At 67.7% G+C, this 54,616-nt stretch carries 48 protein-coding genes and 2 pseudogenes (1 of these 50 only partly in view); 40 read left to right on the plus strand and 10 right to left on the minus strand.

Features of this window, described 5'->3' with window-relative positions; translation table 11 throughout:
• A pseudogene (locus J1M43_RS03310) lies at nucleotides 1-589 on the plus strand (pyruvate, water dikinase regulatory protein); it begins 235 nt to the left of the window's first position.
• Nucleotides 590-626: 37 nt separating this feature from the next.
• On the plus strand, nucleotides 627-3,023 hold the full coding sequence (gene ppsA / locus J1M43_RS03315) for a phosphoenolpyruvate synthase (protein WP_206475750.1): 2,397 nt from the start codon (nucleotides 627-629) through the stop codon (nucleotides 3,021-3,023).
• A 55-nt stretch (nucleotides 3,024-3,078) separates the two neighbouring features.
• Here the strand turns inward: ppsA and J1M43_RS03320 are convergent, their stop codons facing one another.
• Nucleotides 3,079-3,252 carry a hypothetical protein gene (locus J1M43_RS03320; protein ID WP_206475752.1) on the minus strand — a complete coding sequence of 58 codons (174 nt, stop codon included), beginning with the start codon at nucleotides 3,250-3,252 and terminating at the stop codon, nucleotides 3,079-3,081.
• 170 nt (nucleotides 3,253-3,422) lie between these two features.
• On the opposite strand from J1M43_RS03320, the gene J1M43_RS03325 reads away from it, so the two are divergent.
• The 6 genes from J1M43_RS03325 (at nucleotide 3,423) to cofD (ending at nucleotide 11,825) form a co-directional block, all read left to right on the plus strand.
• A complete protein-coding gene (locus J1M43_RS03325; protein WP_241245178.1) occupies nucleotides 3,423-4,445 on the plus strand; it encodes a TIGR03557 family F420-dependent LLM class oxidoreductase in 1,023 nt (340 codons plus the stop codon).
• A gap of 13 nt (nucleotides 4,446-4,458) precedes the next feature.
• On the plus strand, nucleotides 4,459-5,241 hold the full coding sequence (gene cofE, locus J1M43_RS03330; protein ID WP_033105881.1) for a coenzyme F420-0:L-glutamate ligase: 783 nt from the start codon (nucleotides 4,459-4,461) through the stop codon (nucleotides 5,239-5,241).
• A gap of 29 nt (nucleotides 5,242-5,270) precedes the next feature.
• Nucleotides 5,271-6,287, plus strand: a complete 1,017-nt coding sequence (fgd, locus tag J1M43_RS03335; RefSeq protein WP_206475754.1) for a glucose-6-phosphate dehydrogenase (coenzyme-F420) — start codon at nucleotides 5,271-5,273, stop codon at nucleotides 6,285-6,287.
• 205 nt (nucleotides 6,288-6,492) lie between these two features.
• Nucleotides 6,493-9,699 carry a DEAD/DEAH box helicase gene (locus J1M43_RS17055; RefSeq protein WP_206475756.1) on the plus strand — a complete coding sequence of 1,069 codons (3,207 nt, stop codon included), beginning with the start codon at nucleotides 6,493-6,495 and terminating at the stop codon, nucleotides 9,697-9,699.
• A 73-nt stretch (nucleotides 9,700-9,772) separates the two neighbouring features.
• Nucleotides 9,773-10,765, plus strand: coding sequence for an LLM class F420-dependent oxidoreductase (locus J1M43_RS03345; protein WP_206475758.1), 993 nt, complete (start codon nucleotides 9,773-9,775; stop codon nucleotides 10,763-10,765).
• Between the two features lie 40 nt (nucleotides 10,766-10,805).
• The gene (gene cofD, locus J1M43_RS03350) at nucleotides 10,806-11,825 is read left to right on the plus strand and encodes a 2-phospho-L-lactate transferase (RefSeq protein WP_307823224.1); all 1,020 of its coding nucleotides are present in this window, start codon (nucleotides 10,806-10,808) and stop codon (nucleotides 11,823-11,825) included.
• On the opposite strand, the gene cofC is transcribed toward cofD, so the two are convergent.
• The 5 genes from cofC to J1M43_RS03375 are packed head-to-tail and all read right to left on the minus strand — an operon-like array spanning nucleotide 11,810 to nucleotide 16,286.
• Nucleotides 11,810-12,460 (minus strand): 2-phospho-L-lactate guanylyltransferase, encoded by a 651-nt coding sequence (gene cofC / locus J1M43_RS03355; protein WP_241245179.1) that lies wholly within the window; start codon nucleotides 12,458-12,460, stop codon nucleotides 11,810-11,812. The two genes, cofD and cofC, sit on opposite strands and share 16 nt — an antisense overlap.
• The gene (locus J1M43_RS03360; RefSeq protein WP_206475760.1) at nucleotides 12,450-13,310 is read right to left on the minus strand and encodes a TIGR03620 family F420-dependent LLM class oxidoreductase; all 861 of its coding nucleotides are present in this window, start codon (nucleotides 13,308-13,310) and stop codon (nucleotides 12,450-12,452) included. The genes cofC and J1M43_RS03360 overlap by 11 nt, the downstream gene beginning before the upstream one ends.
• A gap of 23 nt (nucleotides 13,311-13,333) precedes the next feature.
• Nucleotides 13,334-14,218, minus strand: a complete 885-nt coding sequence (locus J1M43_RS03365; RefSeq protein ID WP_206475762.1) for an ABC transporter ATP-binding protein — start codon at nucleotides 14,216-14,218, stop codon at nucleotides 13,334-13,336.
• On the minus strand, nucleotides 14,215-15,282 hold the full coding sequence (locus tag J1M43_RS03370; protein ID WP_374058509.1) for a putative F420-0 ABC transporter permease subunit: 1,068 nt from the start codon (nucleotides 15,280-15,282) through the stop codon (nucleotides 14,215-14,217). Before J1M43_RS03370 ends, J1M43_RS03365 begins: the two co-directional genes overlap by 4 nt.
• Nucleotides 15,279-16,286: a putative F420-0 ABC transporter substrate-binding protein gene (locus J1M43_RS03375; protein WP_206475764.1), complete on the minus strand. Its 1,008-nt coding sequence runs from the start codon at nucleotides 16,284-16,286 to the stop codon at nucleotides 15,279-15,281. Before J1M43_RS03375 ends, J1M43_RS03370 begins: the two co-directional genes overlap by 4 nt.
• A 185-nt stretch (nucleotides 16,287-16,471) precedes the next feature.
• Here J1M43_RS03375 and J1M43_RS03380 point away from each other — a divergent pair, with 185 nt between their 5' ends.
• Nucleotides 16,472-17,656 carry a thiolase family protein gene (locus J1M43_RS03380; protein ID WP_241245180.1) on the plus strand — a complete coding sequence of 395 codons (1,185 nt, stop codon included), beginning with the start codon at nucleotides 16,472-16,474 and terminating at the stop codon, nucleotides 17,654-17,656.
• Nucleotides 17,657-17,673: 17 nt separating this feature from the next.
• Here J1M43_RS03380 and J1M43_RS03385 read toward each other — a convergent pair whose 3' ends face one another.
• A complete protein-coding gene (locus J1M43_RS03385; protein ID WP_206475768.1) occupies nucleotides 17,674-18,828 on the minus strand; it encodes an AI-2E family transporter in 1,155 nt (384 codons plus the stop codon).
• 81 nt (nucleotides 18,829-18,909) lie between these two features.
• A complete protein-coding gene (locus J1M43_RS03390) occupies nucleotides 18,910-20,445 on the minus strand; it encodes an alpha-N-arabinofuranosidase (protein WP_206475769.1) in 1,536 nt (511 codons plus the stop codon).
• A 110-nt stretch (nucleotides 20,446-20,555) separates the two neighbouring features.
• Here J1M43_RS03390 and J1M43_RS03395 point away from each other — a divergent pair, with 110 nt between their 5' ends.
• The 28 genes from J1M43_RS03395 (at nucleotide 20,556) to J1M43_RS03530 (ending at nucleotide 51,311) form a co-directional block, all read left to right on the plus strand.
• Nucleotides 20,556-21,815 carry a D-arabinono-1,4-lactone oxidase gene (locus J1M43_RS03395; protein WP_206475770.1) on the plus strand — a complete coding sequence of 420 codons (1,260 nt, stop codon included), beginning with the start codon at nucleotides 20,556-20,558 and terminating at the stop codon, nucleotides 21,813-21,815.
• Nucleotides 21,816-21,881: 66 nt separating this feature from the next.
• Nucleotides 21,882-22,901, plus strand: coding sequence for a LacI family DNA-binding transcriptional regulator (locus J1M43_RS03400; protein WP_206475772.1), 1,020 nt, complete (start codon nucleotides 21,882-21,884; stop codon nucleotides 22,899-22,901).
• A complete protein-coding gene (locus tag J1M43_RS03405) occupies nucleotides 22,901-24,442 on the plus strand; it encodes a sugar ABC transporter ATP-binding protein (RefSeq protein ID WP_206475774.1) in 1,542 nt (513 codons plus the stop codon). The genes J1M43_RS03400 and J1M43_RS03405 overlap by 1 nt, the downstream gene beginning before the upstream one ends.
• Before the next feature lie 191 nt (nucleotides 24,443-24,633).
• Nucleotides 24,634-25,638: a substrate-binding domain-containing protein gene (locus J1M43_RS03410; protein WP_206475776.1), complete on the plus strand. Its 1,005-nt coding sequence runs from the start codon at nucleotides 24,634-24,636 to the stop codon at nucleotides 25,636-25,638.
• Between the two features lie 80 nt (nucleotides 25,639-25,718).
• Entirely contained in the window at nucleotides 25,719-27,380 is a 1,662-nt protein-coding gene (locus J1M43_RS03415; RefSeq protein WP_206475778.1) for a sugar ABC transporter ATP-binding protein, read from the plus strand.
• Nucleotides 27,377-28,453 (plus strand): ABC transporter permease, encoded by a 1,077-nt coding sequence (locus tag J1M43_RS03420; RefSeq protein ID WP_206475780.1) that lies wholly within the window; start codon nucleotides 27,377-27,379, stop codon nucleotides 28,451-28,453. Before J1M43_RS03415 ends, J1M43_RS03420 begins: the two co-directional genes overlap by 4 nt.
• Entirely contained in the window at nucleotides 28,450-29,487 is a 1,038-nt protein-coding gene (locus J1M43_RS03425) for an ABC transporter permease (protein ID WP_206475782.1), read from the plus strand. Before J1M43_RS03420 ends, J1M43_RS03425 begins: the two co-directional genes overlap by 4 nt.
• 189 nt (nucleotides 29,488-29,676) lie before the next feature.
• Nucleotides 29,677-30,696 carry a LacI family DNA-binding transcriptional regulator gene (locus J1M43_RS03430; protein WP_241245181.1) on the plus strand — a complete coding sequence of 340 codons (1,020 nt, stop codon included), beginning with the start codon at nucleotides 29,677-29,679 and terminating at the stop codon, nucleotides 30,694-30,696.
• 63 nt (nucleotides 30,697-30,759) lie between these two features.
• The gene (locus J1M43_RS03435; RefSeq protein ID WP_206475784.1) at nucleotides 30,760-31,821 is read left to right on the plus strand and encodes a LacI family DNA-binding transcriptional regulator; all 1,062 of its coding nucleotides are present in this window, start codon (nucleotides 30,760-30,762) and stop codon (nucleotides 31,819-31,821) included.
• 161 nt (nucleotides 31,822-31,982) lie between these two features.
• A complete protein-coding gene (locus tag J1M43_RS03440) occupies nucleotides 31,983-32,735 on the plus strand; it encodes a hypothetical protein (RefSeq protein WP_206475786.1) in 753 nt (250 codons plus the stop codon).
• 43 nt (nucleotides 32,736-32,778) lie between these two features.
• Nucleotides 32,779-33,795 (plus strand): substrate-binding domain-containing protein, encoded by a 1,017-nt coding sequence (locus J1M43_RS03445; RefSeq protein ID WP_206475788.1) that lies wholly within the window; start codon nucleotides 32,779-32,781, stop codon nucleotides 33,793-33,795.
• 27 nt (nucleotides 33,796-33,822) lie between these two features.
• A complete protein-coding gene (locus tag J1M43_RS03450) occupies nucleotides 33,823-35,340 on the plus strand; it encodes a sugar ABC transporter ATP-binding protein (protein WP_206475790.1) in 1,518 nt (505 codons plus the stop codon).
• Nucleotides 35,333-36,376 (plus strand): ABC transporter permease, encoded by a 1,044-nt coding sequence (locus J1M43_RS03455; protein ID WP_206475792.1) that lies wholly within the window; start codon nucleotides 35,333-35,335, stop codon nucleotides 36,374-36,376. Before J1M43_RS03450 ends, J1M43_RS03455 begins: the two co-directional genes overlap by 8 nt.
• Nucleotides 36,373-37,392: an ABC transporter permease gene (locus tag J1M43_RS03460; protein ID WP_206475794.1), complete on the plus strand. Its 1,020-nt coding sequence runs from the start codon at nucleotides 36,373-36,375 to the stop codon at nucleotides 37,390-37,392. Before J1M43_RS03455 ends, J1M43_RS03460 begins: the two co-directional genes overlap by 4 nt.
• Nucleotides 37,389-38,432, plus strand: a complete 1,044-nt coding sequence (locus J1M43_RS03465; protein ID WP_206475796.1) for a DUF4432 family protein — start codon at nucleotides 37,389-37,391, stop codon at nucleotides 38,430-38,432. The genes J1M43_RS03460 and J1M43_RS03465 overlap by 4 nt, the downstream gene beginning before the upstream one ends.
• A complete protein-coding gene (locus tag J1M43_RS03470) occupies nucleotides 38,429-39,034 on the plus strand; it encodes a DUF1349 domain-containing protein (RefSeq protein ID WP_206475798.1) in 606 nt (201 codons plus the stop codon). The genes J1M43_RS03465 and J1M43_RS03470 overlap by 4 nt, the downstream gene beginning before the upstream one ends.
• Before the next feature lie 102 nt (nucleotides 39,035-39,136).
• Nucleotides 39,137-39,859 (plus strand): L-ribulose-5-phosphate 4-epimerase, encoded by a 723-nt coding sequence (locus J1M43_RS03475; protein ID WP_206475800.1) that lies wholly within the window; start codon nucleotides 39,137-39,139, stop codon nucleotides 39,857-39,859.
• Nucleotides 39,856-41,424 (plus strand): xylulokinase, encoded by a 1,569-nt coding sequence (locus tag J1M43_RS03480; RefSeq protein WP_206475802.1) that lies wholly within the window; start codon nucleotides 39,856-39,858, stop codon nucleotides 41,422-41,424. The genes J1M43_RS03475 and J1M43_RS03480 overlap by 4 nt, the downstream gene beginning before the upstream one ends.
• Before the next feature lie 14 nt (nucleotides 41,425-41,438).
• The gene (gene araA / locus J1M43_RS03485; RefSeq protein WP_206475804.1) at nucleotides 41,439-42,962 is read left to right on the plus strand and encodes an L-arabinose isomerase; all 1,524 of its coding nucleotides are present in this window, start codon (nucleotides 41,439-41,441) and stop codon (nucleotides 42,960-42,962) included.
• Nucleotides 42,962-43,894: an aldose 1-epimerase family protein gene (locus J1M43_RS03490; RefSeq protein ID WP_206475806.1), complete on the plus strand. Its 933-nt coding sequence runs from the start codon at nucleotides 42,962-42,964 to the stop codon at nucleotides 43,892-43,894. Before araA ends, J1M43_RS03490 begins: the two co-directional genes overlap by 1 nt.
• Nucleotides 43,895-43,957: 63 nt before the next feature.
• Nucleotides 43,958-45,352 carry a hypothetical protein gene (locus J1M43_RS03495; RefSeq protein ID WP_206475808.1) on the plus strand — a complete coding sequence of 465 codons (1,395 nt, stop codon included), beginning with the start codon at nucleotides 43,958-43,960 and terminating at the stop codon, nucleotides 45,350-45,352.
• Between the two features lie 323 nt (nucleotides 45,353-45,675).
• Nucleotides 45,676-46,122 (plus strand): hypothetical protein, encoded by a 447-nt coding sequence (locus J1M43_RS03500; RefSeq protein WP_033105899.1) that lies wholly within the window; start codon nucleotides 45,676-45,678, stop codon nucleotides 46,120-46,122.
• Nucleotides 46,123-46,224: 102 nt separating this feature from the next.
• Nucleotides 46,225-47,727 carry a CoA-acylating methylmalonate-semialdehyde dehydrogenase gene (locus J1M43_RS03505; RefSeq protein WP_033105900.1) on the plus strand — a complete coding sequence of 501 codons (1,503 nt, stop codon included), beginning with the start codon at nucleotides 46,225-46,227 and terminating at the stop codon, nucleotides 47,725-47,727.
• Between the two features lie 50 nt (nucleotides 47,728-47,777).
• Nucleotides 47,778-48,923, plus strand: a complete 1,146-nt coding sequence (locus tag J1M43_RS03510) for an acyl-CoA dehydrogenase family protein (RefSeq protein ID WP_374058526.1) — start codon at nucleotides 47,778-47,780, stop codon at nucleotides 48,921-48,923.
• The gene (gene mmsB, locus J1M43_RS03515) at nucleotides 48,920-49,804 is read left to right on the plus strand and encodes a 3-hydroxyisobutyrate dehydrogenase (RefSeq protein WP_206475813.1); all 885 of its coding nucleotides are present in this window, start codon (nucleotides 48,920-48,922) and stop codon (nucleotides 49,802-49,804) included. The genes J1M43_RS03510 and mmsB overlap by 4 nt, the downstream gene beginning before the upstream one ends.
• A gap of 46 nt (nucleotides 49,805-49,850) precedes the next feature.
• Complete coding sequence (locus J1M43_RS03520) at nucleotides 49,851-50,120, plus strand: type II toxin-antitoxin system VapB family antitoxin (RefSeq protein ID WP_033105902.1); 270 nt, start codon at nucleotides 49,851-49,853, stop codon at nucleotides 50,118-50,120.
• A 17-nt stretch (nucleotides 50,121-50,137) separates the two neighbouring features.
• Nucleotides 50,138-50,509, plus strand: coding sequence for a type II toxin-antitoxin system VapC family toxin (locus tag J1M43_RS03525; RefSeq protein WP_241245309.1), 372 nt, complete (start codon nucleotides 50,138-50,140; stop codon nucleotides 50,507-50,509).
• A gap of 25 nt (nucleotides 50,510-50,534) precedes the next feature.
• Entirely contained in the window at nucleotides 50,535-51,311 is a 777-nt protein-coding gene (locus tag J1M43_RS03530) for an enoyl-CoA hydratase-related protein (RefSeq protein WP_206475817.1), read from the plus strand.
• A 186-nt stretch (nucleotides 51,312-51,497) separates the two neighbouring features.
• Here the strand turns inward: J1M43_RS03530 and J1M43_RS17145 are convergent, their stop codons facing one another.
• Nucleotides 51,498-51,581 carry a YdeI/OmpD-associated family protein gene (locus J1M43_RS17145; protein WP_084595729.1) on the minus strand — a complete coding sequence of 28 codons (84 nt, stop codon included), beginning with the start codon at nucleotides 51,579-51,581 and terminating at the stop codon, nucleotides 51,498-51,500.
• Nucleotides 51,582-51,748: 167 nt separating this feature from the next.
• Nucleotides 51,749-52,285: a MarR family winged helix-turn-helix transcriptional regulator gene (locus J1M43_RS03540; protein ID WP_033105905.1), complete on the minus strand. Its 537-nt coding sequence runs from the start codon at nucleotides 52,283-52,285 to the stop codon at nucleotides 51,749-51,751.
• 155 nt (nucleotides 52,286-52,440) lie between these two features.
• On the opposite strand from J1M43_RS03540, the gene J1M43_RS03545 reads away from it, so the two are divergent.
• From J1M43_RS03545 to J1M43_RS16645, 3 genes and pseudogenes are all read left to right on the plus strand, one after another.
• A complete protein-coding gene (locus tag J1M43_RS03545; RefSeq protein ID WP_206475819.1) occupies nucleotides 52,441-53,217 on the plus strand; it encodes an electron transfer flavoprotein subunit beta/FixA family protein in 777 nt (258 codons plus the stop codon).
• Nucleotides 53,217-54,191 carry an electron transfer flavoprotein subunit alpha/FixB family protein gene (locus J1M43_RS03550; protein ID WP_241245182.1) on the plus strand — a complete coding sequence of 325 codons (975 nt, stop codon included), beginning with the start codon at nucleotides 53,217-53,219 and terminating at the stop codon, nucleotides 54,189-54,191. The genes J1M43_RS03545 and J1M43_RS03550 overlap by 1 nt, the downstream gene beginning before the upstream one ends.
• A 2-nt stretch (nucleotides 54,192-54,193) precedes the next feature.
• A pseudogene (locus tag J1M43_RS16645) lies at nucleotides 54,194-54,616 on the plus strand (cytochrome b/b6 domain-containing protein); the annotation flags it as partial.

Below are 54,616 nucleotides of genomic sequence, written 5' to 3' on the forward strand. Positions count from 1 at the left end.
GCTGCGCGGCATTCTCCAAGAATCCCGCGCCACACTCATCGACCTGCTCGCCGGGCATCTGACCGAGCTCGAGCAGGCGCTCGGCGTGACAGCATCCGAGCAGCTCGGCAACTATCACGGCCTCGGCGACACCGACCGGTACTTCGCGCGGATGCGCGCCGTCGAATACGCGATCGAGCATGACGACGGGCAGAGCTCCCGTGCTCTCGACCAGGCCGACGTCGTCATCATCGCCCCATCGCGCTGTGGCAAGACGCCGACGACGATGTATCTCGCACTGCAGCACGGTCTGCGCGTCGCGAACTACCCCCTCACAGACGACGACTACCCGGCTGAAGGACTCCCGCGCGCGGTCGCGAAGTACGGCGCTCGCTGCTTCGGACTCACTACCACGCCTCTGCGACTGAGCCAGGTGCGTCACGAGCGCCGTCCGAGTTCGCAGTACTCCAGCCTCGAGCAGTGCACCATCGAGTTGCGCCGTGCCGAAGACCTCTATCGACGAAACCGTGTTCCCTTCCTGAACTCTTCGACCAAAAGTGTCGAGGAGATGTCCGCGGTCATCATGCAGACCATGAAGCTGCGTGCGTGATCGTGCTTTTAACAAACCCAGTGAAAGAGGCATCACTATGAGCAACATCCTCTGGTTCGACGAGGTCGGCATGGCGGACCTTCCTCAGGTCGGTGGCAAGAACGCCTCTCTCGGCGAGATGGTCTCCCACCTCTCCGATCTCGGCGTGCGCGTGCCAGGTGGTTTCGCGACGACCGCCGACGCGTACCGCGCGTTCCTGACAACCAATGGCCTGGACGCCCGCATCCGCGAAGCCGTCGAAGCCATTGACGTCGATGATGTCACTCAGCTCTCGCGCGTGGGTGCCGCGGTGCGTGAATGGATCGAGCAGCAGCCCCTGCCCGCCGAAATCGAACGCGACATCCGCGCTGCGTACGCACGCCTGGTCGAGAACGACCCGACCCCGGATGCCGTCTCCTGGGCCGTCCGCTCGTCGGCCACCGCAGAAGACCTCCCGGACGCCTCCTTCGCCGGTCAGCAGGAGACCTTCCTCAACATCTCGGGCATCGACAACATCCTGCAGGCGGTGAAGCAGGTGTTCTCCTCGCTCTACAACGACCGTGCGATCTCTTACCGGGTGCACAACGGCTTCGATCACCACGACGTCGCATTGTCGGTGGGCGTGCAGCGGATGGTGCGCTCCGACATCGGAGCATCCGGAGTCATGTTCACCGTCGACACCGAGTCCGGTTTCGAGAACGCCGTCTTCATCACCAGCTCGTACGGGCTGGGGGAGGCTGTCGTTCAGGGTGCGGTGAACCCCGACGAGTTCTACGTCTACAAGCCGGCGCTCGCCGCCTTCCGCCCCGCGATCCTCAAGCGCTCCGTCGGCGAGAAGGCGATCGCAATGCGATACACCGAGAGCGATCAGGTCGGCGGAACGACCGTCTTCGAAGACGTCCTGGCCAACCTGCGTCGGCAACTTAGCATCACGGATGCCGAGATCGAGGAACTGGCCCGTCACGCGGTCACGATCGAGCAGCACTACGGTCGCCCCATGGACATCGAGTGGGCGCGCGACGGCGTCGATGGCAGGATCTACATCCTGCAGGCGCGACCGGAGACCGTGGTCTCCCGCGCCGACGCGAACGTCATGCGCCGCTTCGTGCTCGCGGGGCGCAGCGAGGTGCTCTCGACAGGCCGCGCGATCGGGCAGAAGATCGGAGCCGGCACGGTGAGCGTGCTGCGCAGCATCGACGAGATGGCGAGCTTCCGCGCAGGCGACGTCCTCGTGGCTGACATGACCGACCCCGACTGGGAGCCGATCATGAAGAAGGCGTCGGCGATCGTCACCAATCGCGGTGGCCGCACCTGCCATGCCGCCATCATCGCGCGCGAACTCGGCATCCCGGCCGTCGTCGGCACCGGAGACGCGACCAGTGTGCTCCCGGACGGTCTCGATGTCACCGTCTCGTGCGCGGAGGGTGACGACGGCTTCGTCTACCAGGGGCTCCTCGATTTCACCGAGGAGGAGACCCATCTGGATCGGATGCCGGAGGTCCCGGTCAAGATCATGATGAATGTCGGCACTCCCGATCAGGCCTTCTCCTTCTCTCGCCTGCCGAATCGGGGCGTGGGCCTCGCCCGGCTCGAGTTCGTGATCAACCGGCAGATCGGCATCCACCCGCGTGCGCTCCTCGAGTTCGACACCCTTCCGGACGACCTGAAGGCACAGGTTGCCGACCGCATCGCCGCGTACCCGTCCCCGCGGGAGTTCTTCGTGCAGCGCGTCACCGAGGGTGTCGCGATGCTGGCCGCGGCGTTCGCGCCGGAGCCGGTGATCGTGCGGATGAGTGACTTCAAGTCGAACGAGTACGCCAACCTGCTGGGCGGTGACCGCTACGAGCCGCACGAGGAGAACCCGATGATCGGGTACCGCGGGGCGTCGCGCTACATCTCCGCGGACTTCCGCGAATGCTTCGACATGGAGTGCGAGGCGATCCGCCGGGTGCGCGATGACATGGGACTGAAGAACGTCAAGATCATGATCCCGTTCGTGCGCACGGTCGCCGAGGGTGCGGCCGTTATCGAGCTTCTCGCAGCAAACGGTCTCCGTCGCGGCGAGAACGGGCTCGAGGTCGTCATGATGTGCGAGGTGCCATCGAACGCGCTACTGGCAGACGAGTTCCTCGACCACTTCGACGGATTCTCGATCGGATCCAACGACATGACGCAGCTGACTCTCGGCCTCGACCGGGACTCCGCGCTCGTAGCGCAGACATTCGACGAGCGGGACCCCGCAGTGAAGAAGATGCTCGCGATGGCGATCGAGGCGTGCCTGCGTCGCGGCAAGTACGTCGGCATCTGCGGGCAGGGTCCGTCAGATCATCCGGATCTTGCCGACTGGCTGCTCGATCAGGGCATCGAGTCGATGTCGCTCAACCCCGACACCGTGGTGGAGACCTGGATGCGGCTGGCCGAGCGAGCGGATGCGGTGGTGCCGGTTGCCGGCTGAGTTCGTTCGACAAGCGCAAATTGCTCGATCCCGAGCGATGTCAAGCTGTGTGGAGTCACGCGGCCTTGTTTTGTGGTTTCTCGTTGGGCAGGTTGATCCCGACCGTGCCAGCGGGTGTGGGTGTGCTCGGGCGGGCGCGGAAGCGTTCCGGGTGCGCGTGCGGCTGCACCTGATACTCGTGCACGATCTCACGGATCTCCGTGGCCGTGAACCCTGGACTGACAGTCATCACCCTGACTCCCTACTGATCATGAACGACTCACAACCAGCTTGACAAAGAGGGTCCTTGCCGAGAATGCAGCCATTTGCGCCAGTCGAATGTGAAAGCCCGGCCTCAGCCGAGCTCGACTACAGACTGCCGGGTGCCCCGCCCTTTCTGCTGAGCAATAAGCTTCCGGTATGCCCTCCAGCTTGATGAACGCCACGCCTGGTGAGGTTCATCACGTCGTCGCGCTGGAGCAGTTTGCTCCGGATGCCGCGGTCAAACTGGCGGCAGCCGCAGAGCAGAGCGGCTTCGCCGGCACCGTGGTCAGTGACCGTTTCCAGCCGTGGTTGCCCAGCCAGGGAAATGCCCCGTTCGCCTGGGCTGTGCTGGGAGCGATCGGGCAGCAGACCACCGGGATGGTGACGGCTTCGGCCGTTCCCGGCTATCGGATGCATCCGGCCGCGGTGGCGCAGGCCAGCGCGACGCTCGCGGCGCTGTACCCGGACCGACACCGGCTCATCCTTTCTGCTGGTGATGCGATCGACGAGCACATCGTGGGTCAGTATTGGCCGGAGGCCTCCGAGCGCGCGGCGAGACTGTTCGACGCGGCAGAGGTCATCCGCAAACTCTTCGCGGCGTCGTCCAAGGGCAAGGACACGAGGCATTCCGGGCCGCACTTCCGGCTGGAGTCGTCCCGCCTGTGGACGATGCCCGCGTCGCCGCCTCTGGTGCAGGTCTGGGCTGGGGGTCCGATGACTGCGCGTCGCGCCGGACGCACGCTCGACGGCATGGTCGTGCAGGCTGCCCCGGCAGAGCGACTGACGGCTTTGCTCAATGCGTTTCGGGAGGGCAGGCGGGAGGCCGGGCGTTCCATGGAGTCAACACAGACGGTGGTCCATGCTCAGCTGTCGTGGGCGCCCACCGATGACGAGGCGATGAGCCAGGCGTTGCGGGACTGGCCGATGACGGGTCTGCGTTTTCCGAGAGGTGACATCCGTTCTCCGTTCGACGTCGATCAGCTCGCGCGTTCCGTCACAGCGGATGACATCCGGGCACGCATCCCCGTCTCATCCGATCCTGAGGTCCATCTCGCGTACCTGCAGTCATTCTTCGATCTCGGATTCGACGCGGTCCATGTGCACAACGTGGGGTCAGGAACTCAGAGCGCGTGGATCGAGATCGCCGGCCGTGAGATTCTTCCGAAACTGGTGAAATGACGTGACTGATCGGATGCAGGTGTGGGCACTTGCAGGGATCCCCGAAGTGGCCGCAGGCGCTGACCTGCCCGGGATGATTCTGGATGCCATCGGCGCCGCCGGAGACGAACTGATCGACGGTGACATCCTGGTCGTCACATCGAAAATCATCTCGAAGGCCGAGGGACGGTCGGTGCGCGCCGCCGACCGTGAGGCCGCGATCACTGCCGAGACCGTTCGTGTCGTCGCGACACGTGCTCGCGCGGACGGCGGTGTGACGCGCATCGTGCAGAACCGGCTCGGAATCGTAGGTGCCGCCGCAGGCGTGGATGCCTCCAACACTGAACCAGGAACGATCCTGCTGCTGCCTCTGGACCCGGATGCCTCGGCCCGTGCGATCGCATCGAAGATTCGTGCCGAGACTGGCGTGGACGTCGGCATCATCGTGAGCGACACCCTAGGGCGCCCGTGGCGCGATGGGCAGACCGACGTCGCTATCGGTGCGGCGGGAGTGCACATCTTCGATCAGCTGCATGGCGAGCTCGACAGTGCAGGGCGGCCACTGATCGTGACGCAGCCCTGTGTCGCGGACGAGTTGGCGGCCGCCGGTGACCTGGTCAAGGGCAAGATCAGCGGATGCCCGGTTGCTGTCGTCCGAGGCATGGGGCGACTGGTGGGCGATCTCGATCTTCCCGGCGCCTCGAGCATCGTGAGATCTTCCGAGAAGGACATGTTCCGGCTGGGCGCCGACGAGGCGCACCGGATCGGGTTCGACGAGGGATTCAAAGCCGCCCGTGCGGCCACAGCCGCAGAGTAAGACAGTGCAGAGGACGAAGGAGACAGTCAATGACGCTGACACTGGGTTATAAGGCATCCGCTGAGCAGTTCGCTCCGCGTGAGTTGGTCGATATCGCGGTCGCTGCGGAGCGGCACGGCTTCGAGTCGGTGGCGGTGAGCGATCACTTCCAGCCGTGGCGCTATACGGGTGGGCACGCGCCGTTCTCGATCGCGTGGGCGGCGGCGGTCGGTGCGCGCACCGAGCGTATCCGGATCGGCACGAGTGTGATGACGCCGACGTTCCGCTACAACCCCGCCGTGATCGCGCAGGCCTTCGCGACGCTGGGATGCCTGAGCCCGGGGCGGGTATTCCTCGGCGTCGGCACCGGTGAGGCTCTCAACGAGATCGCCACCGGTTTCCAGGGTGCGGGTGAGCAGGAGTGGCCGGAGTTCCGCGAGCGGTTCGCCCGGCTGCGGGAGTCGATCCGGTTGATGCGGGCGCTGTGGACGGGGGAGCGGACGAGCTTCGACGGCGATTACTACTCCACGCATGATGCATCCATCTATGACGTCCCAGAGGGTGGCATCCCGGTGTATATCGCCGCGGGCGGACCGACGGTGGCAAAGTATGCCGGGCGCGCCGGAGATGGATTCATCTGCACCTCGGGCAAGGGCCGGGAGCTGTACGTCGACAGCCTCGTGCCCGCGGTGAAAGAGGGAGCGGCGGCTGGCGGTCGAAGTTTCGAGCAGATCGATCGGATGATCGAGATCAAGCTGTCCTACGAGGAGACGACCGAGGCCGCGCTGGAGAACACGCGGTTCTGGGCGCCGTTGTCGCTGTCGAAGGAGCAGAAGCACGACATCACCGACCCGATCGAGATGGAGAAGGCCGCGGACGCCCTCCCGATCGAGCAGGTCGCGAAGCGGTGGATCGTAGGCACCGACCCGGATCAGGTCGTCGCGCAGATCAAGGAATATGTCGACTGGGGCTTCAACCACCTCGTCTTCCACGCCCCGGGCCATGACCAGGAACGCTTCATGACGCTGTTCGAACGCGACCTGGCGCCGCGGCTGCGAGGCCTGTGAGCGCGAGCGCCCGCGATCAGGGACCGAGCAGGGCCAGAGGCACGACGGCGACGCCGTCTGAACGGCGATAGGCCCACTGGATGCCGGAAAAGCCAGACCCGCTTGGCGTCCGTTTGCCGGTCGGATGCTGGTCGTGCGACCCTGTTATGCGGAGCGGTGCGCTTGCGCTGGGCGTCCACTCCCTTCGATGCGTGAAAGGCTGCCTGTGAACATCTCCCCGTCGGTGATCGAACGCGTGCGCGAGCTCGTTTCCGCGAGCACGCTGTCCGCCGCCATCCGGATCGCCTCGTCGAACGATGTTGAGATCGAAGAAGCCGAGGTCGACGCGGGAGTTATCGTCGCCAACGGGTGTGTGTATCAAGCCGATCGCGTGGAATGGTTCGAGCTATCGATGGGCAACGACGGCGCGGTGTCCGGGAACTGCACCTGCTCTACGGATGGCTCCGCGTGCGTGCATGCTGTCGCGGCGATGATCACGCTCCTGTCGGAGATCGACCACGCAGAGCCTGCACCCCCACCGGGACCTGCCTGGAAGCGTGAGCTCGATGAGGTTCTGCCATCGATCGAGCCGAATGCGGCATCCGATACTTGCCTCTTCTTCTCGGTGCGTTCGCCCGCGTCGCGCGATCGCTGGCGCCACTCCGGTGCGCCTTCCCGCCCGTATCTCGCCATCCGGCCCGGCGTGCGCGGCGCGCGTGACAACTGGATAAAGGGCAACCAGGGATGGAGACTCGTCGACGCTCTCGCGCCTCGCCATCCTGCTCGCGAGCCTCTCGGACGCTTGCGCGCTCTGCACGCTCTGGCGCAAGAGAACTCGTACTACTATTACTACCCGTCCGCCGACACCGAGTGGCTGTCGCTCGAAGACATCGCGTCGCCGGAGGCCTGGCAGCTCCTGAATGGATTGCGCGCACACGGCGTCGCGCTGATCGCCGAGGGCAAGGCGCAGCATCCGATCGAACTCGCCGACCATCCCATCGATGTGCGTTTAGCGATCACCCGCAAGGGCCGGTCCCTGCGGATGAAGGCGGATGTCGACATCCCCGGAGCAACGACCGGAGGGATCAACTGGCTCGGATCGCCGGTCTCGATGGCTGCACGTGTCACCGACCCCGGCGGAGCAGCGCAGCGGATCACACTCTTCCGCACTGCAGAGCCGTTGACTCCCGTCGCCGAGCAGTTGTTGCGACGCAAGCGAGCGATAACCATCGCGCCCGAGGAGCGCGACGAGTTCGAACAGAGCTACCTGCCGCGGGTGCAGGCCGAAATCGAGGTGACCTCGCCGGACCTTTCGTATGACATTCCCCCGATGCGGCCGGCGGAGCTGACCCTCGCCGTCACATTCGCCGATCCGCAGGTGCACGTCGAATGGCGCTGGAACCGCCCGGTGGCGCACCTGCGCGACACCGCGCACGAGAGTGCGGTGCTCGCCCAGGTCCGCGAGGCGGCAGCCGGACACGCCGCAGTGCTCTTCCCCGCGGATTTCTCCGGGGCAGACGAGGTGCCACCCGATCGTACGCTGGGTATGGCATCGGCCGCAGTCCTGGTGGGAGAAGTGCTTCCGCGCCTGCGCGAACTCGAGCATGTGAGCGTGGTCGAAGTCACCGCGCTTCCCTCGTTCTCCCGGTCAGGAGACCTTCCGGTCGTCGGGATCGACTCGGAGCGCGACGGGGACTGGTACGACCTGAGCGTCGCGGTCTCGCTCGGCGGTGAGGAGGTCGAGTTCTCCGCGCTGTTCACGGCGCTCAGCGTCGGCGACCCGGTGTTCGTATTGCCGAGCGGTACCTACTTCCCGCTGGACGGGCAAGAATTCGCTGCGCTGCGCGCCATCATCGAAGAGGCGAAAGCCCTCACCGATCGACCGGTGGATCGCCTGCGCGTCAGCAAGTATCAGGTTGATCTGTGGGCCGAACTGAGCGAGCTCGGCATCGTCGCCGCGGCGGAAGCCGAGTGGTGGCTCGCGGTGCGATCGTTGTCGACCGACGCGCGTGTCGAGCCGATCACGCCTCCGGTCGGGTTGCAGGCGGAGCTTCGTCCATACCAGCAGGCCGGCTACGCGTGGCTCGACTTCCTCCGCCGGAACGGTCTGGGCGGCATCCTCGCCGATGACATGGGGCTGGGAAAGACCCTGCAGACGATCGCGATGATGCTGCGTGCGCACCAGGAGCGAGCGGATGCCGCGCCCTTCCTCGTCGTCGCACCCACCAGTGTCGTCGGCAACTGGGCGGTCGAATGCGAACGGTTCGCTCCGTCCCTGAACGTGGTGACGATTACTGCGATGAGCACGCGTCGCGGTCAGAGTCTGTCGGATGCCGTGAACGGAGCAGACGTCGTCGTCACCAGCTACGCGCTCTTCCGCGGAGAGGCGGAGGAGTATCGCGAACTCTCCTGGTCGGGACTGATCCTCGACGAGGCGCAGCAGATCAAGAACCCCGCATCGCTCGGGTACCGGGCAGCCCGCACGCTCGGCGCGCCCTTCGTACTTGTGGTCACCGGCACGCCCATGGAGAACAACCTCGGCGAGCTGTGGGCGCTGACCTCGCTCGCCGCGCCGGGCCTGCTGGGTGGCAAAGAGCGCTTCGCCGATTTCTATCGGCGGCCGATCGAGAAGGAGAAGAACACCGAGCGGCTGGAGCTTCTGCAACGACGCATCCGCCCCTTCATGCTGCGCCGTACGAAAGGGGTCGTCGCGCCGGAGCTCCCGCCGAAGCAGGAGAACACGATCGCGGTGGACCTGCATCCGCGGCATCGCAAGCTCTACGACGTCCGCTTCCAGCGGGAGCGCCAGAAGGTACTCGGCCTGATCGACGACGTCCAGGCGAACCGGTTCCAGATCTTCCGTTCACTTACCCTGCTGCGCCAGCTCGCCCTCGACCCGGAGCTGGTCGGGGAAGGAACCGCTCCGTCGGCCAAGCTCGACGTGCTGGTCGACCTGCTCAAGGAGGCGTCCGCCGAGGGGCACCGGGTTCTCGTGCTCAGCCAATTCACGCGTTTCCTCACCCGCGCGCGGGAACGGGCATCGGAGGCGGGCATCACGACCGAGTACCTCGACGGTTCGACAACGGACCGACCGACTGTCATCCGGCGCTTCCGTGAGGGCGATTCGCACGCGTTCTTCGTCTCGCTGAAGGCCGGCGGCTTCGGCCTCAACCTCGTCGAAGCCGATTACGTGGTGCTTCTGGACCCGTGGTGGAATCCCGCCGTCGAAGAGCAGGCCGTGGACCGGACCCACCGGATCGGTCAGACCCGACCGGTATTCGTCTACCGGATCGTTGCGGCCGAGACGATCGAGCAGAAGGTCATCGCGCTGCGTGAGTCGAAAGCGGCGCTCTTCGCGCAGGTGGTCGACGGCGTCGGCAACATGGGGTCCGGTTCGATCTCAGCCGAGGACATCCGCGAACTGCTGAGCTGAGCGCCGCCGCACTGTAAGGCATCCCCGCACTGGCGGCGTCCACGGACGCGAGGCAGATAGCTATGCTGGCCGCATGCGCTTCGGAACCTTTATCCCCCAAGGGTGGCGATTTGACCTCGTCGGCATCGACCCCGCTGATCACTGGACGACGATGCGCGATCTCGCGCGGGCTGCGGATGCCGGGCCGTGGGAGTCGCTGTGGGTGTACGACCACTTCCACACGACTCCGATTCCGAGCGAGGAGGCGACGCACGAGGCGTGGACGCTGATGTCGGCGTTCGCGGCCTCGACCAGTCGCATCCGCCTCGGACAGATGTGCACGTGCATGGCGTACCGCAACCCTGCGTATCTCGCGAAGGTCGCGTCGACGGTCGACATCATCTCGGGTGGACGCACCGAGATGGGCATCGGCGGCGGGTGGTACGAGCACGAATGGCGCGCGTACGGCTACGGATTCCCCTCGGCGGGAGACCGGCTCCGCCGCCTCGACGAGGGCGTCCAGATCATGCGTCAGGCCTGGGAGACAGGCGAGGCCACTCTGGATGGGAAGTTCTACCAGGTCGACCGCGCGATCGTGCGGCCACTCCCTCTCCAGGACGGCGGCATCCCCATGTGGATCGCCGGCGGTGGTGAGAAGGTCACGCTGAAGATCGCCGCGAAGTACGCGCAGTACACGAACTTCGCAGGCGGGAATCCTGAGGAGTTCGACGCGAAGAGCGCCATCCTCCGCGAACACACCCTCAAGGTCGGCACGGACTTCGACGCGATCGTCCGATCGACGAACTACAACACCGTGATCGGGGCGACTGAGGCAGAGGTCGAGGATCGGTTGGCAGCGATCGAGGCGCGACTTGCCCCGCACCTCGGAGATCGCACGGCACAGGCGATGCGCAACTACCGCGGCGACCACGCGCACGGCGTAGGCACCCCGGAGCAGATCATCGAGCGACTCCGCGACATGCAGGCGCGCGGCCTCGGCTACGCGATCCACTACTTCCCCGAGGCGGCGTACGACCGCTCCGGAATCGAGTTGTTCGAGCGCGAGGTCATTCCGGCACTGAGTTGATCGGCGGGTACCGGACACGTCGACAGGAAATGGAGACACAGTGAACGAAACCCACGCTCCGCGAGTGGTGGTGCTTGCCGGCGGTGTCGGCGGTTCGAAGTTCTCACTGGGCATGCGCGAGGCGCTGCGACGCAGGGGAGCGGATGCGAACCTGACCATCATTGCGAACACGGGCGACGATCTGTGGCTGACCGGGGTGCGGCTGCAACCCGACGTCGACTCCCTCGTCTACGCACTCGCGGGCGTCAACGACACCGAACGCGGGTGGGGCCGTGCGGGCGAATCGGAGCGCGTCAGTGCAGAGCTCCACCAATGGGACGCTGGCTGGCCGTGGTTCACGCTCGGTGACCTGGACCTGGGGTTGCACCTCGCCCGCACCGGCTGGTTGCGCGACGGCGCGACACCCAGCGAAGTGATCGGCCGGATGGCAAAGCGATGGCCACTGGGGGCACGGATCCTGCCCATGACCGACGCGGAGGTCGACACGATCGTGACTGTGCGCGAAGGCTCCATCGAGCGGTCGATGCACTTCCAGGAATGGTGGACGAGGCATCGGGCGGCCCTGGCGCCGGTGAGATTCGAGAACCCAGGGGTCGCTGAGGCGTCGCCTGCGCCCGGTGTGGTCGAGAGCATTGCCGAGGCGGATCTGGTGCTGCTCGCCCCGTCGAACCCCGTCGTCTCGATCGGTCCCATCCTCGCCGTTCCCGGCATCCGGGACGCATTGCGCGCTACCGCGGCGCCCATCGTCGGAACGTCGCCGATCATCGCCGGCAGCGTGGTCAGAGGCATGGCCGATGTCTGCCTGGCGGCGATCGGTGTCGATTCGAGCGCGGCGGCGATCGCGGCGCACTACGGAGCGCGCGCGGGCGGAGGATTACTCGATGCGTGGCTGATCGCCGAGGAGGATTCCGCGCTCGCGGCCAGCGTCGATGCGGCCGGTATCACTGCGGTCGTCCGGCCGTTGTGGATGCGGGACCTCGACTCGTCGGCCGCGCTCGCGGAGGACGCGATGCGGGCCGGCGAGGTGCACGGGTCGAAGCGTCGTCAGGCCGCGCGGTAAGAGGTGCGCCACGCCGCGGTATTCACGCCGAGGCCTAGCTCGGCCGCATAGGCGAGACCGGCCGCGGTGTCGACGTCGCGACGCAGCGACGACTGGGCGGAGACATCGACCGCGACGCATCCCATCCCCCGGTGGGCCGCGAACGATCCCGGTCCGAACATCGATTCCCAGGCGAGGCCCGCCGACGCCGTCACCAGCGTGGATCCGACGCCCTCAGCATCCGCCACCACCCCGCGGGGCACATCGCATGCCATGCGAAGCGCCTCGCCGAGATCGTCAGGAGTGAGCGCCGGCAGATCGCCGAGCAGTGCCGCACGCCACTGGAATGATGCGGCTGCCGCGCCGACGGCGATCGCCGCGTTCAGCCCCGCATCCGGATCGGGCTCGAATCGCACGGTGTCAGGCAGCCACAGGGGCAGGTCATCGTCATCGGTCACGACGATGACCTCGCCCACCGCGTCGCAAGCCATCACAGCGAGTACGGTGTCTGTCGCCAGCGCCAGGGCGAGAGCCTCGCGCTCGCCTTCAGCGACGTCGAACCGCGACTTTCCGCGCCTGGTGCTCTTGACCGGCACGATCACCGTCCATACGCGCGCCGCGCTCCCGCACGACATCACCGATGCGTCATCGTGCATGTGCAACGCCGAGTTCACCTGCGAGTCGCTCCAGAGTGCCGATCGGGTCCTCTCGCGCCGGCAGCAACTGCACGCAGACATGATCGGCTCCGGCATCGAGCTGACCCTGCACGACCGCGGCCAGCCCGGCAGCCGTGCCGTGTGGCGTGAGCGCATCGACCGCGTCGTCAGTGGCGCCATCGTCGAGATCGGATGCCGTGAAACCGTGCTGCTCGAGCGTGCGACGGTAGTTCGCCAGGGCGAGGTACCGCGACAGGAAGCTGCGGCCGACCGCTCGCGCAGCGTCCGTATCGAGATCGGGAACGAGTCTCTGCTCCGCGGCGATCAGTGCATCCGGGCCGATGATGTCACGCGCGAACCGAGTGTGCGTCGGCGTCGTCATATACGGGTGGGTTCCCGCGGAGCGCGCGGCCGCGAGCTTCAGCGTCTTCGGTCCGAGTGCTGAGATCATGCGGCGGTCGGCGGGTACTCCTTCTGCGTCGAGAACGTCCAGGTAGCTGACCAGCGCCGAGTACGGTTTCTGATAGGTGTCACCCTGGGCTTCGCGGTGCCCGATACCCACGCCGAGTACGAACCTTCCCGGGTGCGACTGCTCCAGGCGATGGAACGATGCGGCGACCTCCGCCGCCGGGGCGGTCCAGATGTTCACGATGCCTGTGGCCACCTTCAACTCGGACGTGGCATCCAGAAGCTCGCTTGCCAGCGTGAGGTCAGCGGCGGGAGAACCACCGATCCAGACCGTGCCATAGCCGAAGCGCTCTGCCGCGACAGCGATCTCGGGTGTCAGGAGCGGACCACCCCGCCAGAAACCGAGACGTCCGAGGTCAGGCTTGGTGGCAGGCGTGCTCATGGAAACTCCAGTCTGCGAGAAGATCAGGGCGCTCTCTCGAGCCTATCTGCGACATTGGGTCCAGAGGCCGCGACGATCACGTAATCACCACCGCTTCTCCTGACGACTCTGTTGGTCGGGTCGGTGTCGAGTGGCGAGAATGCGATCAATGGCGAGCCGTCCACCGGGTGCGCCAGCACATCCGCGCGCACCCCGTAGACGAGCTGAATGAGCTCCGGAGTGAGGATCTCGGCCGGCGCGCCGGATGCCATGACCCGGCCATGATCGACGACGATGACCTGGTCGGCGTAGCGGGCTGCGAGCGGGAGATCGTGCAGTGCCGCGAGGATCGCGATGCCGTCATCGGCAAGCGTGCGCATCAGCCCGAGTGTGTGCAGTTGCGAGTGGATGTCGAGGTGATTGGTCGGCTCGTCCATGAGCAGCAGTGTCGGCTCCTGCGCGAGCGCGCGGGCCAGCAGCACTCGCTGGCGTTCGCCGCCGGAGAGTTCCTGGAATCGCCGCTCTGAGAACGCCTCCGCCCCGGCACGACCCAGTGCCGCGCGGGCGATTTCGGCATCCGCCTGATCCGGCCCGCCGAGCATCGAGAGATGGGGCGTGCGCCCGAGCAGGACGACGTCGAGCACGCTCAGATCGAGATCAGTGTCTGCCTGCTGCTCGACGAGAGCGGTGTAGCGCGCCCGCGCGCGGCGCCGCATCGAGCGGGCATCCGTCCCGCCGAGTACGATCGCGCCCGCCGTCGGCGACTCCGCGGCGGCGATCAGATGCAGCAGCGTCGACTTGCCCGCACCGTTCGGGCCCACCAGCGCCGTGAGGGATCCGGCCTCGACAGTGCAGTCGATACCGTCGATCAGCATCCGACCGCCACGACTGAATGAGACGCCGTCGGTTCGCAGCGGTGGGCGACTCATGAGATCCTCCGGGTGCGCAGCAGCAGGAGCCCGAACAGCGGGGCGCCGATGAGTGCAGTGACGACGCCGACGGGCAGCTCTCTCGGGTCGAAGATCGTGCGGGCCAGTGTGTCGGCCCAGATGAGGACGACCGCGCCGGTCAGCGCCGATAACGGCAGCAGCACGCGGTGTCGTGCACCGACGATCAGGCGCACGGCGTGCGGGACGACCAGGCCGATGAAACCGATCGAACCGCTCACCGCGACCAGGCACCCGGTCAGCAGGGCCGTGGCGCTGAGCAGGATCCAGCGGGTCCGTTCGACCGAGACGCCGAGGGAGGCTGCCGCGCGGTCGCCGAAGGCGAAGGCATCCAGTGCGCCTGCGCTGAGTATCAGCGGCCCGCCCACCACCACGATCGCCACCAGCGCGAGGATCGCCATCGGCCAAGTGACCCCGGCGAGCGACCCGAGCAACCACCCGAGGATCTCCCGGTAGGTGTCGCCGGTCGCGCTCCAGAAGATCACCAGACTGGTCAGCGCTCCGAGCGCCGCAGAGACGGCGACGCCGGCGAGGATCGTCCGCGACGCGGTCATGCGCCCGATCGCACCGGCCATCACGAGCGTCAGCGCCAACGCGCCCAGCGCACCGCCGAACGCGGCGAGAGGCAGTGCGATCGAGAACCCCAGCACGATCACCAGGACAGCCCCGAAGGATGCGCCGGAGGAGAGGCCGAGCAGGTACGGGTCCGCGAGCGGGTTACGCAGCACCGCCTGCATGATCGCCCCGCAGATCGCGAGACCGGCGCCGACCGCGGCGGCGGCGAGCACGCGCGGCATCCGCAGCTGCCAGATGATCCCGTCGCGCAACGTCGTCAGAGACGACTCCCCGATTCCCAGGTGCGACAGGATGCTGCCCCACACCTCGCTCGCTGAGATCTGTGCCGGGCCGAGGGTGACGCTGACCACGACGGAGAAGGCGAGTGCGATGATCAGCGCGACCGTCCACGCGCCGGTACGCGCGCCGGAGCGATCGCGCCGATCGTTATCGGGCGTGATTGCCGGTTGATTCGAGGTGAGGGCGGTCACGGCAGGTCGATCGCCTCCAACTGGGTGAGCAGAGACTCGACGGCCTCGACATTGCGGACCCCGGCCTCGCCGGCGGGGAAGGGGACGATCAGGTATCGGCCACTCACGACTGCCGGTAGCTGGGCTGTCGCCGGGTTCGTCTCAAGCATGCCGATCTTCTTCTCCGCTGAACTCCACGCAGAATCGACCAGCACGATGACATCGGGGTTCGCGTCGACGATGGCCTCCCAGCTCAGGCTTGACCAGGTCTCGTCCACGTCTTCCGCGATGTTGGTGAGCCCCGCGGCATCCATCATCATCTGCGGTGCGCCGATGCCGGCACCGACGAACGGGGTGTCGCTGCCCGAGCTGAACCAGAGAGCGGTCAGCCCGCGATCATCGGGGGTGACTGCCTCGAGTCGGCCTTGCAGATCGGTGACGAGGTCGGCCGCGGCATCCGATGCATCGAATATCGCGCCGACCTGCTCGATCTCGGCGAAGACGTCATCGAAGGTCAGCGGGGTGGGCTGATAATCGGGCTCCTGGCAGGCCGACGGCGACACGAACGTGTTCACCCCGAGCGAGGCGAGCACTTCGCGATCACCGGCCCCGTCGGCGGTGACGTTGGACTCCCATCCCGCGTAGACGAGGTCGGGCTCGAGCTCGAGCGTCGCTTCCTGGCCGGGAACTTTATCGGAGATCACCGGGATCTCGGCGCCGCGACCCGCCCATGCTGCTGCAAGCGGTCCGTCCGAGAACGCAGTGCCGATCATGTGATCTTCGAGGCCCAACGCGAGCATCATCTCGATCGAGGTCGACTTGATCGCGAGGACATCCTCGGGCGCTTCGTCGAAGGTGACGCTGGTGCCGCAGTTGTCGATCGTCAGCGGGTAGGCGGAACCCGCAGCGGGGCTCGGGGTATCTTCGGCTGCCGTGCTTGGGGCACTGGCGGAGCACCCGCTGACGACGAGAGCAGTGAGCAGAATGGCGGATGCCGCGAGGGGGCGGCCGGTGAGCGTGGGCATTGATCTCCTGAGCGCAAGTCGAATGTGAAGACGAGCGGCCAAGATTCCGGCCGAGAAACCCTGCCAATGCGGGCGAGGTGTGCGGCGAGTCTAGCGGAAGCGGCAGGTGCCTGTTGCTGATCCGACAGGTTTCGGCTCGCTGCGTCACGCGCCGAGGCTGCTGCGCACAGGGCACAATGGGGTGCATGAGCAAACGCAGCGAAGCGGTTCTGGTCGACGTCGTCCGCACCCCGGTGGGGCGCGGCAAACCCGGCGGCGCACTGAGCGAGGTGCATCCGGTCGACCTCGCGGCAGGGGTCTTGAAGGTGATCCTCGAGCGCAACGGCCTGGAGTCACGGCAGATCGATGACGTGCTCCTCGGCTGTGTGAGCCAGGTCGGCGACCAGTCGATGAACATCGCCAGACAGGCGGTGCTGGCCGCGGGATTCGACGAATCCATCCCTGGTGCGACGATCGACAGGCAGTGCGGATCGAGTCAGCAAGCCGTGCACATCGCAGCCCAGGGGATCATGGCCGGCGCCTACGACGCAGTCTTGGTCGGCGGCGTGGAGTCGATGAGCCGCGTTCCGCTCGGGTCGTCCGCCGCGGGCGGATCTCCGATGTCGCCACGACTGCGCGCCCGCTACCCCGAAGGGCTGGTGAACCAGGGCGTGTCCGCAGAGCTCATCGCGCATCGCTGGGGCTTCGACCGTGACCGGCTCGACGCCTTCGCGGCCGAATCGCACCGTCGCGCCGCACAGGCATGGGCGGACGGATTCTTCGACAGCACGGTCGTCGCCGTCGACGAGGCGCCGGACGCACGAGCCGATGAGACGGTGCGCCCCGGGACGACCGCCGAGAAGCTCGCCGGACTTCAGCCCGCGTTCCGTACCGACGCACTCGCTGCGCGATTCCCGGAGTTGGGATGGCAGATTACGCCGGGCAACTCCTCACCGCTCACGGACGGCGCATCCGCCGCCCTGCTGATGAGCGCAGAGCGCGCTGAGGCGCTCGGGCTCCGCCCCCGCGCCCGGTTCCATGCGTTCTCCGTCGTGGGCGACGACCCGATGATGATGCTCACCGGGCCGATCCCCGCCACTCGTCGCATCCTCGAGCGCGCAGGTCTCACGATGGCCGATCTCGACGCGTACGAGGTGAACGAGGCCTTCGCCTCCGTGCCCCTCGCGTGGACGGCGGAACTGGGGGCGGATGCTGCGAAGCTGAATCCGCGCGGCGGCGCTATCGCGCTGGGGCACGCGCTCGGCTCTTCCGGCACGCGCCTGCTCGGCACGCTCGTCGATCACCTCGAGGCGACCGGCGGACGCTACGGACTGCAGACCATGTGCGAGGGCGGCGGCATGGCGAATGCCACCATTATCGAACGGCTCTGACGTCGAGACCCTTCTGGTCAGGTGTTCTCGGACAACTTCGGTCGCGCCCAGCGCGCAGGGAGATGGGGACCGTCCCACACCTGGATCACGCCCCACAGTGCGGCTGTGATCGGCACGGCGAGAATGGCTCCCACGATGCCGCCCAGCACTGTGCCGACGGTCAGGGCGACGAGGATGACGAACGCGTGCAGCTTCATCGATCGTCCCATCAGTACCGGCTGCAGGAAGTTTCCCTCCAGCTGGTTGACCAGCACGACGATGCCGACCACGATGAGGGCGTTCAGCCAGCCGTTGGCCACCAGCGCCACGAGGGCGGCGAGGATTCCGGCGACGGTCGCTCCGACGATGGGGATGAAGGCGAGGAGGAAGACCAGCACGGCGAGCGGGATGGCGAGAGGAACCTGCAGGATGAGCAGGCCGATGAGGATGCCGATCGCGTCCACTGCCGCAACAGTGGCGGTGCCGCGCACATACGAACCGAGCGTGCTGACCGTCTTGTCTCCGATCCGGCGAGCTCGAACATAGCCCTGACCGCGGAACGGGCGGAGCAGGAACTCCCACATCCGCGGGCCATCCTTTAGGAAGAAGAACAGGATCGTCACCATCAGCACGAGGCCGGTCACGAAGCTGGCGACGGCGCTGACGCCGGCGATCGCGCCGGAGCCGAACTGTGCGCTCGTGACGAACTCGGTGAGTGTGTCGACCCACTCGTCGATCTGCTCGGGCTGCAGGAAGTCGAACGGCAGTGTCTGCAACCAGGCGAGCAGACGCTGGAAGCCTTCCTCCGCCTGGGAGTAGAGATCGTCCCACTGATCGAGAACGGCCCACACGATCAGCCAGCCGAGCGCGCCCAGGATCACGACGATCCCGAGCAGGGTGATCACGGTCGCCGGCAGCGACGGCACACCGCGATGCCGCATCCAACCCATCACGGGATTGAAGGCACAGGCGAGGATCAGAGCGATCATCAGCGGGATCGTGACGAGCGTGAGCTGCTGGAACGCGAAGATGATCCCGGCCACGACAGCGACCACGACGATGATCTGAATCGCGCGGATGCCGAGCTTGCCGAACCCGTCTGCCCAGAGGCTCCACGGCGCGCGAGTCGCTTTCAGCTCGACGTCCTGCGACTCGAGTCGCACTCGTTGCGGATCATTTCGGAACAGTCCCATGCACCCGAGGTTAACTCTCAGGTCGCGGTTGCGCCGTTACCCCGCACGGACAACGACAGAACCGCGACCTGGACGAGCGGTTCAGGACCGCGCGACCTCCAGCTCGATCACCGACCACGACAGCGGCGGCAGGCTCGCCCGCACCGCCCCGTCGACGATCTCGGCGCCGGGCAGCGGCACCATCCGTACGGAGTCGGGGGCGCTCTCGAGATTCGCGGTGAATCGGTCGCCGTCTTCGGGGATCGTCAGCGTCTCGGCGTTCTTGACCCGAAGGTTGCCCAGCCCGCGCAGATCGACGGTGAGGTCGTTCGACTCCTCCAGCGAGCGGTTCGCGACGAACACGACCAGTCGGCCGGTCTCCTCGTCCCACGTCGCGGCCGCGTCGACGGCATCCACATCGCCGTATCTCTTGGTGCTGATCTGCGATGACGAAACGGCGAGACGCAGGATCTGCCCGCGGGCGAGGCGGGCCATCCGCTCGAAGGGCCAGAACGTCGACTGCCGCCAGGCGGCCCCGCCCTCCTCGGAGCGGATCGGGGCGATGACATTGACGAGCTGCGCCTGATTGGCGATCCGCACCCGGTCGCCGTGGCGCAGCAGGCTGTTGAGGAACGTGCCGACGACGACGGCATCCGTCACCGAATACGTGTCCTCGATGAGGCGCGGGTGCGTGCGCCACGACTTCGACACCTGGTGCGGCTGGTCCTCGGTATCGAGCCCCGACTGGTACCAGACGTTCCACTCGTCGAACGAGATGTCGACCTGCTTGGTGTGCTTGCCCGCGGCCTTCACGGCATCGATCGTCGCGACGACGCCCTCGATGAAGGCATCCATCTCCACGGCCTCGGCGAGGAACGACTCGGCGTCGCCGTCGTGCTCCTGGTAGTACGCGTGCATCGAGATGTAATCGACCTCGTCGTACGCGTGCGTGAGCACCGTGTGCTCCCAGGTGCCGAACGTTGGCATCCCCCGACCAGACGAACCGACCGCGACCAGCTCGATCGAGTCGTCGACGAGTCGCATGGCCTTCGCCGTCTCCTGCGCCAGCCGCCCGTACTCGTGGGCGGTCTTGTGGCCGATCTGCCAGGGCCCGTCGAGTTCGTTGCCCAGGCACCAGAGCTTGATGTCGAACGGGTCGGCGGAGCCGTTGCTGCGCCGCAGATCCGACCAGTACGTGCCCCCGGGGTGGTTGGCGTACTCGACCAGCGCCCGGGCCTCCTCCACGCCTCGGGTGCCCAGGTTGATCGCCTCCATCACCTCGACGTCCGCCTCGCGCGCCCAGTCCATGAACTCGTGCAGGCCGAACGCGTTGGTCTCGACGGTGTGCCAGGCGCCGTCGATGCGCACCGGACGATCCGCTGCCGGTCCGACACCGTCCTCCCAGCGGTAGCCCGACACGAAGTTGCCACCCGGGTAGCGCACGACGGTGGGTCCCATCTCGCGCACCAGGGCGAGCACGTCTCGGCGGAAGCCGCGAGCGTCGGCCTGGGGGTGCCCCGGCTCGAAGATGCCGGTGTACACGCAGCGTCCCATGTGCTCGACGAACGACCCGAACAGGCGTCGGGGCACGTCGCCGACGGTGAAGTCGCGGTCGATGGTGATGCGGGCCTGAGACATGACGCTCCCGGATATCGGCTGTGAACGGCGGTGATCAGCCCTCCTATTACATCGTGAATCGATCACGACATCGTGAATTCGGTTCGGTGAGACGGTGGCATCATGGCCGCATGGGCATCGAGCGCAACTGGGCCGGCAATCTCGCGTACCGTGCGGCAGCGGTGGCGCATCCGGCTTCGGTCGATGAGCTGCGCGACGCGATCGGCGCCGGTGGGCCGGTGCGCATGCTCGGCACGCGGCACTGCTTCAACGACATCGCCGACACGGCAGGCACTCACATCGCACTGGACCGGATGCCGACGGTCATCGAGGTCGGCGCGCAGCGGGACGCCGTGCGCGTGAGCGGCGCGCTGCGCTACGGCGACATCGCGCCGGTGATCGAGGAGCAGGGCCTCGCACTGGCGAACCTGGCCTCGCTGCCGCACATCTCGGTCGCCGGCGCGGTGGCCACCGGAACGCACGGCTCCGGCGACGCGATCGGCTCGCTCGCGAGCGCCGTCCGCGCACTCACCCTGCTGACGGCGTCCGGTGAGATCCGCATGCTGCGGCGCGGGGATGCCGGCTTCGACGGCGCCGTCGTCGGCCTCGGCGCGCTCGGCGCCGTGCTCGACATCACGCTCGACGTCGAGCCCACCTATTCCGTCGCGCAGCACGTCTACGAGCATCCGGGCTGGGATGCGCTCCTCGCCGACCTCGACGCGGTCACCGGCGCCGGCACGAGCGTGAGCATCTTCTCCACCTGGCAGCGCACGGATGCCGCCGACCAGCTCTGGATCAAGCAGCGCCAGCCCGACGACCTCCGGGCGGAGCGCGCGGCGCTGGCGGATGCGCTGGGTGCGGCACCGGCCGATGGCAAACGGCATCCGATCCTCGGCGTCGACCCCGAGGCCTGCACCGAGCAGGGCGGGGTGCCCGGGGAGTGGTTCCAGCGTCTGCCGCACTTCCGCCTGGAGTTCACGCCATCGGCGGGCGCCGAGATCCAGAGCGAATACCTGGTGGCCAGAGCGGATGCCGTCGCCGCGATCGAGGCGATCCGCTCGCTCGCGGGCCGCATCGCCCCGCTGCTGCTGGTCAACGAGATCCGCACGGTGCGGGCGGATGACCTCTGGCTGAGCATGGCGCACGGCGTCGATGCCGTGGGTCTGCACTTCACCTGGCGGCCGGACGAGCAGGCCGTGCGGGCGCTGCTGCCCGATCTGGAGGCGGCGCTTCCGGCATCCGCCCGCCCGCACTGGGGCAAGGTCTTCACGCTCGACGGCGCCGAGGTGCGCAGCCGGTATCCGCGCTGGGACGACTTCGCCGCGCTGGCCGCGCAGCACGACCCCGAGCGCCGGTTCGTGAACGAGTACCTCGAGCGCCTCGGGCTCTGAGGCCACCCGCGCGCGCCGCGTGGTTTCCCGGTAACATTGCGCGACGCGCGACCGATGGAGGTGCAGATGGCGAACGTCGGATCCGACAAGCCCAACATCCGTCAGGTCGCGACGATCGCGGGGGTCTCGCACATGACCGTGTCGCGGGTGCTGAACGATCACCCGAACATCAAGCCCGAGACCCGGCGCCGCGTGCTGGAGGCCATCGAAGAGCTCGACTACCGCCCCAACCTGGTGGCGCGGGCCCTCGCCACCCAGCGCACCCAGCGCATCGGCGTGATCGTGGAGAGCGCGGTCGCGTTCGGACCCACCAGCATCCTGCGCGCCGTCGAACTCGCCGCGCGCGAGGCCGGCTACTCGGTGTCGCCCGTCGCCCTGCACGAAGGCGACTCGCTCACCCCGCAGGATGCCGTCGACGGCCTCATCACGCAGGGCGTCGATGCGATCTGCATGGTCGCGCCGCGCTCGTCGTCGATCGCCGCGCTGCGCCGGGTCTCGATGAGCGTGCCGATGCTCGTCGTCAAGGCCGACGCCGACCCGACATTCCTCACCGTGTCGATCGACCAGCACCAGGGGACCACGCTCCTCGTCGACCACCTCGTCGCCCTCGGGCATCGCGACATCCTGCATCTGTCCGGACCGCTGGACTGGCTCGACGCGCGAGCGCGCGAACGCGCCTTCCACACCAGGGCGAAATCCTGGGGCATCCGCGAGCGCCCGATCGTCGTCGGCGACTGGTCCGCCGACTTCGCCTACGACTTCGCGCTGGGTCTGAAACGGCTGCCGGAGTACACCGCGATCTTCGCGGCCAACGACGACACAGCGATCGGACTGATCCACGGCCTGCACGACCGGGGGTTCGATGTGCCGGGCGACATCAGCGTCACCGGATTCGACGATGTGCCGCTGGCCAGGCACTTCCTCCCGCCCCTGACCACCGTCCGGCAGGACTTCCAAGCCCTGGGCAGCGCGGTCGTGGAGATGCTGCGGGCGGCCATCGAGCGCCGTGAGATCCCCCAGTTCACCCGCATCCCCACCGAGATCGTCGTGCGCGCATCGACCGCGTCGCCGCGGGAGCCGCTCTGATGACCGTCCGGCCGGCCGCACCGCTGGTGGAACTCGACGGCATCGTCGTCGAGTTCCCCGGCATCCGTGCGCTCGACGACGTCGGGTTCCGGCTGTTCCCCGGCGAGGTGCACGCGCTGATGGGCGAGAACGGCGCGGGAAAGTCGACCCTGATCGGCGTGATCACCGGCACGTGCCGTCCCTCGGCGGGCAGGATGCTCGTCGACGGCGAGGAGCGCAGCTTCTCGGGTGTGGCGGAGAGCCGGGCGGCCGGCATCGCGACGGTATTCCAGGAGGCGCAGCTGAGTCCGAACCTCAGCGTGGCGGAGAACGTGATGCTCGGACGCGAGCGCCGCGGACGCCTCGGAATCGATTGGCGCCGCACCCGAGCGGACGCGGCGCAGGCCCTCGGTCGTCTCGGCCTGGACGACCTCGATCCGCGCACGCCGCTGTCGCGGCTCTCGCCCGCGCAGAAGCAGCTCGTCGCGCTGGCGCGCTCCGTCGTGGACGACCCGCGTGTGCTGGTGCTGGACGAGCCGACCTCCAGCCTGGACCAGGCCGAGGTCGCCACTCTGATGCGGGTGATCCGCAGCCTGCGCGATCGCGGTGTGGCGATCCTGTTCATCTCGCACTTCCTCGAGCAGGCGTTCACGATCAGCGACCGGATGACCGTGCTGCGCGGCGGGCGCAAAGTCGCCGAGAGCGCCACCCGTGACCTGGAGCGCGCCGATCTGATCTCGCAGATGCTCGGCAAGGACATCGACAGCCTTCGCGCGCTGGGCTCGGAGCGCAAGGCGCACCACTACACCTCGGAGGGCGAGCCGGTGTTCCGCGCCGAGCGGCTCGGCCGTCGTGGCGAGCTGGCGCCCACCGAGGTCGAGGTGCATCGAGGCGAGATCGTCGGGTTCGCCGGGTTGCGCGGCTCCGGGCGCACCGAGCTCGCGTCGCTGATGGGCGGTGCCACACGATCGGACGGGGGCGACCTGTGGGTCGATGGCGAACGCGTGTCGCTGCGCTCTCCTTCCGCGGCGCTGCGTCGCCGCATCGCCGTGACGAGCGAGAACCGCCGTCGGGACGGGATCATCCCCGGGCTCACCGCCCGAGAGAACATCATGCTGTCGCTGCAGGCGCTGCGGGGCTGGACCCGGCCGGTGTCGCAGGCGGAGCAGGAGGCGATCCTCGACACCTACGTCGACGCACTGCACCTCGACCCGACCGACCTCTCCCGTCCGGTGGAGCAGCTCTCCGGCGGCACGCAGCAGAAGGTGCTGATCGCCCGCGCCCTCGCCGTGCGGCCCCATGTGCTGATCCTCGACGAGCCGACCAGGGGCATCGACATCGCCGCCAAGCTCGACATCCAGCAGCGCGTCAGCCAACTTGCGGGCGATGGCGTCGCGGTGGTGTTCATCTCGTCGGAGCTGCAGGAGGTGGTGCGCCTCAGCGATCGCATCGTGGTGCTGAAGGACCGCGAGAAGATCGGCGAGCTCAGCAACGGCCCGGGGGTCACGGTCGACACCGTGGTGGAGATGATCGCGGCGGAGCTGCACTCGGATGCCGAGTAAGTCAGGAATGTTCCCGGTAACAGCGTTTGGGTAACGGAACCTGCGGGCATTGAGGACAAGTCTTGTGTTCCGTAGATTGTTCCCGGTAACATTACGGGAGGACGCACCACCCCGTGAGTCCTGCGACCGACGTGCAAGGACTGCATCAGGTCTGTTCCGGGCAGCGCCCCGGTCTCTCGAGGAGGAGAACAATGTCTGCAATGAAGCACATCCGCACGGCGTTCGGCCTGGTGGCCGTCGGCGCACTCGCACTCGGTCTCGCCGCGTGCTCAAGCGGCGACTCCGGTGACAAGGGCGGCGACGCCGGCGCATCCGGTGACCTGATCAGCGTCGGTTTCGTGGCCGTGGGTCCCGAGGGCGGCTGGCGTCAGGCGAACGAGCAGAACATCAAGGACACATTCACCGAGGATGCCGGGTACAAGCTCAGCTACGCGCCCGCCGCGAACCTCGACCAGAAGTCCCAGATCGACAGCTTCACCGCCTTCGTCGACCAGGAGGTCGACGTGATCCTGCTGTCGGCCACCGAGGCCACCGGCTGGGAGGACTCGCTCAAGCTCGCCCAGGAGGCCGAGATCCCGGTGATCCTGCTCGACCGCGGTATCGAGCCCGATGATGACAGCCTGTACGTGACCCGCATCGCGCCCGACAACGTCGAGGTCGCGAAGGAGGTCGGCGAGTGGGCGGCGACCACCTTCCCCGAGGGCGGCAACTACGTCGTGCTCGAGGGTCCCGCCGGCGTCGGGGTCGTCAACGAGCGCAACAAGGGCTTCGAAGAGGGCCTCGGCGACTCCGCGCTGACCAAGGTCGACGCGCAGACCGCCAACTGGTCGACGGAAGAGGGCAAGAGCGTTCTGGAGACCATGCTCAAGGCGAACAACAATGACATCCAGTTCGTGTTCGCTCAGAACGACGAGATGGGTCTCGGCGCCGCGCAGGCCGCTGAAGAAGCCGGGCTCACGGTCGGAACCGACATCAAGATCGCCACGATCGACGGCACCAAGAACGCCATCCAGGCGCTCGCCGACGGCAAGCTCAGCTATGTGCACGAGTACAACCCGCTGTTCGGCGAGACCGCTCTCGACGTCGTGAAGAAGGCCCTCGCGGGCGACAAGGTCGACTCGTACATCATCGTTCCGAGCCTGGCCTTCGACTCGGCCGACGCAGCCAAGACCGCGCTGCCGGACCGCAAGTACTGAACGACTGCCGGGTGGCGCCCAGCGCGCCACCCGGCATCCGTCTGCCGCAGACGAGCGTGCCCGAAACGAGAGAGACGTCGATGACCGAAGAACTGCCCATCGTGCAGATGCACGGGATCTCGATCGAGTTCCCCGGCGTGAAAGCGCTCGACGGCGTCGACTTCCGTCTGTTCCCGGGCGAGGTTCACGCTCTGATGGGTGAGAACGGGGCCGGCAAGTCCACTCTCATCAAAGCGCTCACCGGCGTCTACGGGATCGACTCGGGTTCGATCGCGGTCCTCGGACAGGAGCGCAGCTTCAGCGGCACCGGCGACGCGCAGGAGGCCGGCATCTCGACGGTCTACCAGGAGGTCAACCTCGCCCCGAACCTCTCCATCGGGGAGAACGTGATGCTCGGGCACGAGATCCGCGGTCTCTTCGGCGTCAACTGGCGTGCCACCCACCGCGCCGCCACCGAGGCGCTCGCCCGACTCGGGCTGGAGCACCTCGACACCCACAAGTCCCTCTCCACCCTCTCGATCGCCCTGCAGCAGCTCGTCGCCATCAGTCGCGCGATGGCGATCGAGGCCAAGGTGCTCATCCTCGACGAGCCGACCTCCAGCCTGGACGCGGCAGAGGTCGAGGGGCTGTTCGCCGTCATGCGCTCCCTGCGCGATCAGGGCGTGGCGATCCTCTTCGTCTCGCACTTCCTCGACCAGGTCTACGCGATCAGCGACCGTCTCACGGTGCTGCGCAACGGACGGTACGAGGGCGAGTACCTCACCCGCGACCTCGACCGTCACGCCCTCATCTCGAAGATGATCGGCAAGGACCTCGATGCGCTGAAGTCGCTCGGGGGCAACCGCCGCACCGCGCCGCGGTCCGCCGATGAAGCACCGCTGCTCTCAGCATCCGGCATCGCCCGTCGGGGCTCCGTCGAGGCGACCGACCTCGACATCCGCGCCGGTGAGGTGGTCGGCTTCGCCGGCCTGCTCGGCTCGGGACGCACCGAGCTCGCCCGGCTGCTCTACGGCGCCGACCGACCCGAGACGGGGACGATCCTGCTGAACGGCCGCCGGACCGAGATCAAATCGCCCGCCGACGGGCTCGCCAAACGCATCGCCTTCTCGACCGAGAACCGCCGCGACGAGGGGATCATCGGCGATCTCACCGTGCGCGAGAACATCGTGCTGGCCGTGCAGGCCGAGCGCGGTTGGGCGAGACCCATTCCGCGCAAGGAGCAGGATGCCATCGTCGAGAAGTACATCACCGAACTCAACGTGCGCCCGGCCGATCCGAACCGGATGATCAAAAACCTCTCCGGCGGAAACCAGCAGAAGGTGCTGCTGGGGCGCTGGCTGGCCACCAAGCCGGAGCTGCTCATCCTCGACGAGCCCACCCGCGGCATCGACGTCGGCGCGAAGGCCGAGATCCAGGAGGCCGTCGCCGAGCTCGCCGAGGAGGGCGTCGCCGTCGTGTTCGTCTCCTCCGAGCTCGAGGAGGTCGTGCGCCTCTCGGAGCGGATCGTCGTGCTCAAGGACCACCGCAAGATCGGCGAGATCCAGAACGGCCCCGGCGTCACCGCCCAGGAGATCGTCGACGTCATCGCCGCGCACGGAACGGATGCCGCCGCAGACGACCTCGGCGACACGGAGGGCGCACTGCCCGATACCATCGCCGAGACGGGCCCCGACGCCCGAACAAGCGCAGACGCGGCCCCGACCGCAGACGCCGTCACGACCGCAGAGCAGGAGGCGCGATGACCGCCGCGACCACCACATCCTTCTGGCGCGACCTGGCTCGCAAGCCGTTCTTCTGGGGCGTCGTCGCCATCCTCGCGCTGCTCGCCCTGAACGTGCTGAAGGACCCGACCTACCTGGCGATCACGATCAACCCGAACAACGGCAACCTGGTCGGCAACCTGATCGACATCCTGCGCCAGGCCGCTCCCATCATGATGATCGCGATCGGGATGTCGCTGGTGATCGCCACGGCCGGCATCGACCTCTCGGTCGGGTCGCTCATGGCCGTCGCCGGGGCCGTCTCGATGGAGTTCCTCAAGAACGTCGGCGACTCGTCCTCGGTCGGCGTCGCGCTCGCCGCGGTCGGGCTGTCGCTGCTGGTCACCGGCATCCTCGGTGCGGTCAACGGCATCCTGGTCGCCTATGTCGGGCTGCAGCCGTTCATCGCCACGCTCGTGCTCATGCTCGCCGGCCGCGGTATCGCCAAGGTCATCACCGGCGGGCAGAACACGGCCGCCTCCAACGACCCGTACCGCTGGATCGCGAACGGCTACGTCATCGGCATCCCGGTGGTGTTCATCCTGGCCCTGCTGATCGTCCTGGCCGTCGGCTGGGTGGTGCGCCGCAGTGCGCTCGGGCTGATGATCGAGGCGATCGGCATCAACCCGAAGGCCAGCCGGATGGCCGGCATCAAGCCCAAGGGACTGCTGTTGACCGCGTACATCCTCAGCGGAGTGCTGGCCGGCGTCGCCGGCATCATGTCGGTCGGCAGTGTGATGACCGTCGACATCTCCCGCACCGGCTATCAGCTCGAACTCGATGCGATCCTCGCGGTCGTGATCGGCGGGGCCTCGCTGATGGGTGGCAAGTTCTCGCTCTCCGGTGCCTTCGTCGGTGCGCTGCTGATCGCCACGCTCGACAAGACCGTGCTGTACCTGGGCATCTCCTCGTCGGCGACTCCCGCGTTCAAGGCCATCGTGATCATCGTGATCTGCCTGCTGCAGTCCGAGCGGGTGCGCAACTGGTTCCAGGGACGCAAGAAGGCGGTCGCCGCCCCGAAAGCCGAGACCGCGAAAGAGGAGGTGACGGCATGAGCCTCGCGACTGCAGCACCCGCCGTCACCGCGGCGCCCGGGCCGATCGACCGCATCCGTCGTCTGATCACGGCCAACCCGTCGGTGCTGCCGACGATCGCCTCGGTGGTCATCTTCGTCGGCATGATCGTCTACGGCGAGACGGCTTACGGCCGCATCGTGCAGGCCAGCACGATGTCGAACCTGCTGATCAACAACACGCACCTCATCGTGCTCGCCGTGGCGCTCACGTTCGTGATCATCACGGGCGGGATCGACCTCTCCGTCGGATCGATCATCGCCTTCTCCTCGGTCGCCGGTGTCATGCTGGCGAACGCCGGATGGCATCCGCTGATCGTCGTCGTCGCGATGATCGGTTTCGGTGCCCTGTTCGGTCTCGTCTCCGGCATCCTGATCCGGTACTTCAACGTGCAACCCTTCATCGCGACACTCGCGATGATGTTCCTCGGGCGCGGTCTCGCCTCGCTGCTGAGCACCAAGCCCGAGCGGCTGCCTGAAGAGTCGCCGATCCGCTGGATCAGCGACAAGATCAAGCTCGTCGATGGGCCGAAGGTCAACGACCTCACCATCACTCCGGCCGTGATCATCGCCGTGCTCGTGGTGCTCGCCGCGTTCTTCGTGCTGCACCGCACCCGCACCGGGCGCACGGTGTACGCGATCGGCGGATCCGAGAACTCGGCCCTGCTGATGGGACTTCCCGTGCAGCGCACGAAGGTGCTGGTCTACGTGATCAGCGGTGCGCTCTCCGGTGTGGCCGCCGTGCTGTACACCTCGCGGCTCGGCACGGCGCAGAACATCACCGGCATCGGCTGGGAGCTCGACGCGATCGCCGCGGCCGTGATCGGCGGCACGGTGCTCACCGGCGCCTACGGTTACGTGCTCGGCTCCGTGATCGGAGCCCTGGTGCTCGGGTTGATGAACGTGCTGATCACCCGTGACGGCGGCATCCCGCCCGAGATGACCACGATCATCACTGGCGGCATCCTGCTGGTCTTCGTGCTGCTGCAGCGGGCCGTGACCCGCAAGAAGGAATAGCCCCGCGGCGTCGGCGCCGCGCTGGACACCGGCCGCGCTGGACGCCGGCCGCGCTGGACACCGGCCGCGCTGGACGCCGGCGGCGGTGCCACGAGGATGGAAAGGTCGGTGCGGGGCCGCCGGAACCCGCACTTTCCATCCGTGACGGTGAGCCTCGCGTCCGCCGGGCGGGCCGTACACTCGGGAACGATGACGGGGACGGGAGCGGAGCGGATGCGCGCAGTCGGCGTACGCGAGGTCGCGGCGCACGCAGGGGTATCGCGGCAGACCGTGTCGCGAGTGCTCAACGAGCACCCCGATGTCGCCCCCGAGACGCGCGAGCGCGTGCTGGCCGCCGTGCACGAACTCGGTTATCGGATGAACAACGTCGCCCGCGCGTTCGGAACGAAGCGTTCGCGCACGATCGGCGTGCTGGCATCGGACGCGCTGCTCTACGGACCCTCTCGCAGCATCGCGGCGCTCGAGGCGTCGGCGCGCGAGGCCGGTTACTGGGTGAGCGCCGCGTTCGCCGAGTCGGGGGACTCGGATGCCGTGGCCGCGGCGGTGGAGCATCTCGCCGCTCAGGGCGTGGACGGCATCGTGGTGGTCGCCCCGCATGCGCGCACCCTGCGGGCGCTGGACGCGTTGAGCATCGGGATCCCGATCCTGACCCTGCATTCCGCAGGACACGGGCCGCGCGGATTGTCGATCGATCAGGCTGCGGGCGCCCGACTGGCCGCCGCGGCGCTGGCGGATGCCGGCCACGTGCGCATCGCCCACCTCGCGGGGCCGGCGGACTGGCTCGAGGCGGAGTCTCGGGCGAGGGGCTTCACGGCCGAACTCGCCGCTCGCGGTCTGCGGGCCGTCGCGACGATCGCGGGCGACTGGACGGCCAGGTCCGGCTACGAGGCGGTCGAGGTCGTGCGGGCGTCGGGAGCCACGGCGGTGTTCTCGGCGAACGACCAGATGGCGCTCGGGCTGCTCGGCGGGCTGCACGAGGCCGGCGTCGCCGTGCCGGGAGAGGTCAGCGTCGTCGGCTTCGACGACATCCCCGACGCGGCGTACTCCTGGCCCAAGCTGAGCACGGTCCGTCAGGACTTCGAGGAGCTCGCGCGCCGCGCGGTGGCCTCCATCGTGGGCGGAAACCCGGCAGTGGAGCCCGGCGCTCCCGCGCCGGTGTTCGTGGCGCGGGACTCCGTGGCGCCGCCGCGGGTGCCCCCCACATCATGAACCGGTTCATCTCTGGCTAGAGTTGAGCGAGCGCATCCAGCGCGAGACGAGGGCGGAAGCAGGATGAGCGACGTGGAGAGACAGGCCGACGCCGCCGTGGACGGCGGCGACGAGCATCCTCGCGTCGTGGGGGTGCGCGATGTCGCGCGCCGAGCCGGCGTATCGCTCGGCACGGTCTCCAACGTGCTGAACAGCCCCGACAAGGTGGGCGAGCGCACCCGCTCGCGCGTGGAGAGCGCCATCAGTGAATTGGGCTTCGTCGGATCCCGCGCGGCCGGGCAGCTGCGCAGCCGACGAAGCGGGCTCGTGGGCGTCGTGGTGCCCGACGTCGGCAACCCGTATTGGGCGGCTGTGCTGCGCGGGGTCGAATCGGTGCTGGAGGACCGCGACCTCGCACTGATCGTGGGCTCGACCCGCCAGAGCCCGCAGCGTCAGGAGCGGCTGCTGCACGGATTGGCCCGTCAGGGCGTGGACGGACTTCTGGTCGCCCCGATCGACGCCGGGCGCTCCTGGGAGGGCTTCGCCGACCGGCACCTCGGGGTGGTCGCGCTCGACAGCGACTCCGGCGTGGGGGCGGGAATCAGCCTGGACAACGTCGACGGCGCCCATCAGGCCGTCACCCACCTGCTGACGATGGGGCATCGATCGATCTGCTTCATCAACGGGCTGGGCAGCGTCCCCTGGTGCGCAGAACGCCGGGTCGGGGTGCTGCGCGGCATCCGCGAAGCAGGTCTGGATCCCGACGAGGTGCTCATCGACGTCGAGGTGTCCGACCTCACCTCGGCCGAGGGTCTGCGCGCGGCGGACGAGCTGTGGGACAGCGCCCGGCCGACGGCCGTGCTCTGTGCGAACGACCTGCTCGCGCTCGGCGTGCTGCTGTCTGCGCAGCGACGCGGTCTGGACGTGCCCGGTGACGTCTCCCTGGTCGGCTACGACGACGTCGAGTTCGTCGAAGCCCTCCGGCCTGCGCTGACCACCGTGCGCCAGCCGTCGTTCGAGGTCGGTGTGGTGGCTGCGGAGATGCTGCTGCGGGGGAGCGGAAGCAGGCGGATGACGGGCGAGCGCGCCCTTCTCTCGCCGCAGCTGGTCGTGCGCCAGTCGTCGGGTCCTGCGCCCCGGCCCTGAGCCTCTCCGGCCGGCGCCCGATGACCGATTCGGTCACGGGAGGACATCGATCGCTCGTCCGCCGCTCCTCAGGCTTGACTTCCGCGAGGAGTCGATACAAGATTAAACCGGTTCAAATTTGAACCGGTTCATCACATCATCGCCGATACAGCGGAGGACCAATGACGAGGACGTCGATCACACGACGCGAGTACGACGAGTGGGTTCGCGAGGCCGCGGCTCTGGGCCGTGCGCTGCGTTATCCGATCACCGAGGACATGGTCAACGACTCCGCCGGCATCGTCTTCGGCGACGACCAGTACGCTGCCTTCGAGAACGGCCTGTGGTCGCGCGAGCCGTACGAGGCGATGATCATCTTCGAGTCGCTCAATGAGCCAGCCGTCGACGGACTCCCCGCCGGGGCGGCCGCCTACTCCGATTTCTCGGGGCTGTGCGACAAGCTCATGATCGTGCACCCGGGCAAGTTCTGCCCACCGCACTACCACCGTCGCAAGACCGAGAGCTACGAGGTCGTCCTCGGCGAGATGGAGGTCTTCTACGGCCCCGTGCCCGTCGCCGACCCGCACGACCCCGAGGTGCTCGCCTTCTCGGGCATGCCCGCGGGCGGTGCCTGGCCCGAGGGCGTGGCGCTGCCGGCCGGTCGTGAGGAGTCCTACGCGGGCCTGACGAGCTATGTGCGCCTGCGGGCGGGCGACCCCAAGCTCGTCATGCACCGCAAGCACCTGCACGCTTTCCGCTGCCCGGCCGACTCCACCGTGCCGCTGGTCGTGCGCGAGGTGTCGACGTACAGCCACGAGCCCACCGAGGCCGCCGAGGGCACCACCGCTCCGCTGCCGGACTGGGCCGGGATCCACGACAACGCCTTCGTGTCCGAGACGGCCAACTCCGGTCGTCTGAGCACGTCATTCAGCTGATTTCCCCGCATCACACAACAAACAGAAAGTCGAAGGAGACACCATGCGTCGCAAGTCACTACTCGCCCTTGCCGTGATCCCGCTGCTCGCCCTGGCGGGCTGCGCGTCCGGCGCCGATGAACCCACGGACGGCAAGTCCAGCGGTGACACGGTGCAGTTCGAGGCGAAGGATCCGCTCACGATCGGATACTCGGTCTACGACCTGCAGAACCCCTACTGGCAGGCCTACTCCGACGGAGTCAAGGCCGGCGCCGAGGAGAACGGCATCGAGGTCCTGATCGCCGACCAGAAGAGCTCGCAGCAGGAGCAGGTCTCGGGCAGCCTCGACCTGATCAACCAGGGCATCTCGGCACTGATCATCACGCCGGTCCAGCCCTCCGCACTGCCTGCGACGATCGATGCGGCGCACGACGCGCGCATCCCCGTCGTGATCGCCGACATCGGCACGGCGGGCGACTACGACGCCTACATCCTCTCGAACAACTACAACGGCGGTGAGCTCGCGGCTCAGTACGTCATCGATCAGGCGGGTGACTCCACCGACGCCAAGAAGGTCGGCGTGATCGAACTGCACGCGGGTTCGGTCGTGGGCGAGGAGCGGGTGAACGGCTTCAAGGAGGCGATCGCCAAGGACGACCGCTTCGAGGTCGTCGCCAGCCTGGACGGCTCGGACACCGTCGACGGTGGATACGCCGCAGCACAGGACATGCTCTCGGCCAACCCCGATCTCGACATCATCTACGCGGCCAACGACGCCTCGGCGGTCGGCGCGCAGCGCGCCCTCGAGACGGCCGGCAAGTCCGTCGCGGACGGCTTCACGCTGATCGGCTTCGACGGCAACGACGACGCACTCGGCCTGATCGAGAACGGCCTGATGTCGGCTACCGTCGCACAGGACCCCTACGGTCAGGGCAAGGCGGCGGTCAAGACCGCGCTCGCACTGCTGAAGGGCGAGGACGCCGGATACTCCGACGCCGACACGAAGACGGTCTACTTCCCGGTCGAGATCGTGACCCAGGACACCGTGGCCGACTTCAAGGCCGGCCGCGCGGCCCGCTGACGAAGACAGAAGCAGAGGACCCTTGCCATGAGCGCCGTGCTCGCAGTCGAGAACATCGTCCAGCAGTACCCGGGCGTGCGCGCCCTGAAAGGCGTGTCGCTCGAGATCGAGTCCGGACGGATTCTCGCTCTCGTCGGCGAGAACGGCGCTGGCAAGAGCACTCTGATCCGGATCCTCGCGGGCATCGAGCAGCCCGTCGAGGGGGTTCTGCGGCTTCGCGGAGAGGCCTGCCGGTTCGGCAGCTCCGCGGAGTCGCAGGCCGCCGGGATATCGGTCGTCAGCCAGGAGTTCCGTCTGGTTCCCCAACTGTCGATCGCCGACAACATCATGCTCGGACACGAGCTGACGACCTCCGGAGTCATCCGTGGTCGCGAGACCCGCCAGCGGGTCGCCGAGCTGCTCGCGCTGCTCGGTCTGGATCTCGATCCGAACCGCCTCGTCAGCTCGCTGACCACCGGCGACCAGCAGATGGTCGAGATCGCACGGGCTCTCTCGCGCGACTTCGACGTGCTCATCATGGACGAGCCGACCGCGGCCCTCAACCGCGCCGAGGTCGCACAGCTGCACGAGATCGTGCGCCGACTCGCCGCGCAGGGCAAGGCCATCGTCTACGTCTCCCACCATCTCGACGAGGTCTTCGACCTGTGCGACGAGGTCGCGGTGCTCCGCGACGGATCACTGGTGCACCGCTCGGAGACCGCAGCGCTCGACGAGCAGGGCCTGGTCGAGCACATGCTCGGAAGAAAGCCCCAGACCCTCGAACGCCGCACCGAAGAGGCAGCGGCGCGTGACGAGCGTCTCTCTGTGGAGAGCGTGCGCCTCGGCGGATTCGACGAGCCTTTCTCTCTCACAGTCGGCGCGGGTGAGATCGTCGGTCTCGCCGGACTGATCGGCTCGGGCCGCAGTGAGCTCACCCGGGCCCTCTTCGGCGACCTGGCCATTCTCGACGGCGTGGTGAGGGTCGACGGCGACATCGTCTCGCTGCGCTCGGTCTCGGCCGCGATCCGCGCCGGAATCTACATGCTCAGCGAGGACCGCAAGAACGAAGGCATCCTGCCCCACCTCGACGTGACCGAGAACGCCATGGTGTCGCGCGACCCCGCCGCCACCTCCTGGTGGCGTCGGCTCGTCCCCTCCCGCCGGGAGGAGGGCGGCCTCTTCGAGGGCCTGCGTCGGGATCTGCGCATCCGCGTGCCCCACGGCCGTCAGCTGATCGGCAACCTCTCGGGCGGCAACCAGCAGAAGGTGCTTCTCGGTCGCGCACTGGAATCCGGATGCCGGGTGCTGCTTCTGAACGAGCCCACCCGAGGGGTGGATGTCGGCGCGAAGCTCGAGATCTACCAGCTGATCCGGCGCTTGGCCTCGCAGGGTGTCGGCGTCATCGTCTCCAGCTCCGATGCGCCGGAGCTCGTGGCGATCTCCGAGCGCTGCGTCGTGTTCCTCGCCGGCCGCCAGACCGCCGAGCTGCAGGGTGCGGAGATCACAGAGGACAACATCGTCGGTGCATCCGTCGGGCAGATCACCCTGGAGGGAACCCATGACTGAAACACAGGGTGCGACGGTGGATGCCGTCGCCGTCGCAGATCAGGAGCGCGACGCCTCGGCCGTGCGTGCCGATCGCGCCGCGCGGCGCCAGGGTCTGCTGCAGAAGCTCGGGGTCGTCATCCCCTTCGTCGTCGTGCTCGTGGCCGGCATCCTCCTCGTGCCGAACTTCCTGAGCGGTTCGAACATCACCAACATGCTCGTCAACGGCGCGATCCTCGCGATCACCGCGTACGGGATGACGATGGTGATCGCGCTGCGCGGAATCGATCTCTCGGTCGGCTCGACCCAGGCCGTCGTCGCCTGCGTCGCGGCCGTCTCGGTGAACACCTGGGGGCTCGCGACCGGGATCCTCGCCGGACTGCTCGCCGCGATCGTCCTGGGGCTCCTCAACGGCATCGTCGTCACGACGTTCCGGGTGCCCTCCTTCATCGCGACGCTCTCGACCATGAGCGTCTTCCGGGGGCTCGCCCTGCTGTTCACCGGCGGCGCCCCGATCATGATCGCCGACATGTCGTTCCGCTCGGTCTCCACGTCATCCGTCGCGGGTGTTCCGGTGCCGTTCATCCTCGCAGTGATCATCGGCGCCGGCTTCTGGTTCGTGCTCGATCGGATGCGGTTCGGCAAGCACCTGGTCGCCGTCGGCGGCAGCCCGGAATCGGCGGCCGACAGCGGCATCAACGTGAAGCGGATCAACCTCATCGCCTACGTGGTGGCCGCGCTCGCCGCGGGCGTCGCGGGCATCCTGCTGGCGAGCCAGCTCGGAAACGTCAACGGGTCGCTCAGCACCGGCCTCGAACTGCAGGCGATCGCCGTGGTCGTGCTCGGCGGTACGAGCATGGCCGGTGGGCGCGGCAACATCGTCGGCACCTTCCTCGCCGCGCTTCTGCTGGCGATGATCAACTCCGGGCTGAACCTGCTCAACGTCGCATCGTTCTACCAGTACGTCGCACTCGGTGTGCTGCTCGTGTTCGCGCTCAGTCTCGACAGCGCCCAGCGGGCCGCAGTCCGGCGTGTGTTCGAAGGAAAGGCATCATGACCGCCACCCTGCCCGCACTCGAGCCCGTGGAAGAGCAGTCCGAGCGGTCGAGGCTCTCGGCCTGGATGCAGACCGCCGTCTCCTTCGTCTCCCGGCAGTACCTCGTGGTGGTGGTCGTCGTCGCCTTCCTCGCCGTCGGCGTCGTGAAGCCGTCGTTCTGGGGCGCGGGCAACATCGAGAACATCCTGTTCGAGACCGCCTTCGTCGGCATCGCCGCCTGCGGGATGGTGCTGCTGATCACGGGAGGACTGCTCGACCTGAGCGTCGCGGGCATCCTGGCGGTGAGCGCGATCGCGGTCGGGACCGCGCTGCCGCACACCACCATCGGGGTGGTCATCGTGCTGGCCATCGGCGTGGGTGCGGCCCTCGGCCTCGTCAACGGACTTCTGATCACCTATGTCAGGATCGCGCCGTTCATCGCGACACTGGGCACCCTCTACCTGTTCCTGGGTGCGTCGTTCATCTGGACCGGCGGCTCGGTCGTGAGCGTCACCTCGAGGAACTTCCGTGCGTTCACCACCGGATCGATCGGCGTGGTGCCCTACGCGTTCATCGCGCTCATCGTGCTGGCCGTCATCACCTACTTCCTGCTCTACCGCACCAGCTTCGGCCGCACACTGCGGGCGGTCGGATCGAACGAGCGGGCCGCGCAGCTCGCCGGCATGCAGGTCAACCGCACGAAGGTCCTGGTCTTCGTCGTCGCAGGGATCTGCTTCGCCCTGGCCGGGGTGTTCATGGCGGGACGCCTCTCCTCCGCAGAGGCGAACATGGCGACCGGCCTCGAGATGAACGTGATCGCCGCGGTCGTCGTCGGCGGCACGGCGCTGCGAGGCGGACGAGGCACGGTCTTCGGCGCGGTCGTGGGAGCCCTGCTCTTCGCGGTGCTGTCGAAGGCGCTGAACATGCTCGGCGTCGCGTCGTACTGGCAGTACGTGGTCACCGGCTCGGTGCTCGTCGTCGCCGTCGCCGTCGGCGCATGGCGCCGGTCGGCCGCCGAGGTGCGGGGTGCGGGTTGACCCTGACGGGCGGCGCAGCGGCCTGGGGTGAGACGACGCGAAAGGTCGGCGATGCCGACCAGCTCGTGCGAGTCGACCGGGCGCAGCTGACCGAGGGAATGGCCGCGGGCGCGCCCGTGCTGATCGTGCGCAATCCGCGCGGGGTGTCGTTCGAGGTGCTCCTCGACCGTGCGATGGACATCGGTTGGGCCGATGCATCGGGTCTCCCGCTCGCCTGGGCGTCGGCCCGGGGGCGGGTCGCAGCGGTGCGGCACGAGCCCGATGGCGCCGGCTGGATCAGGACGTTCGGCGGCGGTCTGCTGACGACGTGCGGGCTCGCCTCCTCGGGCATGCCGTCGACGGTGGACGGCACCGCGCACGGCCTGCACGGCCGCATCGGCCACATCGCGGCCGACAACGTGACCTGGCGCATCCGGGGCGAAGGGGAGGACGCGCACCTCGAGATCACGGGCGACGTCGTCGAAGCCGCTCCGGGGTCGCCGACTCTGAGGCTCCTCCGTTGCATCCGCGCCTGGATCCGGCATCCGATTCTGGAGATCGAGGACACGGTCTCGAACGACGGATTCGACGACGCCGGCCACATGTTCCGTCATCATCTCAACCTCGGGTACCCGATCCTCGACGACGACACGACGATCGCGACCGACGCGACCGTGTTCGGATCGCGGGACGAGCCGGGCGTGCCCTCGATCGACGACATCGCCCCGGGGGTGTCCGCAGCGCCGACCGACGAGCAGGTGATCTACGCGCACTCGGGCCCGCAGGCGCGGCTCACGCTCAACTCGCCCGAGCGCGACGTCGCCCTGACTCTGGAATGGAGCGGCGACACGTTCCCGCTGCTGATCCTCTGGCGCGATGCCAGCCCGGGGACCAACGTGCTGGGGGTCGAGCCGTCGACCTCGCGCGACGGCGGGCGGGCCCAGGCTCTGCGCGACGGAGAGCTCGTGACCCTGCGGCCCGGCGAGCGACGCCGCTATCGCACGCGGATCACGGTCGAAAGCGCCGACAGGGCGTCGGAGCACGGGAAGGCTGGAGCATGAGCATCGACCTGACCGGGCTGCCGTCGCTGGAGTGGACCCACGGCCCCGGAGGCGCGGAGCACGGCGACGACCGGCTGGTGCTGACCGCCGCCGCGGGAACCGACTGGAGCAATGATGCGACCCGAGACGGCGCACCGGCTGAACCGCTGTCGACCAGCCTGTCCTTCGCCCCCGGGCACGGGGATTTCCTGCTCTCGGCGCGCGTCGAGGTGAATCCTCCCCGCACGACGTTCGATGCCGCGGTGCTCACGGTGTGGGCAGACGATCGTCATTGGGCCAAGCTCTGCTTCGAGCAGTCCCCTCAGGGCGAGGCCATGGTCGTCAGCGTCGTGACCGACGAGTTCTCGGATGACGCGAACGGCGCGCCGGTCGAGGGCTCGGCTGTCTGGCTGCGCATCGCGCGCGTCGGATCGGCGTTCGCCTTCCACTCTTCGCTCGACGGCGCCTTCTGGCGGTTCGCGCGGCTCTTCCGGTTGGACCTGCACGGGGATCCGCGGGTGGGATTCATGGCGCAGGCGCCGAACGGCGACCGAGCCGAGGCCGTTTTCAGCCACGTGTCCTTCGAGCGTCGGACGCTGAAGGACCTTCGCAACGGCGAATGAGAGAACACGGCTCCTCCGCAATGCCCGCGTGCGGGTTGACGGGAGTGACGAGCCCGTGATTGAGTGACTGTGACCGGTCACAGTTTCGATGAAGAGGAACCCATGACAACCTTCACCCCCGAGATCGAGGCATCCGTCGCCGCCGTGCGGGCCGATGTCGCCCGGCTGCACGGCGAACTCGTCCGCTACGGCCTGGTGGTGTGGACCGGCGGCAACGTGTCCGGGCGCGTGCGCGTCGGAGACGACCCGAGCGCCGACCTGTTCGTCATCAAGCCCTCGGGAGTGAGCTACGACGACCTGGCGCCCGAGAACATGATCCTCTGCGACCTCGACGGCAACGTCATCGCGGGCACGGCCGGCAGTGACCGTGCGCCGTCCAGCGACACCGCGGCGCACGCCTATGTGTACCGGAACATGCCCGAGGTCGGAGGCGTCGTGCACACCCACTCGACCTACGCGGTGGCATGGGCCGCGCGCGGCGAGGAGATCCCCTGCGTGATCACGGCCATGGCCGACGAGTTCGGCGGGCCGATCCCGGTCGGCCCGTTCGCGATCATCGGTGACGACTCGATCGGCCGCGGCATCGTCGAGACCCTCAGCGGCCACCGCAGCCGTGCGGTGCTGATGCAGAACCATGGTCCGTTCACAATCGGGGCGGATGCGAAGGATGCCGTCAAGGCCGCCGTCATGGTCGAGGATGTGGCGCGCACCGTGCACCTCGCCCGCGAGGCCGGGGATCTCATCCCGATCCCGCAGCAGGCGATCGACAGCCTGTACGACCGGTACCAGAACGTGTACGGCCAGAGTGCGGACGCCCGGCGATGAGCGCCACGGCCGACACCATCCGCACCGGGGCCACGGCCCTCGGCATCGAGTTCGGCTCGACCCGCATCAAGGCCTGCCTGATCGACGCGACGACCCACGAGGTGCTCGCCACCGGATCCCACGACTGGGAGAACCGCTTCGAAGATCGGCTGTGGACCTACCCGGTGGACGCGGTCTGGGCCGGGCTTCAAGACGCCTACGCGGGCCTCGTCGCCGACGTGCACGACCGCTACGGCATCCGTCCCACCGCCTTCGGGGCGATCGGCATCTCGGCGATGATGCACGGCTACCTCGCCTTCGACGATGCCGGTGACCTGCTCGCGCCGTTCCGCACCTGGCGCAACACCAACACGGGCCCCGCGGCGGCCGAGCTGACCGAGCTGCTGGGCGTGAACATCCCGCTGCGCTGGTCGGTCGCGCACCTGCGGCAGGCGCAGCTGGATGGCGAGTCGCACATCGACCGAGTGGCGGCGATCACCACGCTGGCGGGCTACGTGCACTGGCAGCTCACCGGTCGGCGCGTGCTCGGCATCGGCGACGCATCCGGAATGTTCCCGATCGATTCGGTCGCCCGCGACTACGACCAGCAGCTCATCGGGCGCTACGACGCGCACACCGGCGGCGATCTGCGCCCGCTGCTGCCCGAGGTGCTGGTCGCGGGAGCGGATGCCGGCGTGCTGACGGCATCCGGTGCCGCGCTGCTCGACCCCACCGGGGCGCTGCAGCCCGGCATCCCGCTCTGCCCGCCTGAGGGCGACGCCGGCACGGGCATGGTCGCGACCAACGCGGTCGCCCCGCGCACCGGAAACGTGAGTGCGGGCACGAGCATCTTCGCGATGGTCGTACTGGAGCATTCGCTCGCCGACGTGCACCACGAGCTCGACCTGGTCACCACCCCCGCCGGCGACGCCGTCGCGATGGTGCACTGCAACAACGGCGCCAGCGAGCTGGCGGCCTGGGTGGGCATGTTCGTGCGGTTCGCCGAGGCCTCCGGCATCCGCGGCTCGGCGGATGCCGTGTTCGAGACCCTCTTCCGTGAGGCGCTCGACGGCGAGGCGGATGCCGGTGGCCTGCTGGCCTACAACCACCTCGCGGGTGAGCCGATCGCCGGGCTCGAGGAGGGGCGTCCACTGTTCGTGCGCACCCCCGACAGCCGGTTCACGCTCGCGAACGTCATGCGCGCGCAGCTGTACGGAGTCTTCGGCACGCTCAGTCTGGGCATGCGCGTGCTCGAGGACGAAGGCGTGCGACTCGATCGGATGTTCGCGCACGGCGGCATGTTCCGCACGGCCGGTGTCGCGCAGCGCTTCCTGGCCGGGGCGCTGAACGCGCCGGTCGCCGTCGGGGACACGGCGTCCGAGGGCGGGGCGTGGGGCATCGCGGTGCTCGCGGCCCACCTCGGCTCGGACCAGGATCTCACCGCCTACCTCGACGATCACGTGTTCGCGGATGCCGACATCCGCGTCGTCGACCCCGACCAGGCCGACGTCGCCGGCTACGCGACCTACCTCGACCGCTACCGCTCCGGGCTGGCCGTCGAAGCCGCCGCCGTCGCCGCACTCTGACCAAGGAACGACTCATGACCCGCACCGCCCTCACCACCTCGCTCGACGGATACGAGGTCTGGTTCCTCACCGGCAGCCAGCACCTCTACGGTCCCGAGACGCTCGCGCAGGTCGCCGAGCAGTCGCGGGCGATCTCGGATGCCCTGGATGCGGCATCCGAGGTTTCGGTCAGGATCGTCTGGAAGCCGGTGCTCACCGACTCCGCAGCCATTAAGCGAACGATGCTCGAGGCGAACGCCGATGACCGCGTGATCGGCCTGGTCGCCTGGATGCACACCTTCAGCCCCGCGAAGATGTGGATCACCGGCCTCGATGCGCTGCAGAAGCCGCTCGCGCACCTGCACACGCAGGCGAACGTCGCACTGCCCTGGGCCGACATCGACTTCGACTTCATGAACCTGAACCAGGCCGCGCACGGCGACCGCGAGTTCGGCTACATCCAGACCCGGCTGGGCGTGCCGCGCAAGACGATCGTCGGCCACGCCAGCGACCCGCGCGTGCGCACCGAGCTGGGCACCTGGCAGCGTGCGGCAGCAGGCCTTGCGGCATCCCGTTCGCTCAAGCTCGCCCGATTCGGTGACAACATGCGCTTCGTCGCCGTCACCGAGGGCGACAAGACCGAAGCCGAGCTGCGCCTGGGCGTGCAGGTGAACACGTGGGGCGTGAACGAGCTCGCCGATGCCGTCGCCGCGGCATCCGAATCCGACATCGACGCCCTCGTCGCCGAGTACGAGGAGCTCTACGAGGTGGCCCCGGAACTGCGCAAGGGCGGCGAGCGGCACCCGTCGCTGCGCGACGGCGCGGCCATCGAGATCGGCCTGCGCTCCTTCCTGGAGGAGGGCGGGTTCGGCGCGTTCACCACCTCGTTCGAAGACCTCGGCGAGCTGAAGCAGCTGCCGGGTCTGGCCGTGCAGCGCCTGATGGCCGAGGGCTACGGCTTCGGCGCCGAGGGCGACTGGAAGACCGCCGTGCTGGTGCGCATCGCCAACGTGATGGGCGCGGGCCTTCCCGGCGGCGCGAGCCTGATGGAGGACTACACCTACGACATGACCCCGGGCGACGAGCTGATCCTCGGCGCGCACATGCTCGAGGTCTCGCCGTCGCTCACCGCCGCGAAGCCGACGCTGGAGATCCACCCGCTCGGCATCGGCGGCAAGGACGACCCGGTGCGCCTGGTCTTCACCGCCGACCCCGGCCCGGCCGTCGTCGTCGCCCTGAGCGACATGCGCGACCGGTTCCGCCTGACCGCGAACATCGTCGAGAACGTCGAGCCGCGCGAGGCGCTGCCCAAGCTCCCCGTCGGTCGCGCCGTGTGGAAGCCCGCTCCGGACTTCACCACCAGCGCCGCGGCCTGGCTCACCGCCGGTGCCGCGCACCACACCGTGATGTCGACCGCGCTCGGCATCGAGGCGTTCCGCGACTTCGCCGAGATGGCCGAGATCGAGCTGCTCGTCATCGATGAGGCCACCACGCTGCCCGAGTTCCAGAAGCAGGTGCGCTGGAACCAGGCCTACTACCGCCTGGCGCAGGGGCTCTGATGGCCACGAACGCTGAGCCCGTCGAAGCGTCAGGACGCCAGCTGACTCTCGCCGCGCACGGCTACGAGGCGGCCATCGCCAGCGTCGGCGCGACGCTGCGGATGCTGCAGCATGACGGCCGCGACCTCATCGTGCCGTTCGACGCCGACGAGGTGCGTCCCGCATATCGGGGAGCGACGCTCGCCCCGTGGCCGAACCGCGTCGTCGACGGCACGTACTCCTTCGATGGTCATGAGCATCAGCTCGCGCTCACGGAACCCGCCCGCGGGCATGCACTGCACGGCCTGCTGGCGTGGACCGAGTTCGCCGACCGCGTCGTGGAAGATGACCGCGTCGTGCTGGTCGCCGTGATCGAACCGCAGCTCGGCTACCCGTTCCGCGTCGAAGTCGCCGTCGAGTTCCGTCTCGACTCCGACGGTCTGAATCAGACCGTCACCGCGCGCAACATCGGAACGGATGCTGCGCCCTGGGGCACCGGACCGCATCCGTATCTGGTCGGTGGGGAAGGGCGCGTCGATGATTGGACTCTCGCGCTCCCGGCATCCGAAGTGCTCACCGTCACGGCCGACCGACTGAGCCCGATCGCGGTGGACGCGGTCGACGCGCATCCGGAATGGGACTTCCGTACGCCACGCATGATCGGCGACGTGTTCATCGACCACGCGTTCACCGAGCTCGCCCGTACCGACGGCGTCGCCGAGGTGCGCGTCGTCGCAGCGGACGGGCACGGTGTCGCACTCACCTGGGACGAGAGCTGCCCGTGGGTCCAAGTGCACACGGCCGATCTGCCGACCGATGCCGCGCGCAGCCGGATCGGCCTCGCGGTCGAGCCGATGACCTGCCCGCCCGACGCGTTCAACTCCGCGGTCGACCTGATCGTGCTCGAACCGGGGGCCGAAGCCTCAGCATCCTGGCGGTTCAGCGCGATCTGATGGCACCACTCATGGGCATCTCTGCCCACGGGTGACCCGACGCTCCGGCAATACGATGAGAGCGTGACGAACGAGACGCCCGGGACCCCTGAGCCCGCTCCGCCGACCGTGCCGGAGCCGGCGAATGAGGCAACCGCGGGCCAGCACGGCTTCGACGGCACATTCTCATCCGACGATGCTGCATCGCCGGATGCCGCACCCGAATTCGCGCCGGTGGCCGAGCCTGCACCGGAACTCGGCGTGGATCCTGCGGCGGAACCGGTGGTCGCACCGATCGAAGATGCGTTCGTTGCTCCCGCGAGTGACGCGCCCGCGCATCCGCAGACCGCCCTGGGTGGTCACGAGCTTCCGGGTGCTCCTACCCTGCAGTCGGCGCCCACGTATCAGGCTGCCACCGGGTATGACCCGAACGCGACCCAAGGATACCCCGTCGGTGGATATCCTCCTGGTGCGTACTCGGCGGCGCCCGCCGCCCCGAAGAAGCCGATGTCGAAGGGCCTGTTGTTCGGCATCATCGGCGGCGCCGCGGTACTGGTACTCCTGATCGCCGCCGCGATCATCGTGCCGAATCTTCTCCGTGGTGCTGCCCCGACGGCATCCGATGCGGTGGAGAAGTACCTGACCGCCCTGTCCGAGGGTGACGCAGAGGCAGCGATCACGTTCGTCGAGACCTACGCCGACGACAGCCTGCTCACAGACGAGGTGCTCGGCGCCTCGCTCGAGCTCGCTCCGATCACCGACATCGTCGTCGAGGAGTCTGAGGACGCGAGCGAGTACGAGGCGACGGTCTCGGCATCCTTCGCCGTCGGAGGCGAGACGGTCGAACGTGACTTCACGGCGTACAACTCCTCCGAAGACGGATGGCTGATCAGCGACGGCCTGGTCATGGCGACACTGTCGAACTTCGACGGTCTCGGCCTGACCGTGAACGGTGTCGAACCCGCCGATTCCTCGACGTCGCTCTTCCCCGGTGCGTACCAGCTGGCGCTCGGTTACGAGCAGTTCGCGCTCGACTCCGACACGGACACGTTCACGCTCTCCACGGATGCCGACAGTGAGCTGTTCTGGGACATCTACCCGGTGCTCACCGATGACGGCGCCGCGACGTTCCGCTCACTCGTGCGCACGGCGATCGAGGAGTGCGTGGCGATGAAGACTCTCACGACGCCGTGCGGCATGGACATCACCGACATCGACCTCAGCGGCTACACGCCGGTCGACGGCTCGGTGACCAGGACGATCACCGGCGATGGTCAGGCGACGCTCGACAGCATGCTGCCGGAGGTCGACTACTCCACGCCCACGCTCGTCTCGACGTATGACACTCCGGATGTGGATATGACGCTTCAGGGCACCAAGGACGGCACGACCTCGGAGTTCGAGGTCTTGTTCGGCGGGTACATGGACACCCCGTCGGTCGACTTCGCCCAGGAGACCCCGACCGTCACCTGGGACTGAGCCAGCCACGCAACGCCCGCCGGCAAGCGGGCGATGGCCGCACTTTGCGCGATTCGAACGGGGAAGAGTAGACCCCCGCCGACCCGATTCGGCGGGGGTCTCGGGAGCTTCGCTCACCGGTGCGCGGAAAGTTCTGACTACCCGATCCGGTCTGAGTTCTTCCGCGCACCTGCAGTTGTACGTGCCGAATGTGACCGTGTGGTGAACGGCCGCGGAACACGAGACATCGACTGTTTCTGCACAGGCGAGCGGATGCCAGAACCTTTCCACAGGTCCGCGGAATCACGCTGAGACCGCTGCTCTGGAGGCGACATCATCGGTTCATGACCGATACGAGCAGTCCTCTCCGAGACCGAGTCCTTGACCGCGACGACGACCTTCGCGACGTCTTGCAGCTGTTGCTGCGGGGCGCGAACCGACGGCAGATGTGGATCCACTTCATGGACGAGCGCGGATGTCTCGGCTCACCCATCATCCCGATCGACGATTATCCCGACGATCCCGATCAGCTCGTCGACATCGCGGATCTGGGCAGGGTGTCCGAGGCGCACGTCTTCATGAGCCGCGCTGATGCGATCCGTGAGGCGACAGCGAATGCGAGCATCGTTCTCGTCTGGGAGCGGGTCGGAGACGCGACCGCTTCGCCGGCGGATCGTCACTGGGCGAGGTCGATGGATGCTGCGGCAGAGGAGCTCGGTATACCGCTGCGCGCGCAGTTCATCGCGCACGATCGCGGCGTTCGGCAACTTCACCTGGATGACTATCTCTGAGCAGATGAGTCCGCATGCAAATACATGGACACCCTAGTAAACCTGCGGGTGTCAGAGTAATCTGTTCATCGTGCCAAAGACGGCGCGAAGGGACATCGCATAATGACTCGTACCATCCCCCACTTCGTAGGCGGATCGCTTCTCACTCCGAAAGACGGCCGCTTCGGCGACGTGTATGACCCGAGCGAAGGCAGTGTGCAGGCACGTGTGCCACTCGCCTCGGAGGCTGAGGTGCGTCGCGTCATCGACGATGCGCAGGCCGCCCAGCCCGCGTGGGCGGCGACCAACCCGCAGAAGCGGGCGCGTGTGCTGCTGCGCTTCCTCGATCTCGTGCAGAAGAACATGACAGAGCTGGCGACGCTGCTCTCCAGCGAGCACGGCAAGACTTTCGATGACGCCAGGGGCGACATCCAGCGCGGACTTGAAGTGATCGAGTTCGCCGCCGGTGCGCCGCACCTGCTGAAGGGTGAGTACTCCACCGAGGCCGGCACCGGCATCGACGTCTATTCGATGCGCCAGCCGCTCGGCGTCGTCGCCGCCATCACCCCGTTCAACTTCCCCGCGATGATCCCGCTGTGGAAGGCGGGTCCCGCCATCGCCGCAGGCAACGCCTTCGTGCTCAAGCCCAGCGAACGCGATCCCTCCGTGCCGGTGCGTCTGGCCGAGCTGTTCCTCGAAGCGGGTCTGCCCGCCGGCATCTTCAACGTCGTCCACGGCGACAAGGAGGCCGTCGACACCCTGCTGACAGATCCGCGCATCCAGGCGGTCGGGTTCGTGGGATCGACGCCGATCGCCGAGTACATCTACTCGACGGCGACCGCCCACGGTAAGAGGGCGCAGTGCTTCGGCGGAGCGAAGAACCACATGATCGTGATGCCGGATGCCGACCTCGATCAGGTCGCGGATGCGCTTATCGGTTCCGGCTACGGCTCGGCGGGGGAGCGCTGCATGGCGATCTCGGTCGCCGTTCCGGTCGGCGACGAGACGGCCGAGGCGCTCGCCGCGAAGCTCACGGAGCGGGTCGGTCAGCTGCGGGTGGGGCCCGCACTCGCCGAGGACGTCGACTACGGTCCGCTCGTGGCGCGCTCTGCGGTCGAGCGCGTGGAGGACTATATCCAGCAGGGCATCGACGCCGGCGCGACGTTGCTCGCCGACGGACGAGGGCTCACCGTCCCAGGACACGAGGAGGGCTTCTACCTCGGCCCGACCCTGTTCGACCACGTCACCACAGACATGTCGATCTACCGCGAGGAGATCTTCGGGCCGGTGCTCGTGATCGCGCGCGCCGCCGACTACGAGCAGGCGCTGGCGATGGCATCCGATCACGAGTTCGGCAACGGCGTCGCGATCTTCACCCGCGACGGAGACGCCGCCCGTGACTTCACAGCCCGGGTGAACGTCGGCATGGTGGGCGTCAACGTTCCGATCCCCGTGCCGATCGCGTACTTCACCTTCGGCGGCTGGAAGCGCAGCGGCTTCGGCGACCTCAACCAGCACGGCGCCGACGCCTTCCGCTTCTACACGAAGACCAAGACCGTGACGAGCCGCTGGCCTGCGCACGGTGTGCGCGACGGCGCGAGCTTCGTCATCCCGACCATGCACTGAAGACGACCGACCAACGATCTGCCCACAAGGCGAGAGGATCCCCGATGACGATGATCACCACAACCACCGAGGAGCGCGAAGCCATCCTGCACGCGGTGCGCGAGTTCGCCGAGACCGAACTCGCTCCGTACGCCGCCGAACGGGACGAGAACCACATCTTCCCCCGTGAGGCGCTGCAGCGCGCCGGCGAGCTCGGCCTCGGCGGCATCTACGTGGACGAGGAGTTCGGCGGCACCGGACTGTCGCGCGTGGATACGGTCGCGATCTTCGAAGAGCTCGCGAAGGGCGACCCCGCGGTCGCCGCGTACATCTCCATCCACAACATGGTGGTGTGGATGCTCGACACCTACGGCTCAGATGCGCAACGCGGGCAATGGCTGCCGGAGCTCACCGGCATGACGGGTTTCGGCGCCTATTGCCTGACCGAGCCCGGTGCCGGCTCCGACGCCGCAGCGATCGCCACGAGCGCGATCCGCGATGGCGAGGAATTCGTGCTCACCGGGGTGAAGCAGTTCATCTCCGGCGCGGGCGAGGCTGCCGTGTACGTCGTGATGGCGCGCACCGGCGAGGCGGGTGCCCGCGGCATCTCTGCGTTCATCGTCCCGGGTGACGCGGCGGGTCTGTCCTTCGGCGCGCCGGAGAAGAAGATGGGCTGGCACGCCCAGCCGACGCGGCAGGTGATCTTCGATGAGGTGCGGGTGCCGGCATCCGCTCTTCTCGGCGTGGAAGGACAGGGGTTCGCGATCGCGATGTCCGCGCTCAACGGCGGTCGGCTCAACATCGCGGCCTGTTCGCTCGGCGGTGCGCGCTGGGCACTGGATCAGGCGCGGCGCTACGTGCACGAGCGGTTCACGTTCGGCGAGGCGCTCGCCGAGAAGCAGAGCATCGTATTCGCGATCGCCGACATGGAGACCGAGCTGCATGCGGCGCGGCTGCTCGTCGAGGACGGCGCACGCGCCGTCGACGAGCACGCGGAGGACGCGACCGTGCGATGCGCGATGGCCAAGCGCTTCGCGACGGATGCCGGATTCCGCGTCGCCAATGATGCTCTTCAGCTGCATGGCGGCTACGGGTACCTTCAGGACTACGGGATCGAGAAGGTCGTGCGAGACCTGCGCGTGCACCAGATCCTGGAAGGGACGAACGAGATCATGCGCATGATCGTCGGACGCGACGCCCTCAAGGCGGCGTCATGAGAATCGCATTCCTCGGCCTCGGGCACATGGGGCTGCCGATGGCACGCAACCTGGTCGTCGCCGGTCACGACGTGATCGCGTTCGACGTGATGGATGCTGCGCGCGAGGCCGCGGCAGCAGTCGGCCTCGCGCTGGCCGCGTCGGGTCCGGATGCCGCGACCGATGCGGATGTCGTCATCACGATGTTCCCGGCGGGCAAGCACGTGATCGAGGCGTATGAGCGCGGGCTGCTGGCCGCGGCGCGACCGGGAACGCTGTTCATCGAGTCGTCCACGATCGCGGTGGACGAGGCGCAGGCCGCGCACGCGCTGGCGATCGCCGCCGGCCACCGCAACGTCGATGCGCCGGTCTCCGGCGGAGTGGTCGGAGCGGAGAATGCGACGCTCGCGTTCATGGTCGGGGCATCCGATGACGACTTCGCCGCTGCTCTCCCGCTGCTCGAGGCGATGGGAAAGCGCATCGTGCACTGCGGCGGGCCGGGGCTCGGGCAGGCCGCGAAAGTGTGCAACAACATGATCCTCGCGGTCTCGCAGATCGTGGTGGGGGAGGCGTTCGTGCTCGGCGAGCGCCTCGGACTCTCGCATGACGCGCTGTACGACGTGGCGGCGAATGCTTCGGGACAGTGCTGGGCGCTCACCACGAACTGCCCTGTTCCGGGGCCGGTTCCGACGAGCCCGGCGAACCGCGACTACCAGCCCGGGTTCGCCGGCGCCCTGATGGCGAAGGATCTCGGACTCGCCCTCCAGGCGATCGAACAGACCTCGACGGACGCGAGGATGGGGCGCCTTGCACAGGAGATCTATGCCGCATTCGCCGCGGGCTCCGGCGGCGGTCGGGACTTCTCCGGCATCATCACCGACATCCGCGACGAGCAGGTCTGATCAAATACGGTAGACATACACCTTCTTGAGAAGGTATCATTACACCATGAGTCTGAACATCAAGAACGAACGCGTGCACGAGTTGGCGCGCGAGGCGGCCCGTGTCACGGGCACGACTCAGACGAGCGCAATAGAGGCGGCACTCCGTCTTCTTCTGCAGCAGCACGGCGAGGATCCTGACAACAATGCCAGGGCTGGTCGCATGCAACGACTCCTTGCGATGGGTGCACGTTACCGTCGGGAGGAAAGCACTGCGGCAGCCGGCGTCACCCGCGTCGAGGATCTCTACGATGAAACCACCGGGCTGCCGCGATGATCGTCGACAGCTCAGCGATGCTGGCGGTCATTCAGGGTGAGGCAGATGCGACGGCGTGCGCGGAGCTCTTGATACAGGAGGACTGTAGGGTGTCGGTCGCGAACTGGCTGGAAGCCTCGATCGTCGTGGACAACAGATCCGTTAGCACGCAGCGCGACTTCGAAGACCTGCGCACTGTCGCTGGCATCGCACTGGAGCCGGTCACGGCGGAACAGGCGCAGATCGCCCGTGAGGCATATCGTCGTTATGGTCGAGGCTCAGGACACCCGGCGAAACTGAACTTTGGCGACTGCTTCGCATATGCGCTCGCCGTCATCACGGGGGAGAGGCTGTTGTTCGTGGGAGACGACTTCTCCGCGACCGATATTCTTCCGGCCATCCGACATTAGTGACATCTTCCGTGGAAGGGAACACATGACCGAGTACGAGACGATCCTGGCCGAGCAACGCGGACGCGTGGGGTGGATCACTCTGAACCGTCCTCAGGCGCTGAACGCGCTGAACTCGCAGCTCGCGCAGGAGGTCACGGCGGCTGCCGTCGCGTTTGACGCCGACGACGGCATCGGTGCGATCGTCGTCACGGGTTCGGAGAAGGCGTTCGCCGCCGGCGCCGACATCAAGGAGATGGAGTCGATGTCAGCGGCCGATATGCGCGAGACCGACCACTTCGGTGCGTGGAATGACTTCGCCGCGGTCCGCACCCCCGTGATCGCTGCAGTGAGCGGGTTCGCGCTCGGCGGCGGATGCGAGTTGGCGATGATGTGCGACATCATCCTCGCCGCCGACACCGCCAAGTTCGGCCAGCCGGAGATCAACCTCGGCGTGATTCCAGGGATGGGCGGCACGCAGCGATTGATCCGCGCGGTCGGCTACTACAAGGCCGCAGAGCTCATCCTCTCGGGCCGCATGATGGGCGCTGAGGAAGCGGAGCGTGCGGGGCTCGTGTCACGAGTGGTTCCGGCATCCGATCTGCTCGCCGAGGCCACGACGCTCGCCGAGACGATCGCATCGAAGGGGCTGCCTTCGCTCTACGCCGCGAAAGCCGCTCTGGATGCCGCGATGGAGACGTCGCTCGCCGACGGCCTCGTGCACGAGAAGCAGGCGTTCGCCGCACTGTTCGACACCGCTGACCAGAAGGAGGGCATGTCGGCCTTCCGTGAGAAGCGGGCGCCGAACTTCACCCACCGCTGACCGCGCGGATCCTGCTGCCTGCGGGTCGGATCGGTGACCGCAGGGATCGTGCTTCTGTGGGTCGTTGAGCTTCTGCGGGTCGGATCGGTGACCGCAGGGATCGTGCTTCTGTGGGTCGTTGAGCGAGGGAGCGGAGCGACGGAGACGAAACGCGTTGAGCGAGCGGAGCGAGTCGAAACGTCGCGACTACTCGCCCAGCGCGTCGACAATCTTCTCCAGCCGTCGCGCACGCGTTTCCTCGGTCTTCGCCTCGGCGATCTGACGGGCCATCTCCGGCCCTCGAGACCGAGTTTGCGGCGCGAGACCGACATGGCTGCGGTCGGTCTCGTGCTGCAGTGTCGGTCTCGCGGCGGTCAGAGTGCCGGTGCGGCGGGTCGATGTCGAAGACGATCGAGACGCGCTCGAGAACGAACCGTGCCATCAGCGGTGTCGCGCCATCAGAGCGGATCCGGCTGAGGGCGGGGCTCCGTGAAGTCGCCCGCATTCTTGCGCAGGCGTGCGACGATCGCGACGAGATCCGCCGCATCGGCCGAGCTCATCCCAGGGTGGCTGAACACCTCGTCGTTGAGTGCAGTGGTGGCTCGTTCGACGAGTGCACGACCTTCATCGGTGAGTGCCAGCATCGCCGCGCGCCCGTCGTGCGGATGCGGTTCGCGCAGGATCAGACCGTCGCGCACGAGGCGTTCTGCCGTGCTCGTCACCGTCGTGGCATGCACCTGCAGGCGGGCCACGACGCTGGACAGAGGCAGCCGACCCGCGCGACTGAAGGCGAGCAGGCGCAGCACCTCGAACCGTGCGAACGAAAGGCCGAAGGGCTTCAGCGCGGCATCCACTCTGGCCAACAGCAGCTGCTGCGCCCGCATCACCGAAGTCACAACGGTCATGCCGTCCGCAGCCTCCGACCACCCGTGCACCAGCCACTGCCGCTTCGCCTCGGCGAGCGGGTCGGTGGGCAGGGGGCGGGGGAGCGTCATGCTGTCTACGCTACCGTTTGCGCGATGGACCGAAGAATGTCGCTCTCTGTATACATTAGGGCGCTCATCCTGGGTTGCGATCGAAGTTTGGGCGCTCGATTGGCTACATAGGTACTCGTCTCGCTAGACTCGGCCCCAGTCGTGAGGAGCATTCGATGAAGATCTTCGTCTTGGTCAAAGAGGTGCCGGACACCTATGGCGATCGCAAGCTGAATCTGGAGACCGGGTTGGCGGATCGTGGGGCCGGTGATGTGGTGCTGGATGAGATCACCGAGCGTGCTCTGGAAGTCGCGTTGTCTTTTGCTGACAAGAACGATGGCACCGAGGTGGTCGCCCTCGCGATGGCTCCGGAGTCATCCACGGCATCCATTCGTCGCGCACTCGCGATCGGCGCAGCATCCGCGGTGCATGTCGCGGACGAGCAGCTCGCCGGTGCTGACCTCGGGTTGACTGCGGAGGCGCTCGCCGCGGCGATCCGTCGCGCGGAGCCCGACCTGGTGATCACGGGAAATCTCTCGACCGACGGCTCCGGCGGCGTGATCCCGGCGATGCTCGCTGAGCATCTCGGGTTCGCGCAGGCGACGGCGCTCAACGCGGTGGAGATCACGGCCGATGGTGTTTCCGGCACTCGCGCTGCGGATGAGGGCAACCAGTCCGTGTCGGTGTCGTTCCCTGCGGTGATCTCGATCACCGAGGCGTTGCCGGATGCGCGCTTCCCGAACTTCAAGGGCATCATGGCGGCGAAGAAGAAGCCGCTCGAGGTGCTCTCCCTCGACGACCTCGGTGTCTCGTCCGATCCGGCGGCGGCGCCGCGGACGATCATGACGACGGTCTCCGAGAAGCCCCCGCGCGCGGCGGGTGTGAAGATCACCGATGAGGGTGACGCCGGCGCGAAGCTGGTCGAGTACCTCGTGCAGAACAGGCTGGTGTGATGATGAGCTACCCCGACAACTCGATCCTTGTCCTCGTGGACGTGACGCCTGCGGGCGATGCGGCAAGCTCGACGGCTGCGCTCATCGGTGCGGCATCGACGATCGGGTCACCGGTCGGGCTGGTGCCGAGTGGATCCCAGAGCGCTGTGGATGCCGCGGCTGCCGCCGGTGCGTCGGTGGTGCTGACCGCGGCTGCGGATGCCGGGTCTCTCACGGTTCCGCTGGTCGACGCTCTGCAGGCCGCGTTCAAGAACGTGCAGCCGGATGCCGTGCTGGTGTCGAACTCGATCACCGGCCGCGATGTCGCCGGTCGCCTTGCGGTGCGCGAGAAGCTCGCGCTGTCGGTGGACGCGATCGGCGTCTCCCGCGACGATGAGGGCATCGTCGCGCACCACTCCGTCTATGGCGGCGCGTATCTCGTCGATTCCGCAGCGACCTATGGTGCTCCGGTCATCACCGTGCGCCAGGGCGCCGTGGACGTCCGTGCCGAAGCCGTCGCATCCCCGACCGTCGAGGCGCTGGAGGTAGCGGCATCCGGTGCAGCCGCCGCGACCGCGGGGGCGATCGAGGTCGTGGAGGCGGAGTCGTCCCGGCCCGAGTTGCGTGGCGCGACGAAGGTCGTCTCGGGCGGTCGTGGTCTGGGTTCGAAGGAGCAGTTCGTGCTCGTCGAGCAGCTCGCCGACGCCCTGGGTGCCGCGATCGGTGCCTCGCGTGCCGCGGTCGACGCCGGGTACATCCCTTACGCGCATCAGGTCGGTCAGACCGGTGTCTCGGTGTCGCCGCAGCTGTATGTCGCGGTCGGGATCTCTGGCGCGATCCAGCACCGTGCGGGCATGCAGACGGCGAAGAACATCGTCGCGATCAACAAAGACGGCGAGGCACCGATCTTCGACGTCGCCGACTTCGGCATCGTCGGCGACCTGTTCAAGATCGTGCCTCAGGTGGTCGAGGCCCTCGAAGCACGGAAGAAGTAACCATGGCGACGCGGATGCTCAGGCGCGGCCTGCCGCGCGTGGCCGGCGGCGAGCCCTGGCCCCCGGCCGGCGACGTCGAGGTCGCGGATGCTGTGGCGCAGGATGCTGCGCCTGCTGAGGAGTCCGCTGCTGAAGAAGGCTTCGGCTCGCTGGCGCTCGCTCAGCCCGTTTCGTCTCCTCAGGCTTCGCCCTCGTCGCTCAACGACCCGCAGGGGCAGGCCCCGCAAGCGGCGGCCCCGCCGGAGCAGGCCCCGCAAGCGGCGGCCCCGCAGGAGCAGGCCCCGCCGGGGGAAGCCCAGCGGGTGGAAGCTGAGCAGGGTTCGGGCCCGAGTGGAGCATCGCTGCGCCGCGGGCTACCCCGCACTTTGGGTGGGGAACCATGGCCCCCGGCCTCCGCCACCGCGCCCGTCCCTGCCGCAGCATCC

It is taken from the genome of Microbacterium sp. KRD172, from assembly GCF_017168295.1.
GTDB lineage: Bacteria > Actinomycetota > Actinomycetes > Actinomycetales > Microbacteriaceae > Microbacterium > Microbacterium profundi.

Bases quoted from the DNA above. Each gene is read 5' to 3' on its own strand.
- ppsA (WP_206475750.1), top strand. From the start codon at position 627: ATGAGCAACATCCTCTGGTTCGACGAGGTCGGCATGGCGGACCTTCCT.
- J1M43_RS03320 (WP_206475752.1), bottom strand. From the start codon at position 3,252: ATGACTGTCAGTCCAGGGTTCACGGCCACGGAGATCCGTGAGATCGTG.
- J1M43_RS03325 (WP_241245178.1), top strand. From the start codon at position 3,423: ATGCCCTCCAGCTTGATGAACGCCACGCCTGGTGAGGTTCATCACGTC.
- cofE (WP_033105881.1), top strand. From the start codon at position 4,459: ATGCAGGTGTGGGCACTTGCAGGGATCCCCGAAGTGGCCGCAGGCGCT.
- fgd (WP_206475754.1), top strand. From the start codon at position 5,271: ATGACGCTGACACTGGGTTATAAGGCATCCGCTGAGCAGTTCGCTCCG.
- J1M43_RS03345 (WP_206475758.1), top strand. From the start codon at position 9,773: ATGCGCTTCGGAACCTTTATCCCCCAAGGGTGGCGATTTGACCTCGTC.
- cofC (WP_241245179.1), bottom strand. From the start codon at position 12,460: ATGCACGATGACGCATCGGTGATGTCGTGCGGGAGCGCGGCGCGCGTA.
- J1M43_RS03360 (WP_206475760.1), bottom strand. From the start codon at position 13,310: ATGAGCACGCCTGCCACCAAGCCTGACCTCGGACGTCTCGGTTTCTGG.
- J1M43_RS03365 (WP_206475762.1), bottom strand. From the start codon at position 14,218: ATGAGTCGCCCACCGCTGCGAACCGACGGCGTCTCATTCAGTCGTGGC.
- J1M43_RS03375 (WP_206475764.1), bottom strand. From the start codon at position 16,286: ATGCCCACGCTCACCGGCCGCCCCCTCGCGGCATCCGCCATTCTGCTC.
- J1M43_RS03380 (WP_241245180.1), top strand. From the start codon at position 16,472: ATGAGCAAACGCAGCGAAGCGGTTCTGGTCGACGTCGTCCGCACCCCG.
- J1M43_RS03385 (WP_206475768.1), bottom strand. From the start codon at position 18,828: ATGGGACTGTTCCGAAATGATCCGCAACGAGTGCGACTCGAGTCGCAG.
- J1M43_RS03390 (WP_206475769.1), bottom strand. From the start codon at position 20,445: ATGTCTCAGGCCCGCATCACCATCGACCGCGACTTCACCGTCGGCGAC.
- J1M43_RS03395 (WP_206475770.1), top strand. From the start codon at position 20,556: ATGGGCATCGAGCGCAACTGGGCCGGCAATCTCGCGTACCGTGCGGCA.
- J1M43_RS03400 (WP_206475772.1), top strand. From the start codon at position 21,882: ATGGCGAACGTCGGATCCGACAAGCCCAACATCCGTCAGGTCGCGACG.
- J1M43_RS03405 (WP_206475774.1), top strand. From the start codon at position 22,901: ATGACCGTCCGGCCGGCCGCACCGCTGGTGGAACTCGACGGCATCGTC.
- J1M43_RS03410 (WP_206475776.1), top strand. From the start codon at position 24,634: ATGTCTGCAATGAAGCACATCCGCACGGCGTTCGGCCTGGTGGCCGTC.
- J1M43_RS03415 (WP_206475778.1), top strand. From the start codon at position 25,719: ATGACCGAAGAACTGCCCATCGTGCAGATGCACGGGATCTCGATCGAG.
- J1M43_RS03420 (WP_206475780.1), top strand. From the start codon at position 27,377: ATGACCGCCGCGACCACCACATCCTTCTGGCGCGACCTGGCTCGCAAG.
- J1M43_RS03425 (WP_206475782.1), top strand. From the start codon at position 28,450: ATGAGCCTCGCGACTGCAGCACCCGCCGTCACCGCGGCGCCCGGGCCG.
- J1M43_RS03430 (WP_241245181.1), top strand. From the start codon at position 29,677: ATGACGGGGACGGGAGCGGAGCGGATGCGCGCAGTCGGCGTACGCGAG.
- J1M43_RS03435 (WP_206475784.1), top strand. From the start codon at position 30,760: ATGAGCGACGTGGAGAGACAGGCCGACGCCGCCGTGGACGGCGGCGAC.
- J1M43_RS03440 (WP_206475786.1), top strand. From the start codon at position 31,983: ATGACGAGGACGTCGATCACACGACGCGAGTACGACGAGTGGGTTCGC.
- J1M43_RS03445 (WP_206475788.1), top strand. From the start codon at position 32,779: ATGCGTCGCAAGTCACTACTCGCCCTTGCCGTGATCCCGCTGCTCGCC.
- J1M43_RS03450 (WP_206475790.1), top strand. From the start codon at position 33,823: ATGAGCGCCGTGCTCGCAGTCGAGAACATCGTCCAGCAGTACCCGGGC.
- J1M43_RS03455 (WP_206475792.1), top strand. From the start codon at position 35,333: ATGACTGAAACACAGGGTGCGACGGTGGATGCCGTCGCCGTCGCAGAT.
- J1M43_RS03460 (WP_206475794.1), top strand. From the start codon at position 36,373: ATGACCGCCACCCTGCCCGCACTCGAGCCCGTGGAAGAGCAGTCCGAG.
- J1M43_RS03470 (WP_206475798.1), top strand. From the start codon at position 38,429: ATGAGCATCGACCTGACCGGGCTGCCGTCGCTGGAGTGGACCCACGGC.
- J1M43_RS03475 (WP_206475800.1), top strand. From the start codon at position 39,137: ATGACAACCTTCACCCCCGAGATCGAGGCATCCGTCGCCGCCGTGCGG.
- J1M43_RS03480 (WP_206475802.1), top strand. From the start codon at position 39,856: ATGAGCGCCACGGCCGACACCATCCGCACCGGGGCCACGGCCCTCGGC.
- araA (WP_206475804.1), top strand. From the start codon at position 41,439: ATGACCCGCACCGCCCTCACCACCTCGCTCGACGGATACGAGGTCTGG.
- J1M43_RS03490 (WP_206475806.1), top strand. From the start codon at position 42,962: ATGGCCACGAACGCTGAGCCCGTCGAAGCGTCAGGACGCCAGCTGACT.
- J1M43_RS03500 (WP_033105899.1), top strand. From the start codon at position 45,676: ATGACCGATACGAGCAGTCCTCTCCGAGACCGAGTCCTTGACCGCGAC.
- J1M43_RS03505 (WP_033105900.1), top strand. From the start codon at position 46,225: ATGACTCGTACCATCCCCCACTTCGTAGGCGGATCGCTTCTCACTCCG.
- J1M43_RS03510 (WP_374058526.1), top strand. From the start codon at position 47,778: ATGATCACCACAACCACCGAGGAGCGCGAAGCCATCCTGCACGCGGTG.
- mmsB (WP_206475813.1), top strand. From the start codon at position 48,920: ATGAGAATCGCATTCCTCGGCCTCGGGCACATGGGGCTGCCGATGGCA.
- J1M43_RS03520 (WP_033105902.1), top strand. From the start codon at position 49,851: ATGAGTCTGAACATCAAGAACGAACGCGTGCACGAGTTGGCGCGCGAG.
- J1M43_RS03525 (WP_241245309.1), top strand. From the start codon at position 50,138: ATGCTGGCGGTCATTCAGGGTGAGGCAGATGCGACGGCGTGCGCGGAG.
- J1M43_RS03530 (WP_206475817.1), top strand. From the start codon at position 50,535: ATGACCGAGTACGAGACGATCCTGGCCGAGCAACGCGGACGCGTGGGG.
- J1M43_RS17145 (WP_084595729.1), bottom strand. From the start codon at position 51,581: ATGGCCCGTCAGATCGCCGAGGCGAAGACCGAGGAAACGCGTGCGCGA.
- J1M43_RS03540 (WP_033105905.1), bottom strand. From the start codon at position 52,285: ATGACGCTCCCCCGCCCCCTGCCCACCGACCCGCTCGCCGAGGCGAAG.
- J1M43_RS03545 (WP_206475819.1), top strand. From the start codon at position 52,441: ATGAAGATCTTCGTCTTGGTCAAAGAGGTGCCGGACACCTATGGCGAT.
- J1M43_RS03550 (WP_241245182.1), top strand. From the start codon at position 53,217: ATGATGAGCTACCCCGACAACTCGATCCTTGTCCTCGTGGACGTGACG.